A 55,235-nucleotide genomic window follows, 5' to 3' on the forward strand; every position below is an offset into this window, starting at 1 on the left:
AACCGCCGCGCCTGGGCTGACCAGGGCTTCGACAGACTATTATTGGCATGTGCCAATGCTGAAACGGTTACCTATGCTGAGCTAAGGCAATAGCCACATTCTAAAAAAACTTCCCATGTATTTTCCCCCAAAAGATTTGCAGGGGTGTTTTCTAAGTGATTTGAAATAAAATCATTCAAAAAACTGAATAGTTCAGAAATAGTTCTTTGTAGTATTGTTGTTGGTGTGTCTGTATAGTAGTGCTCTATTCTTTTTCGTTCATTTCTGAGTCTATTTATTTTTGTAAAATCGACATCAATATTAAGATACTTAAATCTGTTTTTAATATCTTTGTAGTTAACTGTATCAATTCCACGTCCTACTAATAAAATATTCTTATCATTATCTACAATAACTTCTATTTTTTTCTTGATGAGTATATCACAAGATCCTTGTGGAGAAAGCCTCCTTAATTTTTCCTTAAATAGAAGAAGTATTCCTGCGTATAAATTTTTAATTGCAGAAAGCACTCGTCTTTCATCATCTGATTGATAATCTTCAATTCCTATTTGAATTGCTGAAACTGCATTTTTTATTATGGAATGATTTGTTTTTTTCATAGCTCATTATAAATATTTATTTTAGTAAATGAGATTATTAACTATCTGTTCTGTGTAATTCAGCCGTTCTTTCATGTTGCTGCTTAACTGTTCATCAACAGCTTCTTGAATCCGCTGGGCTTCCTCTTGTTTTCTCTTTGCTTCAGCGGCCCGCTTACTTGGAGGCGTTTCTGCTTCCTTTTTCTTCTTTTGGTTATCTAAAAATCGCTGTAAATAAGCAGCCTCAATTTCTTTGAATCTTTCATGAGGCATCCTTTTATCTTCTTCCCAGCTAACGCAATAGGCTACTGAAGTATAGGCAAGAAGTAGGGCTAAAACAAGGCATAGGGTTTTCATTGGCGTTGCTCCTTCTGGTTTTTATGAAGTGCAGGAAGCGTAAAGGTGGCTAGATTATATAGCCTTTCTTGCAACGCAGCCCTTCAGAAAATCCAACTCAACGCCTTCAAACTTCAGCTTCTTCATAGTTTCCATAAGGGTGGTCATATTGAACTGCATGCCGTCCTTATCCCGCCCATATTGCCCAGATGCAGAACCACCATCAGATTGCCCTTGAATAGCGTTTACATGCTCTGCATTTGCTCCCACGTCACGCATGGTTCGCTTGAATGTATGCCGGAAGGAATGGAAGGTCTTTTGTTTGGAGTGAACCCCAATTTCTTTAGTGAATCTTCCCCACCACTTTGAAAAAGTGCTTGTTCTATGATCTGTGCGAGAAGTGATTGTACGCAGTAGCTTGCCCTCTGGTGGGAGTGATTGCACAAAGTCAATAAAGCCTAATTCAATAAGCTTTGGGTGAATGGGGATTTTTCTTATAGAGCCTTTATTTTTTACACGCCTATTTGTTTCTAAATCAGCATGTATATGGATGCACCAGATACCATTATCATTGTAAATATCGTTTGCATCCAACTGGCCTATTTCTTCAAGCCTCGCTCCTGTAAACATGGCAAGCAAAGTCAACCATTGGTAATCATGTCTTTTGTCTTGCTTTAGGATTCCCATGCTTCTTCTATCGACAGCACCGACAAAAAGAGGGGAATGCAGGATGGTGTTAAAATCATCCATGTCATAGGGCAAGCGTTCAGGGCCACTCATATTGTCCCTGTTGTTTATAACGCGCATTCCACTAGCGGGGTTGTTGTCGATATAGCCATTTGCAACGGCGTATGAAATTATTATCTTGATTGTTGCAAGTAGTTTTTCATTGACTGTCTTTGTGCTTAATGTGGGGTAGCCCTCGCCTTTGTATTGCTTTTCCATAGCGGCAATAAGGCGTAGCGCAGGCAGTGTACGAACAGCTTTAGGCAGTTCGCGTATAACTGGAAGCTTCAACATCACATCTTTGAAGGTTCTAATGTGAGCTTTTGTTATGGCTTTGATTGGGAGATCACCGTTAACTTCAATGAAGCGGCGTACCGATGCGGCGAAATCCAGTTCTGTCTTATGGGCTGGTGCGCGTTCCTTTAGGTAACGCTTCCAGACCTCTGAGAAGAGCGGATTGTCTGGGCCGGGGGTGGCTAATGGGTTGCCTGTGGTTTGCTCTGGCGTTGCATAAATAGATATGGTGGCAGGGGAGGGCGTAAAGTTTTGGTAGCCGGGCCGGGCTGCTGGTGTTGCGACCCATTCCCCGCCCATGCGCTTTAGAATTGCCTCATGTGCCTTGCATTCAGCCATAAAAACGGCACGGCAAAGCTTGCGATAGGCCGGGGCGGCTTTATCCAAGTCAATGCCTTCTGCATCAAGCAGGGCGTCAACGATGCGTTCCACTGGCGAAAAATCGTTGCTGGCTAGGAAGAGCGGGGCAGCTTGCAAGAACAACTCGGCTTGCCCTCGTTTTGCCTCAGCGTCCTTTGCAGTCAGGCCAAAGCGGGCTACTGTTTGCTTTATGCCAAACTGCGCGGCAAGCTCCTGCGCCTCCTGCTGCTCTTCGGCTAGGGCGTCTGGGTGCTTGGGGTTGTCTCTGGCGTCTTCGTCTTCGGCAAGGGCTGTGTGCAGATGCAGCAAGGCCAGCCGCTCTATTTCAAGCGGGGTCAATGAAGCCTGGGGCGGCGTGGTGGGTTGTGACGTGCCGGATTCTGGCGCAGCTTCAGAAGGCGCGTTGTGCGCTTGCCCTTGCTCCAAGGTGCGGTAGGCGGCGGCAAACTGCTGGTCGATCTTTATCGCTTCCAGCCTCCCGCGCTCTTTGGCTTCCTTGGGGTCTTTGGTCTTTAAGCTTCGGGCAATCTCTTTCTTAGGCGCAAAGAAAGGAAGGAGGTCATTCGGTATCCTGCGCCGGATGTAGTATATGCCGGAAGTTCCACGCCGTTGAATATGGGTGTGTAAACACAAAGCGTTCATACTCCTAAATGTGACACGTTTGTGTAACAATTGGAAGCATGAACGCTTTTATTTCAAGTGACTTATGGAAAATAAGACACTTAGATTCTGCTGGCGGAGAGGGGGAGATTCGAACTCCCGGTACGCTATTAACGTACACACGATTTCCAATCGTGCTCCTTAGACCAGCTCGGACACCTCTCCATTCGGTGATGTTCACCGCTCAAAGCCGAATACTTGTATAGCAGCCCCTGAGGAATTGCAAGCAAAAAAATCAAATACAGGCAGATTGTTGCAAAATTTTTGCTCGCCGCTGCGGTCGGGCGTCATTTTGTGCCGGGTTCAGCATTTTTACAGGCAGACAAGGCCCGCTTGGCGGTTGCCGTGCGGGCCTTGCTTGATACCAATTAACAGGGCGTGTTGTTGTGCCTAGTCGTCCTTGCGATCCTTGTCTTTCTGATCGTCCTCGTGGCGGCGCTTTTTGGTGATCTGCGCGGCCCGGTAGAAGGCCCACAAGCCAAAGATCGCCATAACGGTAATGCCCACAGCATTCATGGTCAGGATGTCCATTGTTTGATCCTTCTGACGGCATCAGGCTGCTGAGGCCGCGCAAGTGCGCGCACGCACGTTCATGTATTGCCCCCAGGCGCAGGCCGTGGCGGCGGCAGAACCTGCTAGGACATAACACCAATGGTGCTGAAGCCGCTGTCCACATAAACAACCTGACCGGTCACGGCATGGGCCAGGTCAGAGGCAAGGAACAGGGCCGTGCCACCCACATCGCCCGTGGTAACGTTGCGGTGCAGGGGGGCATTGCGGTCAACAATGTTGCACAGGTCTTTCATGCTTGAAACAGCAGAGGCGGCCAGGGTTTTTATGGGGCCAGCGCTGATGGCGTTGACGCGGATGCCCTTGGTGCCAAAATCGCACGCAAGATAGCGCACCGAAGCTTCGAGAGCGGCCTTGGCAACACCCATGATATTGTAGCCGGGGATAACCTGTGTAGAGCCATGATAGGTCATGGTCATTACCGAAGACCCCTCGTGCAGCAGGGGTTCAAAGGCACGGCATACGCCGGTGAGCGAGTAGGCTGAAACATCCAGCGCAAGACGAAAACCCTCGCGCGAGGTATCCACAAAGCGGCCCCCCAGGTCTTCGCGGTTGGCAAAGGCCACGGAGTGAACAAGAATATCCAGATCGCCCCACTTTTCCTTTACCAGGTCGGCGGCCGCCTGAATCTGCGCGTCGTCGCACACGTCACACTGAAAGGTAAATTCACCGCCGAGCTCTTCGCTCAGGGGTTCGACACGCTTTTTAATGGCATCGCCCACATAGTTGAAGGCCAGACGGGCGCCCTGTTCTTTAAGAGCATTGGCAATGCCGTAGGCAATGCTTCTGTTGTTGGCCAAACCCAGTATAAGAGCTTTCTTTCCTTGCAGCAGCATGGATCCTCCTGAAAAAACAATGCAAGCCGAATATTCGGACAAAGGGTATACAAGATGGCGACAGCGCGCGCCCAGGCAAAAAGCCGCCGCATAAGGAATGCGCGGCACTGTCGGACTGTGGACGACACATGCGTGGAACCGCCAGAACACTTGTGAAAAAAGTGCCGAGGCTGTCACGCCAATGCGCGCCCTGCACTGTTGTGCCGGACGCGCTTGATTTGTTACTTTGTGAGAATGTCGTAGGCTTCCTGGTAGCGGTTCGCCGTGGCCTTGATGATTTCTTCAGGCAAGGCGGGCGGCGGGGGCTGCTTGTTCCAGGGCTGCTTTTCCAGCCAGTCGCGCAGATACTGCTTGTCAAAGCTGGGCTGGCCCTGGCCAGGCTGGTACTGGTCGGCAGGCCAGAAACGCGAGGAATCGGGCGTGAGCACTTCATCAATAAGATGGAGCTTGCCGTCGATAAACCCAAATTCAAACTTGGTGTCGGCCACAATAATGCCGCGACCGGCGGCGTAGGTGCGACCAGCTTCGTAAATGGCAAGCGTGGTGCGTTCGACCTGAGCGGCAGTTTCGGCGCCCAGCAATTCGGCAGCCTGGGCCACGCTGATGTTTTCGTCGTGCTGGCCCAGCTCGGCCTTGGTAGAGGGCGTGAACAGGGCCGGTTCCAGCTTGTCTGATTCGCGCAGATTGGCGGGCAGCTTGTAACCGCACACCGAGCCTGTGGCCTTGTAGTCTTTCCAGCCAGAGCCGGTGATATAGCCGCGCACAATGCATTCCACAGGCAGGGGCTTGGCCTTGCGCACGATAACGGCGCGGCCTTCAAGCTCGTCCTTCCAGGGGGCAAGGGCAGCGGGAAAGCAGTTTACGTCGCTTTCGATCAGGTGGTTGGGGATGATATCCTTGAACTTTTCCATCCAGAACAGGGTGATCTGGTTAAGAATCACGCCCTTGTAGGGGATGGGCTCGTTCATGATCACGTCAAAGGCCGACATGCGGTCTGTGGTGACAATGAGCAGGGTTTTTTCGTCCACATCATAGATGTCACGCACTTTCCCGCGTGAAAGCAGGGGATAGGCGCTGATCTCGGTTTTTACCACGACTTTCATGATGGCTCCTGATTCCTCAGCCCTTGCTATTTCTTCCCACGCGCTTCAACGGAGCGGGCGTGTGCTTCCAGCCCTTCAAGGCGGGCAAGGGCGGCTATGGACTGCATGTTCTGCTGTAAAAAGGTTGAAGAAGCGGCCACAATGCTGGTTTTTTTGCAGAATGTCTGCACCGAAAGGGCCGATGAAAAACGGGCCGTACCCAGGGTGGGCAACACGTGGTTGGGGCCGGCAAAATAGTCGCCTACAGGCTCTGGGCTGTGCTGGCCCATAAACACGGCCCCGGCGTGCCGGATAAACGGCAAAACAGCCCAGGGGTCGCGGGTACACAGCTCAAGGTGTTCCGGGGCCACCATGTTGGCCACAGCCACGGCCACAGAAAGATTGGGCGTAACCACAATGGCGCTCCAGTCTTCAAGAGCGCGGGCAGCGGTGGTGGCTCTGGGCAGGGCGGCGCACTGTTTTTTCAGCTCCAGCTGCAAGGTATCTGCCAGACGCGGGTCGTCAGTAATGCAGATGGCCGAGGCCAGGGTATCGTGCTCTGCCTGCGAAAGCATGTCTGCGGCGAGCCATGCGGGGTTGGCCGAAGAATCTGCCAGCACCAGCACCTCGCTGGGGCCCGCAATCATGTCTATGCCCACAGTGCCCTGCACAAGACGCTTGGCCGTGGTAACAAATATGTTGCCCGGCCCGGCGATAACGTCCACAGGGTCAATGGTCTGCGTGCCAAAGGCCATGGCCGCAATGGCCCATGCGCCGCCAACGCGGTACACCTCGTCAATGTCAAGCAGATGCGCCGCCGCAAGAATATGCGGGTTGACCGTGCCGTCCTTGCGGGGCGGGGTAAACACGGCAAGGCGCGGCACACCCGCCACCTGGGCGGGAATGGCGCTCATGAGCAGGCTTGAAACAAGGGGCGTGTTGCCACCCTGGCCGCCGGGAACATACAGACCGCCAGCGTCTACCGAGGTAACCTGCTGGCCGAGAATGCTGCCGTCCGGCTTGGTGAGAAACCACGATTTTTCAACCTGGGCTTCATGAAAAGAGCGTATGTTGGCCGCAGCCTCGCTGATAACCTCGCGGCTCTCGATGGTAACAGAGGCTGCCGCCTTGGCAATTTCCTGCTCGCTCACGCGCAGGGGCGGGGCGAATTCGGGGCAGTCAAAATTACGCGTATACTCCACAAGGGCGGCGTCGCCCTTTTGTCGCACAGCGTTGATAATTTCGTTTACAGAGCTTTCCACCCCGTTGCCAGGGTTGTGCCGGCCTTGCAGCCATTGGGCCAGCTTGGGCCATTCCTGCTCGTGTTGCAGTGTCAAAATTCGGCATGTCATAGTGCTGTTCCTCTTCTGGTGCGAGCAATATACAGAAGCAGCCGCAGAATGTCGAGGCGCAGATGCCTGTTGAATGGCGCAAACGGCCCTGCCGGGGCACGGTACGGTTCTTTGCGGCAAGGGCTGTGCCTTGACAGGGTGAATAAGCATACTTACTTAAGGCGAAGCATCACGGCCCCATCGGGGGTCGATTCAGGAGGAAGCATGCAGCGTCATAAAATGAACCATTCATTCGGGCAGCAGGGCGGTCAACAGGGCGGCCACGCCGATCATGCGGCAGATTGCCAGCCCACCCGGTCTGAAGATGGTTTTCTTGAACAGGACGGCATTTTGTTTGGTCAAAACGCGGGTAAGGACGCAGCCTCTGCTGCGGAGCAGGACGAAACCGCACCCGCTGCCGAACATGCGGCCACTGTCGAGAGCATTATTGAGGAGCGTTGCAAAGCCGAGCTCAACGAAATGCGCCTGCGCAACGCCGCCGAAATGGACAACTTTAAAAAGCGCCTGAGCCGCGAGCACGACGAACAGATGCGCTATGCGGCTGAAAAGGTATTGGGCGATCTGCTGCCCACGCTCGACAATCTTGATCTGGCCCTGCGCTACGGCAGCAAGAGCGAAGCCTGCAAAGACATGCTGCAAGGCGTGGCCATGACCCACAAATTGTTGCTGGATGCAGTGGAAAAACACGGCCTCAAGCCCCTTGGCGAAGAAGGCGAAGAATTCGACCCCAACGTACACGAAGCCGTGGGCTTTGAAGACCGCCCGGATTTTGCGCCCAATTCTGTGGCGCGTGTGCTGCAACGCGGTTTCAAACTTGGCGACCGCCTGCTGCGCCCTGCCAAGGTAATGGTCAAACAGTAATTTTTTTGCACTGCGCACAGCCCGTCTGGCGGGCTTGGTGTCTGTGTTAAACCCGGTTGCCTGGCTGCCGGGTTTTTTTATGGCTTTTTTAGCCGCCCAAATGCCCTGTGGCTGCGGTAAGGATCTCTTGCAGCTCTTTTGCGTTTGTTCTTTTGCAGGCGTTTTCACCCGCGTCCTGGCCCTCCTGACTGGCGGGCCGGATAAGCCCAAGGCGCATCTGCATCAGGCTGCCCTGCTCAATGGGTAAAAAAACTACGCCTTGCCGTCCGATGGCAGAAAACGAGCGCGGCAACAGTGCCATGCCCTCTGCCTGTGCAATGCGGGCCAGAAATACATCATATTCTTCAGGCTCTTCGATAAACTGGGGGGCAAAATCCATATGGGCAAACAGCCCGCGCATGTGGTCGAAAAAGGCGGGATTCGTTTCGCGCCGAAACCAGAAAAGGGCCCTGCCGTTCATATCCTGCAAGCGCACGCGCTGCTGTTCTGCCTGCACCCAGGGCGCTGGCAGGGCAGCCAGCATGGGTTCGGCATAGGGCAGGGGGCATACGTGCAACCCTGGGGCGTCAAGGGGCAGGGCCACAAGGGCTGCGTCCAGTTTGCCCTGGCGAACAGCGCGCGCCAGTTGCGGCGAAGACTGCCGCACATACTGCACCGGCCCTTGCCAGTGGATGTGCATGTGCCGCATGAAACCCGAAAAAACACCCTGTTCAAAAGCAGTGCTGAGCCCCACGGCAAGGGGCATGTCCTCGCTGGCCCTGTGCTGGCAATACTCCAGCAGAGCTCTGCCCGCCGCATCCTGCGCTTCCAGCACCGGGCGAACCATGTGCAGCACGGCCTGACCATCGCTGGTGAGGGTCAGGCCCTTGTTGTGCCGGGCAAACAGCGTAAGGCCAAGAATTTCTTCCAGGCGCTTCATGTGCCTGCTCAAGGGCGGCTGGGTCATGTACAGCCGTTCTGCGGCGCGGCGCATGCTGCCTTCTTCGGCGATGATCGAAAAATAGCGCAGCAGCTGCCAGTCTGTGCTTTCAAACTTGTCGTTTGTCATGCCTGCTAGGTATCACCAAAATGGCAAGAGGCAAAGACCGGGCCAGCGCCTACAACCGGGCTGTGGCTGCGGCATTGTGCGGCGGCCAAAAAACGGAGAGTTGTCATGTCAAATGACCGTTATGCCGCAGGGCTTGCCATGCTGGAAAGGGTTGACGGAAGGGGGGGGGAGGAAGTGCTTGAGAGCGTGCGGGCCATCAGCCCCGATTTTGCGCGCTATCTTGTGGAATTTCCCTTTGGCGACATTTACTCTCGCGAGGGGCTTGATCTGAAAAGCCGTGAAATAGCCGTGGTGGCGGCCCTCACAGCCATGGGCAATGCCGGGCCGCAACTGCGTGTACATATTGGCGCGGCCCTGCATGTGGGCTGTACGCGGCAGGAAATACTGGAGGTCATCATGCAGATGGCCGTGTACGCGGGTTTTCCTGCTGCGCTCAACGGCCTGTTTGCTGCCAGGGATGTTTTTACCGCACACTCGGCCTGACAGGTCTTGCGCTGGCGTGGCGGTTGCCCGGCTTTGGCAGGCAGCCGTTGCGCCGCTGCGCTGCTATTTGCGCCTGCGGCCTTTACACATCTGAATACTTGTCTGCAATGCTGCGGAACTGCTCCTGCAAGGCCACAAACGCGTCCACCACATCGGGGTCAAACTGCGTACTCCGGCCATCCACAATAATGCGTACCGCTGTTTCGTGCGGCATGGCGGGTTTGTACACGCGCTTGCTGCGCAGGGCGTCGTACACGTCGGCCACGCTCATGAGCCGGGCCGAAAGCGGAATATCCTTGCCTGCCAAGCCGCGCGGATATCCCTTGCCGTCCCAGCGTTCGTGGTGGCAGTAGGCAATATCGCTGGCGATGCGCAAAAAGGAATTTTCGCCCAAAAACTTGTCTGCCGAGGCAAGCACAGCGCGGCCATGGGTGGTGTGTTCCTTCATGGCTTCGTACTCTTCATCTGTGAGGGGGCCGGGCTTGTGCAGCACCGTATCGGCAATGGCAACCTTGCCCACATCGTGCAGAGGAGCAGAAAGGTAGAGCCACGAGATGGCGTCGGCATCCAGTTCTTCCCGGTATATGGGCATCTGGGCAATGTAGACGGCCAGGGCCTTCACATAGTTTTGCGTGCGTTTGATGTGCGCGCCGGTTTCGGTATCGCGCCATTCTGCCAGGCTTGCCATGGCGTGGATTGTCGCTTCCTGGGTGAGGGCCAGCTGGCGCGTGCGCTCGTGTACCATGTCGTTGAGGTGGTCGCGGTAGCGCTTGTACTTGAGCTGGTTGGCAACGCGGTTGCGCACCAGAGAAGAACGGAAAGGCTTGGTTATGTAGTCCTGCGCGCCCAGCGAGAGCCCCTTGGCCTCGTCGGTTTCTTCATTCTGCGCGGTGATGAACATGATGGGAATGTCGCGGGTTTGCGTGTCGTCGCGCAGACGCCGGCACACTTCGTAGCCGTCCATGCCGGGCATGATCACGTCCAGCAGGATCAGATCCGGCGGGGGCTGACGCAGGGCGAGGCGCAGGGCGTCTGGCCCGTTTTTGGCAAACATGATGGTGTATTTGTCGCGCAGGCACTCGCTGAGAATGCGCAGATTCTCAGGCGCATCGTCCACCAGCAGAATTTTTTCGCGCCTCAGCTCAAACGCAGATCCGGCAGCATCCTCGGCCAGCATCATGACTTGCCCCGTGCAAGTGCGGGCAAACGGCTTGCCAGATGCTCTGCCATGCGGCGCACCATGAGGCTTTCTGCCGCAGTGAGGGCGTCGTAGGTTTTGCCGTTCACGGGTTCCGCATCGGCATAGATGCCACGGGCAAGCACATCGTCGTGCCGGTTTTTGAGTGTCCAGCGGGCTTCGAGCACGGCGCTGGCCTCAAAATTACCGTCGAGCCGCTGCACGTCAATCAGCAGCACATAGTCGGCCCTGGTGTCGTCGCCCGCAGCCAGCACGTTGAGGCCCGCAGCCAGCAGCGGCGCGGTAAGCACCTCCTGCACCACCCGTCTTACGCCGTGGCCCACAGGTTCGGCCCAGGCATGAAACTGCGAAACAATCAGTTCAGTCTGCCCGTTCACCCGGCTGACAATACTGTTGCGGTCAAGGTAGTCCGGCACGGTAACCTGCGCCACGCGCAGGCTTTTGCTGGGCAGGCTGTCGGCCTTGACCGGGCCGAGCGCACTTTCAAGCAGATAGTAGCGTGTGGGCGTGCTGCGGCCACAGCCGCTCAAAAGCACAAGCAGTGCAAGCGTAAGTAAAAGAAGATTGCGTGGCATCAGCGTGCTCCTTGCTTGCCCCGCAGCAGGGCTTCGGGATTGCGTTCTAGCGTTTCGGCCAGGGCGCGCATGGCGCGCATGGCATCGGTACTTTCTTTAAGAAGGCGGCGCAGATCGTTCATGGTGGGCGAGTCGCGCCCCAGAATGCCCTGGGCCGAGGCCGTGGCCACGCGCAGCTGGTCTGCCGCAACGGCCATGCTCTGCATGCCCTCGCGGAAGGCGACCATGGTTGCGGGCAGCTCTTTTTCAACCGAAGCGCTGGCAGAGCTCAGGTTTTTGAGCACCTGCTCCGTATTGTTGCGTATGGAGCCCGCATGCAGAATGCCGTGGGCCTCCTGAAACGTTTCGGTAAAGGCCGTAAGCGCCTTGCCAAGTTTGTCGTCGCTGAGGCCCAGCGCCAGATTTTGCAACACGGCGCTCAACGAGTTGATCATCTGCTCAAGCGGCATTTGCGAAAGCGTGCTTTGCAGCGTGTCTATGGGCGAGGGAATGGTGGGAATTTCCATGTCTGGCGTGGCAGAGCGAAAGTTGGCCGCCGTGGCGGGATAAAAATCCAGCTCCACCCGGTACTGGCCCGTGATCAGGCTTTGCAGCTGCAAACGGGCCCGCAGGCCGCGCTGCACCATGCGCCGTATGATCTCCTGCTGAATGGACTCGGACGGCGAGGCCGAACCGCTGGCGCGCACAAAACTGCGTTCGTCGATACGCACGTAGACGGGAATGGTCACATTTGAATCGCGGGCGTTGGCAACCAGATTGATGCGGGTAACGCTGCCCATGGGCACGCCTCTGAAGACCACGGGCGCACCGGTAGAAAGACCGCTGACCGAGCCGTCAAAATAGAGAACATACTCAAGGTCGTTGCTGAAAAGACGGCCACCGCCCAGCAGAATGATGCCCATGACCAGCAGGCCCAGGCCCCCCAGCACAAAAGCACCAACAGTTGTCTTGTATGATTGCGAGTTCATCGGGCTTGTTCCTTGTGTGACGTTGCCGCCTGTGTGCCACTGGCCGTTTCTTCAGTGTGCTCGCGGTTGCCGCCTCTGGTCAGAAAGAGCATGGCGCTCTGGTCTGTGGCGGGATTTTTGACCATCTCGCTGGGGTTGCCGCTGGCGGTCACTGTTCTGCTTTGTGCGTCGAGAAATATGCCGTTGCGGGCAATGGTAAAAATGCTCGGCAATTCGTGTGAAACAATGACAAATGTTGTGCCCAGGCTGTCACGCAGCTCAAGTATCAGGTCGTCCAGCAGGCGTGAGCTCACGGGGTCAAGGCCTGCCGAGGGCTCGTCCAGAAAGAGTATCTGGGGGTCAAGGGCCAGCGCACGCGCAAGCCCCGCGCGTTTGCGCATGCCGCCGCTGATTTCGGAAGGATAGTAGTCTTCAAACCCTGCCAGCCCTGCCAGCGCCAGCTTGAGTGATGCCTGTTCCCTGATTTCCTCATCGGACAGATCAGTGTATTGTTGCAGGGGCAGGCCCACATTTTCTGCCAGCGTCATGGAGCTCCACAACGCGCCGCCCTGAAACAGCACGCCGGTGTTGCGCATGATGCGGCTGCGGCTTTCTTCTGTCCCAGCCCAGAAATCTTCGCCATTATAGCAAACCTGGCCCTGTTGCGGTTCCTTGAGGCCCATGAGCACGCGCAGCAAGGTGCTTTTGCCGCAGCCAGAACCGCCCATGACCATAAAAATATCGCCCACGCGCACGTCAAACGACACGTTGCGCATGAGCACAAACGAGCCAAAGGCCACCGTAAGATCGCGTACCCTGATGCGTACATTGTCGCCATTGGCGGCAGCGGGCGCGTCGGGGGTACTCACGTTGGGCAGTGCGATGGAAGGTTGTACGGCATGTGTCATGTCACACTTCCAGCACGTTGCAGATAATGGTGATGATGGCGGTTGCCACAATAATGCCCACAATGGCCTGCACCACCGCCGTGGTGGTTGCCTGACCCACGGCCTGGGCGCTGCGCCCGCAGCGGATGCCCTGATAACACCCGGCCACGGCCACAATGGCCCCGAATACCGTGCCGTACACAAGGCCGATGATCAGGTGCTTGAAAGGAACCATCTGGATGGTGGCATTGATGTATTCCAGCGGGTTGAGGCGCAGCATGGCCGTACCCACCAGAAAGCCGCCGATTATGCCCATGAGGTCGGCGTACAGGGTCAGCAGGGGTATCATGGCCATGAGCGCCAGCACCCTGGGCAGCACCAGAAAATCGTGGGGAGAAATGCCAAGGGTAGAAAGTGCGTCTACCTCTTCATTCACCTGCATGGTTCCAATAAGGGCCGCGTAGGCAGCGCCCACCCGGCCCGACATGACAACACCCACCATAATGGCGCCCATGACCCGCAGCATGCCAATGCCCACCAGGCCCGCAACGTATATCTGCGCGCCAAACTGGGTAAGCTGCACCGCGCCCACAAAGGCGAGAATAAGGCCAAAAAGCAGGCTGGTAAGCGATATGATGGGCAGGGCAGCCACGCCGCATTCGTGCATGGCGGCAAAAAGATCCATGGGGCGCATCTTGGCACGGCCAAGAAACAGCCGCCAGATGGAGAGCACCACCTCGCCAAGAAAATTGAGAAAATCCTCAATCTTTGGCCGCAGCGCCAGCACGCCTTCGCCCACGCGGGTGACAAAACCGGCTGTTTCCTTGCTGCGGGCAGAGCCCTCCTTTGCCGGAACGGCAAAGGCCAGCTTGATGAGGCGCTCCAGCCCTTCGGGCAGCTCTGTGCGCAGCGTCAGCTGCCGGGCGCGCGCCGCCTTGACCATCTGCACCAGAAAGACAAGCAGGGTGCTGTCCCACTGGCCCAGATTATCACTTTCAAGGCACACTTCGCGTATGCGCTGGTCGGCGACGCTGGCCAGGGCGGTTGCCGCCTCGCTGGGCCAGGGCTCGTCAAAATTCCAGCGCCCGCCAACGCTCACGCGCAGCAGCGGCCCCTGAACAGATACGGTCACTTGCGGACTTGTTTCCATCACTATACTATACGCGTAGCACTACATCTGCGCAAGCGTCCATACTTGCGAACCTTCCTGCACCTATTCAAACCCAAAACCACCGGGCAATCATGTCGCTGAAACAACGCCTCAATCTCTCTGTCGAACCGCTTTTTCTCATGGACGGCTCTGCCTTTATCTATCGCGGTTTTTTTGCCAACAAGAACATGCAGCGTTCCGATGGCTTTCCCACCAACGCGCTGGTTGTGGTAACGCGCGTGCTGCTGCGTATTCTGCGCGATGAACGGCCTGGGCATTTTCTGTTTGTAAAAGACGGCAAGGGCAAGAATTTTCGGCACGACCTGTTTCCGCTGTACAAGGCCAACCGCGACGCCACGCCAGAAGATCTGGTGCGGCAGATGGAGCCCATTGTGCGCATGGTGCAGGCCCTGGGCATACCCGTAGAAATTTCGGACGGCTGCGAGGCCGACGACTGCATTGCCTCGCTGGCGGCGCGTTTTTCTGCCGAGCGGCCCGTGATTATCGTGAGCGGTGATAAAGACCTCAAGCAGTGCCTTGGCCCCAACGTGTACATGTGGGACCCGGCTTCCAAGGAAGAAAAGCTGCTCTCTGCCGCAGACTTTACGGCAGAAAGCGGCCTGCGCCCCGACCAGTGGGCCGACGTGCAGGCTCTTGTGGGCGACACGAGCGATAATATTCCCGGCGTGCCGGGAATTGGCCCCAAGACAGCGCAAAAGATTTTTGAAATATGCCCCACCCTTGAAGACATACGCGACCATTTTGCCCTGCTTGCGCCCAAGATTCAGGACAAACTGCGCGACCATCTCGACAACATGTTTTTGTGGCGGCAGCTCACCTCGCTTTCGCTGGATGTGTGCTCTGAACTTACCATCGAAGACATGACCGTTGCACCGCTTAACGAAGCCCAGTGCGCGGCCATGGCCGACGAATTCGAACTGCACGCCCTGCGGCGCGACATGGCCACCCTGGCCCGTTTGCAGCACAGTGCGCCCGCCATTGCCGCTGCCCCGGTTTTGGCTGTGGGCGCTGCCGCAAAGCCTGTGGCAGAAGCGGCGGCATCGCGTCCCGCCGCCCAGGCTTCGCTCATGTCAGCTGCCGAAAAATCCCCCACAAAGGCGCGCCCCGCAGCCGGGGCAGGCCCGCAGATGAGCCTGCTGGACGTGGCCGACGAGCCGGAATCCCCCCTTGTGAGCGAAGTGGGGCAGTTGCCCCCCTGCGCAGGGCTAGAGGTGGCCGTGGTTTGGCCCGGCGGCATGGGCAAGGCCCCGCATGTGGGTGTGCAGGGGTACGATGATGTTCGCTGGGGCGGCACGCAGGAAGACCTGTGCGGCTGGCTTGCCGGTGCGCAACGGCTGGTGACAGCCGATCTCAAGGCTCTGCTTATCGCGGCTGCCTGCTGGCGCAAGCTGCCGGTGGAAGCCAACCCGCCTTTTTTCTTTGATCTTGGTCTGGCCGCCTACCTTATCAACCCGGAAGAAAGCGACTATGGCTGGCCCCGGCTGGCCGTGCGCTGGGGTGCGCCCCTGCGCGATGCTCAGGGGGCAAGCGGCCCTGCCAGCATGGCCCTGCGCATGGCCGCACTTATGGAGCAGCGCCTTGAGGCCGATGGCCTGCTTGAGCTCTACCGTTCGCTTGAGCTGCCGCTCACTCCTGTGCTGGCCCAGATGGAAGCGCGCGGCGTGGCCATTGACGCGGCTGCTTTTCAGGCCTTTCTTTCAGACGTGCAGGGCGAAATAGAGAGGCTCACGCAAGAGGTTTTTGCCGCAGCGGGAAGCACATTCAACATCCGTTCGGCCCAGCAGCTTGGCGACATGCTGTTCAATACGCTCAAGCTGCCCTCGCCGCGCAAAACCCGTGGCGGGCAGGCATCCACCAACCAGGAAACACTGGAAAAACTGGCGGGGCAGCATCCTGTGGTCGAGAGTATTCTTCAGTTCCGCAAGCTGGAAAAGATGCGCTCTACCTATCTTGATCCCCTGCCGCGCCTTGTGGATTCGCGCGGGCGCATCCACACCACATTCAATCAAAAGGCCACGGCCACGGGGCGGCTTTCGTCCAGCAATCCCAACCTTCAGAATATTCCCGTGCGCGGGGCGCTGGGCAAGCGCATGCGTTCGTGCTTTATCGCCGGGCCGGATAATCTGCTGGTTTCTGCCGACTACTCGCAGGTTGAGCTGCGCGTGCTGGCGCACATGTCGCAGGATGCCGCCCTGCTTGAGGCATTTCGCAATGGCGAGGATATCCATGCCCGCACGGCTGCACTGGTGTACGACCTGACGCCCGATCAGGTGAGCCCTGACCAGCGCCGCAATGCCAAAACCATCAACTTTGGCCTTATCTACGGCATGGGCGCGCAAAAGCTGGCGCAGGAGCTGAAAATCAGCTCCAACGAGGCCAAGGAATTCATTGCCCGCTATTTTGAGCGCCTCACCGGCCTGAAAGAATTTTATGATGAAGTGGAGGCCGTGGCCAAGCGGCAGGGGTATGTGACAACCCTTGGCGGGCGGCGGCGGCTGTTGCCCGACATCCATTCCGCCAACGGGCAGAACTATGCCCTGGCGCGGCGGCAGGCCATCAATACCGTGATTCAGGGATCGGCTGCGGATGTCATCAAGCTTGCCATGCTGGCTGTGGCCCATGATGCAGAGCTGAAGCGTCTGGATGCCCGCTTGTTGCTGCAGGTACACGACGAACTGCTGCTGGAAGTGCCCACCGAGGCTGCGGCTGCTGTGGGCGAGAGGGTGGCGGCGCTTATGGGTGGGGTTATGCCTGGGGGGGCGGCTTTGTCTGTACCTTTAGTTGTTGACTGGGGATGCGGGCCTGATTGGGGCTCTGCCCACTAGCGGGCGCAAGCGTCTTTTGCCCTCATGCTGCGTCAGACGGCGGCGGCTTTATCGGTCGAGTGCCAAAGAGCACACTCCCTCAAAGCCGCCTTGTCTTCCTTGCCTGAGAACAAAATCCATCTTGCGCCGGGGGAATACGTTTGTGGAGTCTGCTGGCGGGGGAGAGCCTGTCAGGCTGATTTACGCAAACCCGACTTTTTTGGCCTGACGGCGTTAAAATCCTGCTTTTGATGCTCACGTACTTGAGTACGCTGCGCTCAAAAGCAGGATTTTTCCTTGTCAGGCCAGAAAAATGCGTATTTTGCAAATTCGCCCAACACCAGCCATCGCCTTCGCTTCGCTGCGGCGAGTTTAAGGAAGGCGACTCCACGACCTGCTTTTGATGCAGGGCGACAAAAGGCAGAAACGCCAGCTGCGAGTTGGGCGGTTCGTGCGGTTGAAAAGGCGAAAGGTAAAAGCGCCAAGGGCAAGATGGTTCGCAGTATGTGGCTGAAAAGGCGAAATTAGGGGAGATGTTGCGAGGTGGTGAATTGTTCGGGGACAAGTTTTGAAGAGCAGAAAGTTTGTGGTAGCGAAGGGAAGGTCAAAGAATAGTATTGAACAGGAAAGTTATCTGGGAAATTGGGCTGAAGCGGAAATCATTCGAAGCGGCAGCGGGCTATGGCATTTACGCGTCGCGGAGGGAGATCACCTGAGTGAGCGCAGCGAGGGAAGGAAGCTCCCGCAGCGCAAGACGCGTGCCCTCGCCGTTTTGCGGAAGTTGAAAGCTCTCTTTGGGGGTGCTTCGGGGGGGATGCAAGGGGGGCCGCGCAGGGGGCGCAGCCCCATAACCGGCCCCGCCTTGCCGCGCGCCGCGCAGGCGTCCCAAACATTGCCGGGCGGCGAAACCCAGTGCCCGAAGGGCAGAAAATCCAGAAAATTTATTTATCAGCCCGCCGCTCAGGCGAAAATTCCCGCCGCGCAGGCGTCCCAAACTTCGCCGGGCGGCGAAACCCAGTGCCCGAAGGGCAGCAAAACACCAAAGGCTATTAACCCTGCCGTTCAGGTGAAATCGCGCGCCGCGCAGGCGTCCCAAACTTCGCCGGGCGGCGAAAAGGAGTGCCCGAAGGGCAATAAAAACAAAAAGTTAGTCAGCCTTACTTCTGGGGACGAAGTGCCGTGCCCGAAGGGCAGGAAATCCAGAAAATTTATTTATCAGCCCGCCGCGCAGGCGAAAATTCCCGCCGCGCAGGCGCACCAAAAACAACACTCCCTCCCTTCAAATACGCCTCCAGTCCACCGGGCAACTGAAACCGCGTATTCCCCCGCCCGCTGGCAAGCGCTTCATCCAGAGCCAGCAGGGTACGGGCGCGGGCCTGACCGTGAAGCTGCCCCGCACCGTCATCCTCTCCAATATCCCCCGCCGCAGCGCGGCACAAACACCGCACAGCCCGCACATACAGGCGCAACCGGGCAGCGGGGTGCAGCCCTGACAGCAGTTTTGCGGGCAGGGTCAGGCTTGGGCCGTCGCCAACAGCCGCAGGCAGTTCCAGCCATGGATTTTCGGCCAGGGCCGCATCCAGCGCCTTGTTCCAGTAGTCTTCATCAAGGCGGGCCATTTGCCAAAGGTCATGCACGTTATGGTCAAGGGAGGGATTTTCTTGCCGCAGCAGGGGCAGCACATCAAGGCGCAGCCGGTTGCGTTTGTACTGGCGGCTCTGGTTGCTGGCATCCTCGCACCAGTGGAGGCCACATTGGCGCAATAAATCTTTCAGGGGCTGCGCATCTGTTGCAAGCAGCGGGCGCAGCAGATGGCGCTCGTCGTCGCGGGCGGTCATGCCGCCAAGGGCAGGCCAGCCCGTGCCGCGCGTCAGGCGCAGCAGTACATCCTCGCTCACATCAGCCGCGTGGTGCCCAAGAGTGATAAAATCGGCCCCCACGGCCACACGTTCCTGTTCCAGTAGGGAATAGCGCAGCCTACGAGCCGCGTCTTCAATGCCGACTTTGCCGCAGGCCGCAAACGCGCGCACATCTGCCTGCCGCACGGTGCAGCCAATGCCCAGTTTGTTGCATAATTGCAGTACGAATTCAGCGTCTTGCGCAGATTCTGCCCGCAGGCCGTGGTCAACGCTCAGGGCGTGCAGGGTCAGCCCCATGCGTGGGGCCAGCATGTGCAGCACAAGGGCCAGCGCTGTGGAGTCGGCCCCGCCAGAGAGCGCCAGCAACAGTCGAGAACCCTGCGCAAGGCCAAGCCGCTGGCAGCAGAACCGCTCTACCTCAAGGCAAAGACGGGCTGTGACGGCGGGGAGTTTCTGCAATGTTGGCAGCTCTGGTTCTGTCATGGCGTGTCGGCGGTAGCGAGGGGGTGGGCAAGGATCGGCCCGGAGAATTTTTGGCTTGTGGAACCGGGAATGGTCGGTGCAAAAAAGGCCTTGGGTTTCTTGCGCAGTGCGCCACCCCAAGGCCTGTTATCACGCATCCGCACCTAGGCGGGGTCGATGCCCAGCTCGGCCAGCAGATTTTCAAGCCACACGATCATGCGGTCGCGCAGTTCGGGCGAGGCATAGTGTACGCATTCGCAGCGCATGCGGCTGCGGGCGCGCACCAGCAATTCGAGGCGCACAAAATTTTCTTCAATTTCCAGCCCCATAACGTGGGGGCCGCAGCTTTCCACGTGTTCAAGCTGTACGGGCGAGAGCATCTCGGCGGGAACAGGCAGCCAGAAAAGGCCGTCCATGCCCGATGCCAGCTCCATCTCGGTGAGCGTGTCAGCCAGTTTTTTGGTGTCTTCTTCGGTAATGTCGTCAATTCCGTACCAGCGCATCAGTTTTCCTCCGACGAATAGGGACAGCCAGTTTTATCCAGATTGAAAATGCGGCGCGTAATGCTGATACGCGGGCCGTTGCCCTCCTGGGACATGCTGCCGCGCTTGAGAAACATGATGGGATCGTGGTTGAACTTGCGCACTAGCGAGCCCACCAGCGCCTCCAGCGCATCGCGGGTTTCGTCGTCCACCGGGCCGAGTCTTTTGAGGGTCTTGGCCAGTTCTTCCTGTGCCATGCGTTCGCCGCGCTGGATAAGGTCAACAATGGTGGGCTGCACATCAAGGCTTGAGAGCCAGCGCGAAAAAAGCAGCACCTCTTCATTCACGATATCTGCGGCCTTGGCGGCCTCGTCGCGGCGGGTGGCAAGGTTTTCTTCCACCACTTCCTTGAGGTCGTCGATGTCGTACAGATAGACGTTGTCGAGGCCGTTGACGTCGGGGTCGATGTCGCGCGGCACGGCAATGTCGATAAAGAACATGGGCCGGTTTTTGCGGGCCTTGAGCACGGCGCGTATGTCGCGCGCGCGGATAATGGGCTCCTGCGAACCGGTGGAGGTGATGATGATGTCCACCTCGGTGAGGTGCTCGGCCATGTCTTCAAAGGCAATGGCGCGGCCCTTGAACTGCTGCGCCAGCTCCTGCCCGCGCGCCAGCGTGCGGTTGGCCACCAGAATTTCATCAATGCCCGATTGCAGCAGATGCATGGCGGCGAGTTCGGCCATTTCACCAGCGCCCACCAACATGGCCTTGTGGGTTTTCATGTCGCCAAAAATGCGCTTGGCGAGCTCCACGGCGGCATAGCTGATGGAAACCGCGCTTGAGGCCACGGCAGTTTCGGTGCGCACGCGTTTGGCGACGGAAAAAGCCTTGTGAACCAGGCGGTTAAGAATGACGCCCGTGGCGTGGCATTTAACGGCCTTGCGGTAGGCGTTTTTGAGCTGGCCCAGAATCTGCGGTTCGCCCAGCACCATGGAATCGAGGCTTGAAGCCACCGAAAACAGGTGGCGCACGGCCTCCAGATTTTTATGCACGTACACGTAGGGCCGTAGTTCTTCGGCCTTGGCGCCGCGTGCCGCCGCCCAGTTTTCGAGCACCTGTCCTGCAACGTCGCCGTTGCCGGCGGCGAGCAGCTCTACCCTGTTACAGGTGGAAAGGATCACGCTTTCGCTCACCGCGCCAATACATGGCACGGCCCAATGCTCTTCGTCGCAATGGTTGACCAGGGCAAAGCGTTCGCGCACGTCCACGCTGGCGGTGCGATGATTCAGGCCGACAAGAAAGATATCACAGTCCATGGCTATAGCCCGGTCAGCGCCGGATGAATGCGTGGTGGGTTTCCATAAAGGTATTCACCACAATGATTGAAAAAAGGCAGAGAATAAAAACAAAAACAGCTAGTTGCGCTGGCTTGCGGCCCTTCCATCCCTTGGTGATGCGGTTGTGGAACAGCACCGAATAAAACAGCCAGATCACAATGCTGATAACTTCCTTGGGGTCGCCCGTAACTGTGCCGCCAAAAACAGGCTTGGCCCAGATAAGCCCCGAAACTATGCCCAGGGTGTACAGGGGAAAGCCCACCATGGTTGTGACGGCATTGATCTTGTCGAGCATGGAAAGGGCGGGCATGTCGAGCCAAAAGCCCTTCATGGTCAGCTTGCTTTTGATGCGGCCTTCAATGAACAGAAACAGCGCCCCGGCTGCAAAGGCCAGAGCCAGCAGGGCCAGGCTCAAAAAGAGCGTGCCGATGTGCAGCGCGTAAAACGAGGTGTTGAGCGAGGCGGGAACCTGCACCACAGAGGCCAGATACGGGGCCGACATGGCAAAGAGCATCAGCCCCAGCGGTGTGGCAAATACCAGCGGTATTTCCTGCCGCAGCTTGGCCCAGGCGGCAATGCCGCACAGCACCACAAACCAGGCCATAAGCTGAAAATACGCGCCAGCGCTCAGGCCGCCGGGCAGGGCCTTGTGAAAGCCCATAAACAGCATGAGGGTCTGGCAGGCAAAGCCCGCCACGGCCAGTGAGCAGCCGATCTTGCGCCACATGGGCATACGAGCAACTATGCCCGCAAGGCCCGCAACGCTGGCAGAGCCATAGAGCAGCAGGGTTACGGCGGTGGAAAATTCAGGGGAGATCATGGAGCAACTCCGCTATATCAGCGTGCAATGCGGGCGGCAGTTCCGCCTGCAAACAGCGTCGACAGTTTTCAAGGTCGTTTTCTTCCAGCCACTGTTGCAGGGGTGAATCTGCCAGCTTTCGGAACAATCGTGTATTGTGCCCTGTATCTTCACCCAAGGCAAGAACCAGAGGCCGCAGCCGCCCCATAAGGGCCGCCATGCGCGAACGCGGTTCAAGCCACTGTTGCAGCTCGCTCTTCCAGCGACGCGCAAGCGCAGGGCTTGCGCCGCCGGTGGAAAGCGCCGCCGCAAGCTGGGCGTGGCGCGCAACAGCGGGAACCTGAAAGCAGCCTTCCGCAGGGTTGCTGGCGCTGTTGCACAAAATACCCGCAGCGGCGCACAGGGCGGCGATACGGCTGTTTTCGGCAGCGCTGCCCGTGGCGGCAAAAACCAGGGCGCGGCCTTGCAGATCGGCCTGCGCACAGCTGCGGCGCTCAAAGCGCACACGCGGGTCTTGCAGCAGGGCGGCGGCTTCTGCGCCGTTTGCCATCGGCTCGGCCAGATCAAGCACCAGCACCGAGGCCGGGTCGCAGGCCAGCAGGCCCGAAAGTTTGCGTTGCCCCACCTGGCCAAGTCCAACCACCAGGCAATGAATGCCTGCCAGCGAAACAAAGATGGGGTAGAGCGGTGTGTGGGGCTGTGTGCGCATGGGTGATCCAAGGGGTGAAAGAAGCTTGAGAGCGAGCATACAGCAGCCCGAAATATTTTGCAAAGGGCCAACGCGCTGCCGTATTTGCAAAGCAGCAATAGTTGCGCTGCCGCCGGGGCGGGGTATCTTGCTTGCCTAGGTGGCCTGATTGCCTTAGATTGTGCGCAATTGACAGTTTTCAACTACTTGCGGCCATCAACAGGCACACGGGATGACATGGCAAAATTTTTGGTCATACAGGCGGCGCGGTTTGGCGATCTGGTGCAGACCAAGCGTCTCTTGCTGAGCCTTGCCGGGCGCGGCGAGGTTCATCTTGCTGTGGATGCCGGTCTGGTTTCGCTGGCCAGGCTGCTCTATCCCTTTGCCGAGCTGCACGCCCTTTCGGTTCACGGCGGGCCGCAGGCCGAGGCACTGGCGCGCAATGCCGCCGTGCTGGCCCGCTGGCGGGGCGAACATTTTGATGCCGTGTACAACTGCAATTTTTCTGGCACAACGGCGGCCCTGTGCCGCGTTTTTGAGGAGGCACAGGTCTGCGGTTACCGGCCAGGTGCAGGGGGCATAACACGCTCGCCGTGGGCGCTGCTTGCCTTCAGAATCAGCGAACGCCGTGCCTTGGCTCCCCTCAATCTTGTGGATTTCTGGGCACATTTTGCACCGCAGCCTGTGCCGCCCCACACGGTCAACCCCGTGGCAACGCCCGGCGGGCAAGGGCTTGGCGTGGTGCTGGCCGGGCGCGAATCGCGCCGCTCGTTGCCCGTGCCCGTGCTGGCCGAGGTTGTGCGTGCGGCCTTTGGGGCCATGGGCGGCCCAAAGGTTTTTCTGCTTGGTTCTGCGGCAGAAAAAAACGCCGCCCGCCAGCTCATGCGGCAGCTGCCCGCAAAAATGCTGCCTGCGGTTGAAGACCTGAGCGGCAAAACAGACTGGCCAGCACTTGTGGATGCCGTAACCGGGCTGGACGCGCTGGTTACGCCAGATACGGGCATCATGCATCTTGGCGCGCACCTTGGCGTGCCGGTGCTGGCGTTTTTTTTGTCCTCTGCCTGGCAGCACGAAACCGGGCCTTATGGCGAGGGGCACCATGTGTGGCAAACCAGCCGTGGCTGCGGCCCGTGCCTTGAATCCGCTCCCTGCCCCTACAATGTTGCCTGCGGCGAACCCTTGGCCCAGGTTGAGCTTTTACGTTCGCTGGTGGCGGTGCTTGGCAGCATAAAGTCCGGCCTGCCCGCCACTGCGGCAAGTGAAAAAAAATGGCCAGCCCTTGCGGCGGATTTGCAGCTGTGGCGCACCGGCCTGGATGCTCTTGGGGCACGGCCCATGTTGCTGGCGGGGCACGATCCGCATGCGGCAGAGCGCCTGTATGTGCGCGAATTTCTGGCGGCCCGCCAGCATGTGGCGCTCAAGCCCGCAGGCAGCGCCCCTGCTTATCGGCCCACCGCCGACCTTGAACAATGGCTTTGTAACGACGCGGACTGGATGTTGCCGCCAGGGAGATACTGCTGATGCCCGCCGCCCCTCTGCGAATTCTTGTGGTGCTGCCCATGTACGGCGGCTCGTTGCCCCTTGGCAGATACTGCGCCAGCGCCCTCGGCGCACTGGGGCACAGCGTGCGGGTGTTCGAGGCCCCTCTGCTGCACGCGGGCTTTACCGGCCTGCGCGGTCTTGGTCTGGCTCCTGCGCAGACCGCCCAACTTGAGAATTCCTTTTTACAGGTGGTTTCGCAGGCGGTGTGGGCGCAGGTTCAGGCGCAGGAACCGCATCTGGTGCTTGCCATGGCCCAGGCCCCGCTGGGGCGCAGCCTGTTGCAGCGGCTGCGCAGGGCTGGCATCCGCACGGCCATGTGGTTTGTGGAAGATCACGAGGTTTTTGACTACTGGAAGGGCTACGCCCCCCTGTACGATGTTTTTGCAGTCATTCAGAAAGAGCCGTTTTTGTCCATGCTTGCCGATGCAGGGCAGACCAACGCCCTGTATCTGCCGCTGGCGGCGCAGCCCGATTTTCACAAGCCTCTACAGCTCAGCGATCAGGAAAGGCGTGAATACGGGGCGGATATCGGCTTTCTTGGCGCTGGTTATCCCAACCGGCGGCTGGCATTCCGGCAGCTTGTGGGGCGTGATTTTAAGATATGGGGTTCTGACTGGGACGGTGAAAACCTGCTTGCGGCCCATGTGCAGCGCGGCGGCGCGCGTATAGATGCCGAGGAAAGTGTCAAAATTTACAATGCCACGCGGGTGAACCTGAATCTGCATTCAAGCCTTGGCACGGCAGATCTGGTGAGCAGGGGGGATTTTGTCAACCCGCGCACGTTTGAACTGGCGGCCATGGGGGCTTTTCAGCTTGTGGACAGGCGCGGGCTCATGCCAGAGCTGTTTGCGCAGGACGAGCTGGCCACCTTTGGCACGCTGGAAGAATTTTATGCGGCCATCGACCATTTTGTTGCCCATCCTGACGAGCGCGAGGCCTTTGCCGCCCGCGCCCGCGCCCGTGTGCTGCGCGACCACACCTACGAGCAGCGCATGGCGGCCCTGCTTGGCTTTATGGAACAGCGGCTGGGTGCATGGCCGCAGGCGGAAACCGCACCGCAGGCCCTGCCGCCCGATGTGGAGGCCGTGCTTGCGCCAGAGATTCGCGCCGAACTGGCTGGCGTGGTTCAGGGGCTTGGCCTTGGCCCCAACGCGGGTTTTGACGATGTTATCAGCGCCTTGCGCGCCCGTAGCGGCGCACTGAAAGAACCAGAGGCCGCCCTGCTGTTTCTTGACGAGTGGCGCAAACAGTACGGCAAAAAATAGGCGTATGGGCGCAAGGTTGGCTTTGTTGTGACATATGAAAACAAAAAACCCCGCCAGTCTGGCGGGGTTTTTTGCAAATACAGGCAACCGCAAGGGGATTTAGCCGTGCGGCATGCTTTTATTCGATACCGTCGGTAAGATATACCGGCAGGGTAATTTCGGTCATGTTCATGTAAAATGGCAGCATAACCGCCACCGCCAGCACAAGGGCGGCCAGCAGGGTAAGTTTGTGGCGCATGGGTGTTGCGCTGCGGCCCACCAGTGTCCAGAGCAGGGCAGGCACAAGCCAGAGCAGCAGTTCGACGCTTTCCAGCACTGCATCAATGGCGGTAAAGGTGTCGCTTTGCCATTCGCGCTGCACATCAAAGACGGACGAGGCCAGCAGAATTACCCAAAAAATGGCCCAGGCATTGCGCGCCCACGTGGCGCACCAGGGCAGCATGGTATTGTAGTGGTCGCGGCCAAAGTCGTCGTACTTGCGGCGCAGCACAAGCCAGAACGCGCCCATGCCGCCCGCCACCGCCAGCGTGAGCGGCAGCGCCCAGAAAATGGCGCACCAGAATGGCGTGCCAAAACCCGGCACATAGATATGCCCAAGAGTCAGCATATCTGCATCGGGCCGGGCCAGAGCCGTAAGCATGCGTGCGGCGGCCAGCGAGGCAGCCGTGGCAATGCAGGCCTGAATGCCGCTTACAACGCCCAGCCCCACATGCAGCATGGGCATTTTGAGCAAAAACTTCCACAGGGCAAAGTACAGGCTGTTGAACAGCACCGCCAACCCCAGCATGACCCAGCTCATTTCGACCATGAAGTCTGAAAGTGAATCTGGCGTATAGGAACCCTGGGTAAAAAAGAGCCATACCCGGCCACAGATAAGCAGCAGCCAGCCCAGCAGCAGGGCAAGCAGGGCAAGCTGGCGTGCGCATTTTTCATACGAGGCGCGCTTGCGCGTAACAGCCAGCCCCCGTGCGGTGGCCGACATGAAGTTAAGACCCACAAAGGCCAGCAGGGCGGCCAGCGGCAGGGCCACGCTCAGGGCGTCAAGGCCCATGCGCGCCAAGGGAAAGGACTGTCCAAGATGCCGCAACGCGTCCATCCAAGTGGTCAGGGTCGCTGCCATTTCCTGGAAAAAATTCATCAGGCTTCGCCTCCGGTATGGCTTGATGCCGGATAGGAACGGTTCATACATGTTCTCGCGGGCTTGTCCGCAGTGCGGGCAAACGTGCAGCCCGTACCCTGGCGGATAAAAATCCGCGTCATACCCGGCTGCAAGACGCATTCGGCAGGCTGCCCAGCAGCCTTTTCAGCGCCGTAATGCCCCGGTTGGCCGTAACTGTTGTGCTGCAATAGCGTAAGCAAGCCTGTTCTTGCCTGAAAAACGCTGCCGCCGCAAGAGTTCTTGAAATATGGCCGGGGTTGAGGCACAAGAAAGCTTGGCTGCGCACGCGGTTTGCATGTATGCGCCCTGTGCAGCAAAAAATTGCCATGTTGCCAATAAGTATGATGAAAGCCTGTTGCGGGTTTTTTGACGCATTGAAAGATATTTCAACGCACGAATACTCTTGTGCTGGAGACTGGAATGAAAACACTGATCGTTGTACCGCTGACTTGCCTTGCGCTGGCTGCGGGGTGCGCTTCTTCAGACAAGGTGCGTCAGGTCGAATCGTCCAGCGAAACTAACCAGAAACTGCTGCGTGAAACCGACCACCGTCTGCGCACGCTGGAGCAGAGCGTCAACACTCTTGATACCCAGGTTGCCCAGCTCAATAACAGGGTTTACGAAGTGCGCACCCGTGGCGGACAAAAAACCGGCATGACCGTTGTGCCCATTCTTCCTCCGCAGCCTTACAAAAGCGCAGGGGTTGCCACGGCGCAGCCAGAGGCCCAGCTGAGTGCGCACGGGCCAGTGGCAGTGCCCGCCCCCGATCACGCGGCCCCGCAGAGCCCCGCTCCTGCGGCCCCTGCGGCCCCACAGGCCAGCGGCAGGCCGTCCATTGCGGTAGCTTCCACAAGCGCAGCCGCCAGCGCGCCTGCCAATAGTGCTGGCACTGGGGGCAGCAATACGGCCAACGATCCGGCGGCCACCATTCGTCCCCTTCCCGCCGCGCCCCAGCGCGAGGCTGCAAAGCCCGAAATGACGCCAGCACCGCAAGTTGCTGGCACGGCTGCTCCCATGCCTGCCCCGGCGCAAAAGCCCCTTACCAAGGCGGATGAAAGGGCTGCCGCCAAGGCCGAGGCCAAGGCTGCCGCCGAAGCCGCCAAGGCCGAGGCCAAGGCTGCCAAGGCAGAAGCCAGGGCCGCCAAGGCCGAGGGCAGGCCTGCGGCTATGCCCGCAAGCAGCAGTGCTGCCGCAACCTCATTTGCCCTGCCGCCAGAGGCCGCCTCATCCGGCAAGCCTGCCACAGCGGTGCAGCCCATGCTGCCGCCTGTTGCTGCGGCGGGTGGCAATACCGATGTGCCCGTGCCTGTGGTTCCGCAATCAGATCTTGCTTTGCCGCCAGAGATGCCTGGCCTTGGGCTGCCGCCCCTGTCTGGCGAAGCCGCCGTTCCGGCAGCCAAAAACGGGGCCAAGGGCAAGGGCGCAGCCAAGGCTGCCCCCGCGCCCGCTGCTTCGGCTGCACCGGCTTTGGCCGCACCCGCCGCAGCTTCCGCCTCTGCCCAAGCTTCTGCAACAGCTTCTGCCCCCGCCGTCCTGCCTGCTGCCCAGCCCGCCGCCCTGCCCAAGAGCGGCAAGGGTGAAGAAGCCGCCTACAAGGCCGCCTTGCAGCCAGCCATGGCTGGCCGCGCCAGCGAGAGCATCAGCCGGTTTCAGACATTTTTGCAGGAGTACCCGCAGGGACGCTTTGCCGCCAATGCGGAATACTGGATAGGTGAGGGCCTGTACGCCCAGGGCAAGTATGGCGAAGCGCTGGCGCAGTTTCAAAAGGTCAACAGCCAGTGGCCCAGCCACCACAAAAATGCCGATGCCCTGCTGAAAACCGGCATGACCCTGAGCCGCATGGGTGATAAGGAAGGCGCAGCCCAGGCATATAAAAAACTTCTGTCACAGTTTCCCACATCCGAGGCTGCTGGCATTGCCCGTTCGCGCGGGTTGGCCCGTTAGAATGGGCTGTGCGCGGGTTCTGGCCCCGGCAGCGGGGGCGGCATGACCCAACAGGGCAGAAGCTGGGCCTTTATGGACGAAGCCGCCCGCAAGGAATACTGGGCCAGCCTTGCCCTGCGGCACTGCCGGGGTTTGGGTGCGCGCTCTGCTGCGCGCCTTGCGAGGTTTTTTGGTTCGGCCTACGCCGCCGTTCAGGCCCGCCAGCAGTGGGGCGAGGCGGGGGTCAACAAGGGGCAGGCAGCCGAACTTGCTACAGGTTCCTGGCGTGTAACCGCCAGGGAAGAATGGGACCGCGCCCGCGATCTCTCCGCCGCAGTCGTTCTATGGACAGACCCCGAATATCCCGCCTTGTTGCGTTCCATAATTGATGCTCCTCTTGTGTTGTACTGCCGGGGGGATCTTTCGCTTTTGCAGTCGCCGGGCTTTGCCGTGGTGGGTTCGCGCAAGGCTACCCGGCACGGCAGGTCGGTGGCCGAATATATGGCCCGCTGCCTTTCGGCCTGTGGCATGGCCATTGTTTCGGGCATGGCCCTTGGTATAGACAGGGTTGCCCACGAGGCCGCCCTTGCGCGGGTGGGACGCAGTATCGGCGTGCTGGGCACAGGTATTGACGTGCTCTACCCACCGGACAACATGGCGGCCTTTGACGCCATGGAGCGCCATGGCCTGCTGATATCTGAATTTGCGCCAGGCACAGTGCCGCATGCGGGCAATTTCCCCATCCGTAACCGCATCATCAGCGGGCTTTCGCTGGGGGTGCTGGTGGTGGAGGCGGCCCAACGCTCTGGCAGCCTGATAACTGCGCGGCTGGCGCTGGAGCAAAACCGCGAGGTTTATGCCGTGCCTGGGCCAGCGCTGGATGCCCACTGCCTGGGGTGTCAGGATCTTGTGCGTCAGGGTGCGCGCGCCGTTTTTTGCGCAGAGGACGTGCTGCGCGATCTGGCCGAACAGCTGCGGCCCTTTGGCATCGACGAGCAGAGTGTTCCAGAGCAGGAGGCAGGCTTGCAGGAGGATGTGCCCGCGCCTCCCCCAGCAGGGGGGCCAGCTGCAAAGCCTGCTGCCGTGAATGGCGCTGGTACTGCAATCGTTGCTCCCGCGCCTGCGCCCCCGGCGGATGTTCCCGCAGCCCCGCCCCTCAATGCCACCGAGCTGGCAGCTGCGGAAAACGCGGCTGGCACTGGCGACAACAAGGGGCTGATTGAGTATCTGCGCCAGCACGGCCCTACCCATGCCGATATTCTGGCCGATGCCGCAGGGCTCAGCGCTGCTGCGGCCAATGCCGCTCTTGTGGGGCTTGAGATGCTGGGCAAGATTCGGCGTTTGCCCGGCGCGCGCTACGAGGCCGTGCCATGAGCAAGGGACAGGACGTACGCAAGGGACAGAACCCGCCCACGCCTGCGCCAGACCGCGCAAAGCTTTTTGTAGATGCTTTTCTGGTCTGGATGGAAGTGCAGAAAGGGGCGTCACCAGCCACGCTCAAGGCTTACGGCAGCGATCTTGCGCAGCTGGCCGAATTTTTGCGCGGGCAGGATGCCGACCTGGGAAAGCCCGAAACCGTCACCAAGCGGCATATTCAGGCTTATCTGGCGTGGCTGTTCCGCCTTGGCGATGCCAAAAGTTCCATGGCCAGAAAGCTTGCTGCAACGCGCTCGTATTTTCGTTTTCAGCAGCGCAGCGGCGCAGTGACAGAAAACGTGGCAGCACAGGTGCGCAATCCCCGGCAGGAAAAGCGCCATCCCCGCGCCCTGAATGTGGACGAAACCTTTGCGCTGCTGGATACGGAACATAAGCCGGGGCAGCCTGGGGCGGAAAGCGCCGAGGCCGAGCGCCTGCTTTGCCGCGACCTGGCCCTGGCTGAGCTGTTGTACGGTTCTGGCCTGCGTATTTCAGAGGCCCTGAGCCTTGATATGGATGATGTGCAGCTGGCATCGCGGGTGCTGCGGGTTATGGGCAAGGGCTCGCGTCAGCGGCTCGCGCCGCTTTCAGACACCTCGTGCGACAGCCTCAAAAGCTGGCTTGACGAGCGCCCCCTCATGGCTCTGCCCGACGAACCGGCCCTGTTTGTGGGCTCGCGCGGTTCGCGCCTCAACCGCCGGGAGGCCGCACGCATTGTGGAGCGCCTGTGCCGCAGGGCGGGGCTTGATTTTACGGTATCGCCCCACAGCCTGCGGCATTCGTTTGCCACGCATCTGCTCACAGCCGGGGCAGACCTGCGCAGCGTGCAGGAGCTGCTTGGCCACAGCCGTTTGACCACCACCCAGCGCTACACACAGGTGAGCCTTGAGCATCTTATGGAGGCCTATGACAAGGCGCATCCCAAGGCTACCAAAAAATAAAAAATTCACGAAGTTTTAGATTTCCTTTGTTTTCAAGTAGTTAATCTTTCATAGTTAAATGCTAAATAATCTGTGTCGGGTTTTTTTGCCTGAAGTCCTTGGCATGAGCAGGACTTTGTGCTAAAGAGAACAAAGCGGTCAGATTGAACCGCTATACCCAAACAAATCCCGGAAGGAGAGCCTGTCATGTCCGCATTAGTTATTGGTCACATGAATCCCGATACCGACAGCATCATTTCTGCCATTGCCGCCGCCGACCTGTACAGCAAGCGCGGTCTGGACGTTACCCCTGCCGCTCAGGGCGCGCCCACGCCTGAAACCGAATTCGTGCTCAAGAAGTTCGGTCTTACCGCTCCCCAGGTTGTTGCCGACGTGGCTGGCAAGAATCTGTACCTGGTGGACTATTCCGATCTGGCTCAGGCCCCCAAGGGAATGGATTCCGCCTGTGTGCTCGGCATCGCTGACCACCACAAGCTTGGTGATGTGACCACCTCTGCTCCCCTCGAAGCCTGGATCTGGCCCGTGGGCTGCACCTGCACCGTGCTGAAGAACATGTTTGACTTCTACGGTGTGGAAATTTCCAAGAGCATCGCTGGCGGCATGCTGTGCGCCATTCTCTCCGACACCGTTATCTTCAAGTCGCCCACCTGCACCCCCGCCGACAAGAAGGCCGTTGAAGAACTGGCCAAGATTGCTGGCGTGAGCGACGTGATGGCCTTGGGCATGGAAATGTTCAAGGTCAAGAGCGCCGTTGATGGCACCCCCATGAAGGACCTGGTCTTCCGTGACTACAAGGACTTCGACATGGGCGGCAACAAGGTTGGCATCGGCCAGCTGGAAGTGGTTGACCTCTCCATTCTGGAACCCGTCAAGGCTGGCCTCCAGGCCGAAATCGCCCGCGTGAAGGCCGAAGGCCGTCACAGCGTGTTCCTGCTGCTGACCGACATCATGAAGGAAGGCTCTGAAATGCTGATCGTTTCTGACGATCCTTCCGTGGTGGAAAAGGCTTTTGGCGTGAAGGCCGAAGGCGAGTCCGTGTGGCTGCCCGGCGTGATGAGCCGCAAAAAGCAGGTTGTGCCCAACTTTGAAAAGGCCTTCAAGTAAGCTTATTCAGCTTAACTTGATGTGATTTTGCCCCGCCGGGGCAGGGAAGCAGGCTCTTGTGAGCTGAACCCCTGCCCTGGCGGGGTTCTTTATTTTGTCTGCTCCGCTGCGCATTGCCTTGTGCGCGCCCGCAGAAACGGCGGCGCGGCGGGCAGCCACTGGCCGGTAGCAGGCCTGCACATGGCCTGAGCGCCACACCGCAGGCCTGTGCTCCACCGTGTGTAACCAAACGGCGCAGCTGCCAGCTGTGGCATTTAGCTTTTTGTTTCGCCTTGTGTTGCGGGGCGTGTGCTGGCCCGCTTTGCGTTGCCCTGTTTTGTAGTGTCTGGCCGCATGCTTTCTGGCTGCATGCTTTCTGGCTGCATGCTGTCCAGTTCATGCTGTTCAGGTGTGTGCTGTTTAACACGTATTGCTTGGACATGCGCCCGCAAAAACTGCGCTGTCAGCCATGCCCATCCCGCGTCTTCTTTGCCTGCCCGTGTCTGCCCGTGGCTGCGTTCATCTGCCTGCGCCTTGTGCGGCTGGCCCTGGGCAGCGGTTGCACACTGCACATAAAAAGGCCGCCGGTTTTTGTAACCAGCGGCCTTGGGAAGCAATTTCAGGCAGTATGATCGAGCGCCAGATTTTTACAGGCTGCGTTCTTCCAGCCCGCCGCTCTTGGGCGCGCTTTTGTTGGGCGGCGTGGTCACGGGTTGCAGGCCGGGAACCACGTCGTGGATTTCTGTGGGCGGAACAAGCGGGTCGGCCGCATCGCGCTGAATAACCTTGCTGTCGCGCACATAGAGCGTGCATGAAAGCCCAAAGCATTCATACACCGCAGCAACCGTGCCCTTGAGTTTTTCCTCGTTATTGAGCGGCGGGGGAACCAGCACATAGTAGATGCGGGTGCGCCCACCGCGCTTGGGCTCCACAAAGCACGAAACTATCCATTCGTCCTGGCCGTCCCCGTTCCAGTCGGCTATGCCAACCATATTGACTTTGAGCTTCTGGGTGGCATGATTGATGCTGAAACCGTTGGGAAAGTGCTGCACCCGGCTGTCCGGCAGTTTGGTGGCGGCAAATGTCTCCCCAAGGTAGACATCGTGCGCGGCATCATTTTGCAGCATAAACGAGGGCGAAAGGCGGGTGTACAGAATTTCGCCGTAGTCCTTCAGGCCCTTGAAGGACATGGGGGCCGTGTATGAGCCGTCCTTGTCCAACAGGTCGCGGGCCTGTAGTTCCTTGGGCATGTTGTGCGCCATCTTTATGAATTCGTCTTTTTCTACCACAACCACGGGGCGGGTAGTGCCGCAGCCGGCTAACAGGCCGCCCAGACAGAGCAGGGCGAAAATTCTTGATAAGAACATGGTGTGTGTCAGCTCCCTGGCGGAGTTTTGACGGCAAGAAGCCGCACTCTCCGTGAATGCTGACTTTGTAAGCGTCTGCGTGCGGCTTGTAAAGAGCCTTGCGCTCAGGATGGTACGGTATCTGCATGTTTTTATGAGAATGTCATGAAAATGCACCAACACCACAGGACAAGCCATGCCTGAACCGATTTATTTGCAAATGCCAGAGGCCCCGCTGAAAAAGCATGGGCGCCAGTTTTTGCGTCTGCTGCCCATATGGGTGCTCGTTTTTCTGGCAGCTGGCGGCTGGTGGTGGATTGAGGCTGGCCGTGTAACAAGCACCTGGGCCATGCTGGACGGCATGGTCTACGCTGTTTCGTCCGAATTTCCCGGTCGGGTGGATGCCGTGACGGTACGAGAGGGCGACCGCGTCAAAAAAGGCCAGGTGGTTGCCCGTCTGGATGTCAGCGGGTATGCCAGACGCATGGCCGAGGCCGGGCGCGAGGCCGCAGGCCTGCGGGTAATGGGGCCTCCCGGCATGGAGGAAACAGCGGCCCGTCTCAAGCAGGCGCAGAATTCCGAGCAGGAGATGGTACACCGCATTGCCCTTGCCCGGCATGAGGAAGACCTCAAGCAAAAAAATCGCGAAGAACGCGTGGCAGAGCATGTGCGCGCCCAGCTCGCCCTGCGTACCCTCGACAGCCAGGGGGGCGAACACGCGGTTGGTTCCGCGCGTTATGCCGCCGCCAGGCAGGCAGAAATGCAGACCCGCCTTGCCAAGGAAAGGGCCATGGTTGAGTTTGAGCAGGTAAGCCTGGTGCGGGCCGCCATGGATCAGGAGCTGGCACGCGTGCGCGATGAAACCCTGCGCTACAAGCAGATGGCCTCGCGCAACCGCTACGCGCCGCAATATGTTACCGGGGCGCTGGGGGCAGCCATGAACGCGGCCCCGCAACAAGTGGTGGATGGCAATTTGTACGCGCCGCAAGACGGGCGTATTCTGCGCGGTATGGCCATGCCGGGGCAGAATGTGCAGCGGGGGGATCCCGTTGTACTGCTGCTGCCAGAGGGCAAGGAAGCGCAAAAATCTTTCTGGATCATCGCCTACTTTGGCCAGGATGAGGCCAATGCGCTCAAGCCAGGGCAAAAATGCGCCGTCAGCCTGCAAGGCGGCCTGAAGCTTGAGGGCCGGATTTATGACCGGCTGGAGCCGCAGCCCCTGCCCGCCAGTGCCAATGCGGGCAGCAAGGACGCTGCGCCCGCTAAGGAAACTGCGGCCAGCCCCCAGCTTTATGTGCCGGTGCGCGTTGTCATCAGCGATGCTGAGGGCAAGCAGTTTGAGCCGGGCATGGTGGGCAAGTGCGAAGTAATGACAAGGGTTTTCTGGGAGTAGACAGGGCGGCTGCCGCAAGAATGTTGTGCAGCGGCTGGCGCGTTCTGCCCTGGGCCGCGCGGCAGAAACCGATTGCAGCGGTAGAAGTTTTCAGCTTTCCCAAACTGCCTTTATTGCTGACACCGTAAAGCAGGCCGTTGGGCAAAACTGCTTGATGTCCGCCCCAATAATGCTCAAAGGCCGTCCAGCACTGGGCGGCCTTGCTTTTACTGGTCTGCGGGGGCTCAGCGGGTGCTCAGCGGCACTGGTCGCTATTTGCCCGTGTACACAGCGCCAGAAGTGGGGCTTTCCTTGACCACGATTTTTGAAAGTCCCGCGAGCTCAGGCTCAAGCTTGCGCCATATCCATACGGCTATGTTTTCACTGGTGGGATTCTCAAGGCCCGCAATATCATTCAGATACGTGTGGTCCAGCTGATCAATGTAGGGCTTCACAATTGCCTTGATGTCGCCAAAATCCGCAACCCAGCCAGTGTCTTGTGCCACATCTCCCTGCACGTACACTTCAACCGCAAACGTATGTCCGTGCAAATTGCCGCATTTATGCCCGGCTGGCACAGCAGGCAAACGGTGCGCTGCGTCGAATGACAAAGAAACGTAAATATCCATACTGTCTCCTAACGAATGCCGATAAACTTGTGGGTCTGAAGGCTCAGTTTCCACAGGGGCCTGTGGAGGCAGGCTTGCACAGCCTCTTCGGTTGCCTGCGTCTGCCCTGCATAATCACGCGGTTGCAGAAAAAAATTTTCAAATTCAAGATGTTCAAAATCCTGCAAAGCCATGCCCGCCTGGGGCCAGACAAGTTTCAGCTCGTTACCGCGTGTGACAACCAGCTCTGTTCCTGCCTTGGGGCTCACCGTTATCCAGTCCAGCCCGTCGGGCAACGCTAGTGTGCCGTTGGTTTCCATGCCAACCTGTACGCCGTGGCGGGTCAGCTCCCACACCAGCTCGTCCGTAACCTGTAGGGCGGGTTCGCCGCCGGTAAGAACAACATAAGGCCGATAGCCCGAATGTGCATAAGAGGGAAAATGGGCGCATATGGCTCTGGCCAGCGTTTGGGCGTTTTCGAATTTTCCGCCCGATTCTGCCGCGCCGTTAAAATCAGTATCGCAAAACGTGCATTTCGCAAATTGACGGTCTTCTTCGCGCCCCGACCACAGGTTGCAACCCGAAAAACGGCAAAAGACAGCGGGGCGGCCTGCGTGGAAGCCTTCTCCCTGCAACGTATAAAATATTTCTTTGACTGCAAAGCTCACGGTGTCACTCCATTTTGCCAAACCTTTGCCGCCGTAGGATTTCAATCTTCATGCGGGCGGGCCCGGCGGTTCCGCTTGGGGTGAATACAGGTATACCCCCACAGTCAAAACGTGGCAAAATTCGCATTTCTATAATAATTTCAGATAAATGCTTGTACTGCTTATGCTGCTTGTGCTGGATTTTTTATGGGGAACAGAAGCGCCGGAATTTTGAGCGGGCGTACTCTGGTACGTGGGCAGCAAAATTCCGGCGCAGAATAGGGCGTTGCCATCGGCTATGCGCACTCAGCCTGTAAGATTTGTCTAGTCGTCCAGTTCAGCCAGATGCTTACGGGCAAAATCAAGGCTTGCGTCAAGCTCCAGAGCCGCGCCCAGATATTCCCGCGCCTGCTCGGCATTGCCCATGAATTTTTCGCACAGGCCCAGATTGGCCAGATCCATGGCAGAGCCTTTATCCACGCGCAGCACAGCCTTAAAGGCTTCTGCGGCCTGGGCGTAGTTGCCGGTTTTAAAGTGGGCCACACCAAGCAGATTGCCGTATTCCTTCATATCCGGGCAAAGCTCTGCGGCTGCGGCCAGTGCGGGCAGGGCCTCCTGCCAGCGGCATTGCAGCGTGTCTGCATAGCCAAGATAAAACGCGGCCAGAGCCTTGGAATCAGCATCGGGTTGCAGGGGCACGGCTGTGGCAAAGGCGCTGCGGGCCGTGTCAAAGTCTTCTGCGCGCAGGGCAAGCATGCCTTCAAAAAAAGGCAAAAAATGCGCGCCGGGGTAGCAGGATTCCAGCACGTTCAGGCCGTGCAGCACGGTTTCCGCATCGGCTTCTTCCACCAGTTTGCGGCCCACAAAGAGCCCAAGGCTCTGGTTGCGGTCGCGCTCGCGAAATTGCAGGCCCGGCACAATGCTGTAGTGGGTGGGAATGCCCAGACGCGGGTGGGTGGTTTCAACCGCATAGAGTTCCAGCGGGGCAAGGCCGCGCAAAGCTGTAAGCAGCTCTTCGCAGATGTCGTTATTTTCCACGCTGGGCAGGCTGGTGAGGGCTACGGTGGGGCCTTCAACAAGCCAGTTGATCTGCTCAAGGGCCGTGTATTTGGAAAGCCCAGAAGCCTCATAGCAGGCGCGGGTGCAAAAATCGCCCGCAAGCTGGGCCACTTCGGTAACCGCGCGGATTGCCGCCTTGGCCGGTGATGCCGCCGTGCCAGCCGTGTAGACGATTTCGGAAGTATGGGGAAAGGTTTTGGGATCCCAGGCCACGGCGGCAACCGTGGGCAGGGGCATGCCGAGCGAAAAATCTTTCAGCACAATGCGCACGCCCTCGCGCTCAAAGGCTGCCAGCAGCCCGGCCAGCACGGGATCAAAGGCGCAGGATGCCGGGTCGATGGTGGGCGTGGTGGGCTGGTTGCGGTCAACGCGGCAGCACACGTGGCGTTCGATCAGTTCGCTCAGGCCCTGAAGCAGCGATTCTTCGCGGCTGTTGCCAGCCGAGGTTCCGTTGAATTCACCAAGCAGCTTGAACCAGTCGAGTGGCAGCCACACGGTTTTGCCGTCCAGCAGGCGGGTGGCGGGGTAGAACTGCCAGCGTGTAAGGTCAAGCACGCGGCGGGCGTCTTCTGGCGCAAGATTGTCGTCCACCGAGCGCAGCATGTCTGCGAGGGGCAGCAGATCATTGCCAAAGCGGGCCTCGGCCTCGCTCCATGTGGCGCTGACCATGTGGGGAAGTTCTTCCCAAAAGCTGAAAAACGCAAACCGTTCCATCAGTTCCATCAGGGCCGAAGCCTCGGCCTGCTCGGCAGAGGAACCTTTGCCCATCTGCTTGCGGGTGGGCATGATGCGCCGGGCATCGGCCCCGCACACGCTCAGAAAAACCGGTATGCCCAGGCGGCCCACATCCACGCGGCGCGTTTTTGACAAAATATCAAGCCGCGACGAATCAAGCCGCTCGCGCACGCGGGCAATGGTCTGCGCGGGGCTCATGGCTTTGTCGAGGTCGCGGGTGTAGCCCTTGGGGCAGGGGGCCAGGGTTATGTGGGGCAAATTCTCGCTCATGGCCGCTCCAGAATCAGAATGCTGTACAGACGGCGCTGTTCCTCGCCGTTTTCGTCCTGAGATTTCACGCCAATGCGTCCTTCGGTAATCTTGAAGGTCTTGGCCGCTATCTTGCCAAAGTGGGGCTTGGCGCGGGCCACATCGGTGCAGAAAAACGCCTTGCCGCCGGGGGCCAGGTGGCGGTCTACAAATTTGACCAGTGGGCGGTGCAGATCGTCGAGGTAGAGAATTTCAGAGGCGGCGATAATGTCAAAACCGCTGGCAAAGCGGGGGTCGCGGCCTGGGGCGGTCACGTCCACGTGCGTAACCTCGATCTGGTCGCCCATGCCGTTGCGCAGCACGTTGGCCCTGGCAAAGCGCAGGGCCTGCTCCACCACGTCGCTCAGCACCACGCGTGCAAAACCATAACGCGCGGCCACAAGGCTGAGCGCGCCGCAGCCAGCGCCAAGTTCGAGCAGGCTTTTGCCCTGCGGCTCATACTTGCGCAGCAGGCGGCCAAGCACAAAGGAACCGGGCCACAGCTTTGCCCACAGGGGCAGATCTTTGAGCGGATCGTGAATGGCCTTGCGTTGCAGCAGTTTGTCCAGATGCGCGCTCATGTTCTGTATGGAAAGCACCTCAAGAGGATTTTCGTCCACATGCAGCGGTTCGAAATCCACCTCAAAATCGGTGCGGATGCGTTCAAGCAGGCTTTCAAGTTCTGCGGCGTGCGCAGCCGAAAGTTGCGGCCCTGATTCCGGGGCGGCCTGGGCCGGGCTTTGGAGGTCAGACATGGATGTTCCTTGCGATGGGGAATACAAAGGCATTGATAAGTTGGTTACTATACCCGCATTTACGGCATATGGCAATACTTATTGATTTGATATGATTTAAGCGCTGTTACGGCCTCGGCGGGGGACTCGACCCGGCCAAGGAAGTCTGGCATGGTTTGCAGGTCGGTGGGCGTGCCCGTGGCCCCACTGCAAACACCGAGCGAGAGGATTATGAAGCAAATTTTTCGTTTTGAAATGGTTGTGGCCGAAGAAGACGCAGACCGCGCCACCGGCCTGTTGACCCTGGGCGTGCCCTTTGGCTGGGAAGAAGAAACCCTGCCCACGGGCGAAACCCGCTTTCGCGTGCATTGCGAAAACCCCGAATTTATCAACAATCTGCAAAGCGACATGCAGGCCCGTATTCCCACTGCGGAATGCACGCTGACCACGCTGGAGGATCAGGACTGGCTGGCCGCGTGGCGGCAGTTTTTTACGCCGGTTCCCTGCGGCAACCGTTTTGTGGTGCTGCCCCCCTGGCTGGCTGACAGCACGGATTTTCCCGGTCGGGAAAAAATTGTCATCGAGCCCAAAAGCGCCTTTGGCACGGGCCACCATGCCACCACTGCCCTGTGCCTGACTGTGCTGAGCGACCTTGTGGAATCGGGCCGCGTTAAGGCTGGTCAGCATTTTCTCGACCTTGGCACGGGTTCTGGCGTGCTGGGCATTGCCTGCTGCAAGAGCGGCCTCACCGGCGAAGGCTATGACATCGACATGCTTGCCGTTGAAAATGCCATTGAAAACAGGGCCATTAACGGCATTGAAGGCTTTGAGGTTGGCCTTGGCAGCATAGATGCCCTTGAGGGCCGCACCTATGATCTGGTGCTGGCAAACATTCTGGCGCGCCCGCTCATCGACCTTTCGCAGCGCATTGTGTGGGCCTGCAAGCCCGGCGCGTGCCTCGTGCTTTCGGGCCTGCTTGAAATTCAGGCCGACAGTGTGGAAGAGGCCTACATGGCCCAGTGCCTGCCCAAGCCCCGCCGTGTTATCGACGGCGAGTGGTGCGCGCTGGTCTGGGAATAGGTGCGGGATTGACGGTTGTTGCCCTTGCTGCGGCGGCGCAGGCAGATCATCTGTCTGCGTTGCCCGGCACGTTCATATATCTTGAGGGGCAATGGATTTCGGCCCTGATATTTGCAGGGCTGCTGTGCCTGGGCGTGGTTCTGCAAGTGCTGGGTATTTACCGTGCAAGTCTGCGCGGGCTGCGTTGTGCCCTGCTTGGGGCGGCGCTGGTTGTGGGCGCGGGGCTTTTTGACCGCGACCCCGTGCTTGTGGTGGGGCAGCTTGTGCTGACTGCGGCCCTGTGGCCTGCGGCAGCCAAGAAGGCTGGCAAATTGGGCAAGCCCGACAAGCCCGGCAAGCCCGAAAAATCCGGGCCCGGCGCGGCGCAGCCGGTTCAGAAATCGCGCTAGGGTTATAACCTCATGGGCGCTCGTTCCATTTGGGAATGGGCGGCGGCGTGTAGCTGTCCATTTTTTTGAGCATTTCGCCAAGGTGAACCGGGCGGCCATTGGGGCCGCGCTGCACGGGCCCGCACGACTGGGCTTCAAGCACCGGCGGAATATCTTCTGGTGCTGGCCGCAGCACTTCATCTGCCGAATGCAGAAAGGGCATGGGGTCAACGGACTTGCCAGAGGCATCGAGCAGGCCAAAATGCAGATGCGCGCCCGTGGTTCTGCCGGTGCAGCCCACAAGCCCGACAGGCTCGCCCGCCTCGACACGTTGGCCGCTTTTTGCCACTGTTTTTGACATGTGCCCATAGCGGGCTGTCATGCCGTCATCCTGCTTGATATCGACAGAAATGCCCAAGGCTCCGTTTTCGCCCGCGCGGATAACCGTGCCGGGTTTGAAGGCCGTGATGGGCCAGCCCATTCTGGCGCGGATATCAATGCCCGCATGGTCGCGCATGGTAAGACCGCGCCTGCTGAGCCAGCCAGGCATGCGCCGGTTGCCAAAAGGGGATGTGATAAGCTCGCGCAGAGGCGGCAGGGTGCGTTTGGCACTGGCGGCAGCGGGTTCTGTTGCTGTGGGTGAATTTTGCTGCGGGCCAGATGTGGCTTGCCCCTCGGCGCTGCCCGTGCTGCCCGTGCCCGTGCTGCCTGTCCCCGTGCTGGCAGGGTCTTGCTGCTGATCGGCCTGCGGGGCTTGTGACGTTACGGTTTGCGGCGGCATGTTTTCTGGCTGCTGTTTTTCTGGCTGCGCAGGGGCTTCCTGCCGGGCAGGGCTTTCAGCCGCTGGCGCTTGGGCCAGGGCAGGCGTGCTGGTCTGGCTGGCGCAGAGGGCAAGCAGCACAAGGCTGAAAAATATTTTTTGCACGTTTTCTCCTGTGCTGCTGCGTGCGTGCGCCTTGGCGCACAACAGGCTGGCAGCATACGATGCACTGTGAAAAAATCAAGCGGATTGCAGGCCGTACACGGCAGTACGGCGCATCCATGGGAGGTCAGTATGCCTTTACGGACCATCATTCAGGACGTTACCGGCAAGCCCACAATTGACGGCGCGGGCGTGCGGCTTGTGCGCGTGCTGGGCTCGCCCACGGTCAAGACTTTTGATCCCTTTCTTATGCTTGATGCCTTTGATTCGACAAATCCCGACGACTATACCAAGGGCTTTCCCACGCATCCGCACCGGGGCATTGAAACATTCACCTACCTCGTGAACGGGGCCATCGAACACAAGGACAGCCTTGGCAACGAGGGAGTTATCCGCGATGGCGACTGCCAGTGGATGACCGCTGGCGGCGGCATTCTGCATCAGGAAATGCCGCTGGCATCGCCGCGCATGCTGGGTTTGCAGCTGTGGATCAATCTGCCTGCAAAACACAAGATGGTTGATCCCAAGTACCGCGACATTACCGCGCCCATGGTTCCGCATGTGGCAGAAGACGGTGCCACCGTGGCTGTGGTGGCGGGCAGATACAAGGATGTGAACGGCGCGGCCCAGGGCGATTATGTGGATGTGCGCTTTCTGGATGTGCGCCTCAAGCCCGGCGCGCGCTGGCAGATGGAGGCAGACCCCGCGCACACGGTTTTTGTCTATGTTTACGCGGGCGACTGCTTTTTGCTTGAGGGGCGCGAGCCCATCTTGGCCCGCCACGCCTATCTGTTGGGCGAGGGCGATGCCGTGTCATTTGAAGGCGGCGATGCCGAGTGCCGGTTTGTGCTGGTTTCGGGCGCTCCATTGCGCGAGCCCGTGGCCTGGGGCGGCCCCATTGTCATGAATACGGAAGAAGAACTCATGCAGGCCTATTTTGATATTGAAGAGGGCAGATTTATCAAACACTGGGTTCCACAGCACAAGTAGCCTTTGTCTGGCAATGGCGGCCAGCCTTGACACGCCCGCAAGTGAGTCTTATTGGGGCATTGCACTTCAGAAACAGGAGTCAATATCATGTGCAACTGTATTTCTGCATTGTTCTGCAAAGGCAAACAATATGCCCTGCTGCTGGCCTGCGCCCTGCTGGCGACCTTTTTTGCGGTTGCAGGGGCATCTGCCGCCGAGCCCAAGGTGCGCGTGCTTGCCACAACCTACCCTGTTTACCTCATAACCCGTGCCGTAACCCAATCGAGCCCCGATGTGCAGGTTGATCTGCTTATCCCCGCCCAGACCGGCTGCCCGCACGATTATGCCCTGACCCCCAAGGACATGCAAAAGCTCGCCAAGGCCCGCATTGTGGTTATCAACGGGCTGGGTCTGGAGGCCTTTTTGCAAAAGCCTCTTGCCGCCGCTGGCAAAATTACGGTTATCGACAGCAGCGCTGGCGTGAACACCATTGCTGAAGATCACGATGAAGACCAGCATGCCAGTCAGCATGAGGGGCAGCATGACGGGCACGGCAGCGCTGACAAGGCCAACAACGCCGGACATGACCATGCCGCAGCGGCCAAGGGGCACGATCATGCCCATGACCACGGCCATGAACATGCTCACGACAACGGCCACGACCACGGCGGCCTGAATCCGCACGCATTTGCCAGCCCCATGCAGGCGGCAATAATGGCCCGCAACATTGGCCGTGGCCTGGCTGCTGCTGAACCTGTAGCCGCAAAAAACTGCCCCGAAGCTGCGGAAGTCTACGCCGCAAAGCTTGAGGCCGTGGGCAAGCGTCTGGCCCTTGTGGGGGCCAATGCCGCCAACAAGAACGTGGTGGCCCTGCACGATGGCATGGCCTACCTTGTACGCGATGCCGGTCTGAACCTTGTGGACGTGATTCAGGAGGACGAGGAGGCGCAGCCTTCTGCCGCCCGTCTGCTTGATCTTGTAAAAAAGATCAAGGAATCAAAGCCTGTTGTGCTCATTGGGGAGCCTCAGTATTCGGATAAGCCCGTGCGCGCGCTTTCGACAGAAACGGGGGTTCCTGCGGTGCAGCTTGATTCGCTGGCTTCCGGGCCTGCCAACGCGCCCCTTGATTATTACGAAACCGTCATGACCCACAATTGTGCTATTCTTGAGAAATACCTTGGCAAATAATATTCTGCCTGCCCCCTCGGTCTGCTTTGAGAATGTATGCCTCAGCCGGGGGGGCAATCTTATTCTTGATGGTATCTGCGCCACTGCGCCCGCAGGCGGCAGCACGGTTATTGTAGGCCCCAACGGGGCAGGCAAAACCACCTTGCTGCTGTGTCTTATTGGCGAATTGCCGTTTACGGGGCGCATTGAGTTTGCTGGCACAGAACGGCAGCCGCACGTGGCCTATGTGCCGCAGCATTTGAGCATGGACCGCAGCCTGCCCCTGCGTGTGAGCGAATTTATGGCCCTGAGCTGCCAGCGCCACCCCCTGTGGCTGGGCCTGCGCCCCTTTGCGCGCGCAGAGGGACGGCAACTTTTGCAGCTGGTCAAGGCTGAACATCTGGCGCAGAGCCGCATGGGCGACCTCTCTGGCGGCGAATTGCGGCGCGTGCTGCTGGCTGCCGCCCTTGGGCGCAACCCGGAACTGCTGGTTCTGGATGAGCCTGCGGCGGGTGTTGACGTGCGCGGCGAGAGGCTGTTTTGGGAGCTGCTGGACGAGGCCCGCCGCGAGCGGGGCTTTACGCAGATTATGGTTAGCCACAATCTGCCCCTGGTGGCGCACTATGCCACCCATGTGATCTGCCTCAACAAGACCGTGTGCGCCATGGGCGCGCCCCGCGCCACACTTGTTTCGTCCACGCTCATGGAGCTTTTTGGCGTACCTATCCATCTGTACCCCGACCAGTGCGACCCTGAAGACCCCGGCTGCCCCCAATGCGGCGTGGTGAGCGAGGCAGAGGGGCTGCTGCCCAATTATTCGTCCATCGAGCGGCGCGAGGCAGCCCGCCTGGCCGCCCGCCAGGCAGTACGGCAAGCTGGCCTCAGTGGCGGCACTGCACCCGATCAGGGAGGTTCACGTGCCTGATCTTGCACCCGTGTACACGCTTATCTCCATGATTCCGCTCGATTGCCTGCAAATGCGTTTCATGCAGCAGGCCCTGCTGGGAGTGCTGCTGCTGGCTCCCATGGCCTCTGTGCTGGGCGTTGAGGTGATCAATTTTCGCATGGCCTTTTTTTCGGACGCCATCGGCCATTCGGCCTTTGCCGGTGTTGCCCTTGGGCTCATTCTGGCCGTGCCGCCCCGCCTTGCCATGCCCCTGTTTGGCATTCTGGTGGGGCTGGCCATTATGGCCGTGCGGCGTAAAAGCGATCTCTCGTCAGATACAGTCATTGGCATTGTTTTTTCTGCCGTGGTGGCCTTTGGCCTTGCGGTGGTCAGCCGCGCCGAGGGCGTGGGCAGGGACATGCAGCGCTTTTTGTACGGCGATATTCTTACCATCACCGATGGAGAAATAGGCTTTTTGGCCCTGCTGTTTGTCGCCCTGCTGGTTTTTCAGGTGGTTGGCTACAACCGGCTGATGTACATTGCCCTCAACCCCGTTATGGCGCGGGTGCATGGCGTGCGCGTGGCCCTGTGGCAATACGCCTTTGCTGGGCTGCTGGCCCTGGTGGTGATGTTTTCTGTGTGGGCGGTGGGCGTGCTGCTGGTTACGGCCATGCTGATCGTGCCTGCCGCAACAGCCCGCAACCTTGCCCGCTCTGCCGGGGGAATGTTCTGGTGGGCGCTGCTGGTGGGTACTTCGTCCGCCTTTGTGGGGCTTGCGCTTTCGGCGCAGGAATGGCTGGCCACGGCCAGCGGGGCCACCATTATTCTTGTGGCCTGCTGCTGGTTTGCCCTGAGCCTGCTTGTGGTGCAGACACGCGAACACCGGCGGGGGTAACATGCGTTGATAACTGCCGCTACCAAGGCTGTGATGAAATAAAAAAACCGCCTTCCCCGTATTTCGAGGAAGGCGGTTTTGCGTGTGGGAAACAGGCAGGGCTAAACCAGTTTTTTACAGCTTCAAGGGCAATTGAGTGGGCAGTTCTACCTGCATGTTTTGCAGGGCGGTTGCCAGAATGGGCATGGCCCGAAGTGCTGCGGCGTTGTGGTAGGTTCTCCTGAGCATTTTTTTTGGGGGTGCTGCGCTAGGCTATAGTGGAGAAATCTGAATGCTCAGCCAACTATAATATTTGCATAGGTTCGAAGCTTTCCTCAAGCTTATTCGGTATCATCTTGAATAGAGGAATCTCATGTTTGCTGCAAAAATTTTTAGCAGCTTCGCCAAGTACATCATCCGAGCGAGAAGCCAAATATACTTCTTTGATCATTTCAACAGGAATATCTTCAAGCCCAAGGATTTTAGCGTTTGGATCTTCCGCAATCGAGATTACCATTCTCCATTCGTTTTCAGCTTCCCACTTATGGTGCTTTGTGTAGTAGATATCTTCGGCCAGTGCCTTTCTTCCATTATCCATATCATCATAATCGGAAAGATATCTTTGATGTCGCTGCTTGGGGTATTGAACGGGGACAAGGTGGCGGAAAGGATCATATGGAACCAACCTTCGATCAAAGAATGGGTTGCTAGTATCAAAACCAACAACAAACCCCCTGAGAGGGTGTCCCTGAAAATTTGGTGTGTAATTCCCCCACATTGCAGGATTGTTTTTGTCAGGCGTCAGGCATAAAACGCCCATATTAGCCTTATTTTGAGCTGATTCGTGCAGTTGTAGCAGTTTTTTTGCGGACAAATCTGTTGCAAGCCAGTTTGCAAGGAGCGTGGCGCTGTCTTGAAGGTCCCTTTGATATTCATTTCTTAGCATGGAAAGAATTTGTGGAGTTAGAAAATCTTCAAAAATACTTCTCGGGGAACCACTGAGTTCAACAAGCTGATCGCAAAGATGTTTTTTTAGTGTGCTATCATCCTTGATTTGCTCAAGAAGACGATCACGCATATAGGCGGGCTCACAAAGCCCAGTAGTTTTTAAAATACATTCAAAATCGTCATTGAACTCTGCCGGGGGAGTAAAACGCAATTGGGGGGTATCGAAGAACCCAATGCGGGCAGAGGACATGTATTTGTATAAAATTGGTGGCGGAGAGTCAGGCATTGTGCCCCTCGAGGAATGAGTGCTCGTAGCGTCACAAACTCTTATGATGCCAGCTGTGAACCGTCAGGACTAATCTTCCCGTCCACATATTCCCACAAATCATATTTCTTGCCGTCAATGGTCAGCTTGGTCTTGATGCGGTCAAGGGCAAAGGTGCGTACCTCGTTGCGCAACTGGCAGAATCCCCGAAAGTACAGGGCGTCCTTGTAGTCCTTTTCTATGGAAGTGACCTTGACCGCGCGGCGCGTGCGCTCCTGCTTGCTGCTCACATAGCTGAACGTGGCTTCAAACTCGCCTTTCCACAGCGGGGTGAGAGTGTCTTCCCACTGGTTGAAACGGTTTGACCGTGAACTTTCAAATACTTCCCCAGTTTCCGGGTGGTAGCGTGTGCCGTCTCTTCGTGTTTTGGTGCGGTTGTCGTATTCTTCAGCGCGCCTGAAGCAGCTTTTGACATAGCCGAACAGCGCCCAAATTGCCGCCAGCGCAAATAGGAGAGCACCCCAGTACAGAACTGTGTGCCAAGTGCCTTCGGTTTTACCAGATAGCCAAAGGCAGAGCAGGGAAACGCCGACACAGCCGAACAGGACCTGCAATTCTTCTTTGGGCGTGAGTTCTTTTGGCATGCACTCTCCACAACGAAGGATTTGAATCGTTACCTTATACCTGTTTGTGACTTTGTGCCAGAGGTGCGCGGAACCCCAACCGCGTTCATCAACCTGATGGTCACTACACCTAAAGCACCGCGCAGCACTTTATTGACGCTCAAATACAAAAAAACGCCTTCCCCACTGCGGGGAAGGCGTTTTGGCTTTGCGGGAGCAGGGGGGCTGTTACGCCAGCTTTTTCACGGCTTCAAGGGCGGCAGCATAGTCGGGCTCGTGGGTCACTTCGGTCACCAGCTGGCTGTAGGCCAGGGTTCCGTCGGGGCCGACCACAAAGATGGCGCGGGCCAGCAGATCCAGTTCCTTGATCAGAACGCCGTAGGTTTTGGCAAAGGATGCTGTGCGGTAGTCGGAGAGAGTTTCAACAGCGGTTACGCCAGCAGCGCCGCACCAGCGGGCTTGGGCAAAGGGCAGATCGCGGCTTACGGCCACGATGCGCACCTTGTCAGACTGGGCTGCGGCTTCTGTATTGAAGCGGCGCACTTCCATGTCGCACACGGGTGTATCCAGCGAGGGAACGCACACCAGCACCAGTACCTTGCCAGCGTAGTCTTTCAGGCTGCGGGGGCTCATATCATTGGCGGTCAGCGTAAATTCAGGGGCCTTGCCGCCTACGGCAGGCTGGGAGCCTTCGAGGTGCATGACATTGCCTTTGAAAGTAACTGTATCCATAGGAAACTCCTTATTGTTTCAGGGTTCTTGGATTCTGTGTCATCAAGGCTTTATTGTCAATAGTTATTATTAACGAAGATCACGGCGGTGATTTCCGTAACTACTTTTTCATTGTACCTTTGGGGCACATTCTTCGCAAGGGCAGCCTGTGGCAGCCTGCGCGCGGATAAAATCAGCGTTCATTCCATTGCCATATGCTCGGCAGTGCCTATATTTAAACAAGAATGTGTCTACAGCAGGAGCAATTGATGAGCACTTTGACACCACGCGGCATAGTAGCCGAACTTGATAAATTTGTTGTGGGGCAGGAACAGGCCAAGCGCATGGTGGCGGTGGCGGTGCGCAACCGCTGGCGGCGTCAGCACCTTGCAGAAGAACTGCGCGATGAAGTTTCGCCCAAAAACATCATAATGATGGGCCCCACCGGCGTGGGCAAGACAGAAATTGCCCGCCGTCTGGCCAAACTTTCTGGCGCGCCCTTTGTAAAGGTGGAGGCCACCAAGTTTACCGAGGTGGGCTATGTGGGGCGCGATGTGGAATCCATGGTGCGCGACCTCATGGAAATTGGCATCAACCTTGTGCGCGACGAGGAAAACGCCCGCGTGCGCAAGGCCGCCGAGGCTGCCGCAGAATCGCGCCTGATGGATCTGCTGCTACCCAGTTCGTTTGGATCTGAAGACCGCGCCTCTACGCGAGAAAAGCTGTTGCAGCAGTTTCGCCTGGGCTTTCTGGATGACCGCGAAGTGGAAGTGGAAGTTACAGAGCAGGGCGGCGGCAGCGTGGATATTTTTGCCATCCCCGGCATGGAGCAGATGGGCGGCCAGGTGAAGGACATGTTCAGCAAGGCCTTTCCGCCCAAGCATACCCGCCGCAAAATGAAGGTGCGCAACGCCTTTGCCGTGCTTGTACAGGAAGAATCGGGCAGGCTGGTGGATCAGGAAGCCCTGGTGGACAAGGCCCGCGAACGTGTGGAGCAGACAGGCATCATCTTTATTGACGAAATCGACAAGATCGCCAGTTCTTCGCAAAACCGTACATCGGACATTTCACGCGAGGGCGTGCAGCGCGATCTGCTGCCCATTGTGGAGGGCAGCGCGGTCAACACCAAGTACGGCATGATCCGCACCGACCATATTCTGTTTATCGCGGCGGGGGCGTTCCACTTCAGCAAGCCCTCGGACATGATTCCCGAATTGCAGGGCCGGTTTCCCCTGCGGGTGGAATTGCAGCCCCTGGGCAAGGAAGAATTTTTGCGCATTCTCAAAGAGCCGGATAACGCGTTGACAAAGCAGTACGAAGCCCTGCTTGCCACAGAGCAGATTCGTCTGAGCTTTACCGATGACGGCCTGGAAGAAATTGCGGCCTTTGCAGAAGACACCAATACCCGCACCGAAAATATCGGCGCGCGGCGGCTCTATACCATTATGGAAAAAATTCTGGCCGATATCTCGTTTGACGCGCCAGAAATGCCCGGTGCGCAGATAGTGGTAAACAAGGCCTATGTGGAAGAACATCTGCAAGATGTGCGCGATGACCAGGATTTGAGCCAGTATATTCTGTAAGATGTGCGGCTTCGCGGGCTACGTGAGCTGGGCAGACTGGGTGAATTGGGCAGACAGGGCAAACTGCACGAGCTGGCGATGGACGTGCCCTGCGTCAAGGCTTGTGCCATGGCAAAGGCCGCATTGGTCAATCGTGTACGTTTGGCTGTACTGATGAAAAACATGCGCAAGGTCGATTTTGACAAGATTAGTGGATACTGAAACTATTATGACAGAGAAGCCGACTCAGCTAAACAGGGTCGGCTTCTCTGTTTATGCGCCTTTTGGGGGGTCGCATTGGGCAGGAATCGGGCAGAGCCTGCACGTCGGGATAGCAGCCCCCCCGTCTTTGGTGTAGAGCCCGAAAAACGGCAACAGAACGCAAAAAAGGGTTTGTGAGCGGCCTTGAGCCATCTTCACAAACCCTTGATTTAACTTGGTACCGGGAGCGGGTATCATTTATTAGGCGTAACACTCATAAATATAAGTGTAAATTTTTTTCATATAAAAAAGTTGCCCCCAAAGTTGCCCCCTTTTTTATTCAGTGGGCAACGGGCGGGGGTATCGTGCTCCGGGCAGGAAAGAAAAGCCCGTGGCGTTCTGCTAGCCCAAGTTGTAGCACTCTCACTTCTGCCCGGCAAGGGATAATGCCGCCACCGCCGCGCATATAAGGCCACAAAAAATCCCGGCCCATATACTGAGTCGGGATTTTCGTTTCAGGCCGTCAGGCGGCTACTGTGGGCTATTCTCTGGTGCAAGCGCCTCGTGGACTTGTCCGGCTGCCAGAGCAATCAGGCTTAGGCCTGCGGATAGTGTGCGCAGCTTGTCATCTTCCAGCCCTACGGCATTGTACAGGACTTGGAGCAATCCATCGGACTGCCACTGGATAGCTTCCACGGCTTCCCTGATCTGGCCACTATTCATGGCTTCCCCCTTTGCCGGGTTTCTGTGCTGCCACGGCCCGCTCAAGCTCATTCTGGCATTGCTCCACATAATTGCCCAAGGTGTGCGCGGCATGGGCCATGAGATTCAGCCCGGCAAGTAATGACTGTTCGGCGGTTTCGTCACCAGACTTTAAGCCGTGGTCGAGGTAGGTTTCCCGCAATCCACGCGCCATGAGTTCAATGGATTCAGACAGCGAGATTGCATCAACGTGGTCATGGTTGGTCAAGGGGGTGCTATTCATGGCTTCCCCCTTCCTTGTTTACGCCATACCTCAAGGGGTAAAGCAGATCATCGTCACCTTCTGCGGCCAGCACCACCAGTTGAGCGAGGTGAAACGCTTGCTGCTGAATTGTGCCAGTGTGCCAGAGCAGCACGTCTACCATGTTGTGAAGCTGGTTTATGCCGCGCTTAAAAACAGTTTCCCAAGCGCGTTCACTTTCGCAAGGTGGATATGCCCGCACGGTCTTTCTCACTTCGCTTTCAAACTCTTTGGCATCGGCAATGACGGCTTTCATGTGCTGGTCTATCGCCTCTCTAAGCTCTGTAAATGGGGCAAGGCATTCTATCTGCCCCACCTTCACCTTTTCGGGCTTGGGGGCCGGGGCGGGGGTAAGTTTGTCGGTCAGTTCGCCCAGCAGGGAAAGAAGCTGTTCATGGACGTTTTCGCTTGTGGGATTGCCATTGCTGGCGGTGGTGGGTATGGTTTGCATAGCCTTCAATCTCCTTTGCAGATTGTGGGTTAGGCCCGGTTGGGAACTGCCATTTCCCTGCCGGGCTGCTTTAGTTGTCTGCCTTTTCCAAGTACTCGTTAAGCGCGGCGATTGTAACGCGCCATTGACGGCCCACCTTCTTTGCTTTGACCTCTCCGCTTGTGAGGAGTTTCAACATGGTGGAGCGTCCAACCTTTAGGAACTCCGCAGCCTCCAGAAGATCAAGGGGGCGCTGCGCCTTTTCGCTTTCGGTTAATGGTGTCACTGTCTTCCTCCTTTTGGAAAAATCTAGTTGACCTATCGTTCATTGTCAACTATTAAAATCTATAATCGTCTAATTAAATCTATCAAAGTTTACATATTACCCCTTATGGGACATGGCCCAAAAACAAATATTCAATGATTATCAGCGTTTCACAAAACAGCCCTGCGCACAAAAAATTATTGTGGCACGAAACATGCGCAGCGTGTCACGCCATTTTCTGTGAAACAATTTTGCCGGGCAGGATGAAGGCTTGTCCACCAGATGCCCACCAGATGCCCACCAATTGCACCCAACGGCTAGCAAATGCCAGCAATTGCTTGCTTTTGGTTGTCCATCGGTTGCCCACTTCATGCGCGGCCTGTTGGGCTTCTGGGGTGATGGAGGCCACCTTTATGGCGCGGCGAACATCGTCACGGTCAAGGCCAAGTTGGCGGGCGGCTTCGCGCTCGCCGGACTTATTGCCACGGCCTCCTAAAGAAACTGGCGCAAGTTGCGCCACTTTATCTTCCCTCCCCACCAGCCTGCACACTCCGCCACCAGTAGAAACCTGTTCAAGTTGGACAGGTTTATCTTTCCACGGCCTCCTAAAGGTGGTGCAAGTTGCGCCACCCTGTAACCGCCTGTAATTATTCAGACCAAGAATTTAAAGCATGGTTGCATGTGTGCATGAAGGGCGTAACTAGGTGTAATTATTCAGACCAACGATTTTAAGGGGGGTCACATCCGTTGTGATTCCTTGTTATCCCTAAAGGGGGGCGCGCGCTTTTTGCTGTTATTGATCTGGTAGGGGGGCTATTCTGTCCAGCCCCCCCCCAAGGGTGTCATTAGGAATAGCGTCACTACTGATGACGATAACATTGTTGCCCATATGCCCGGCATCCAGATGGTATCTCTACGGCATGTGTCGCTCATATTTCGATTCTAAAGCTGTATATTTTGCAATCCGGCCTATGTGTCACAAGCGCGGCCTTTGTGTGTCAGGCGGCGAATGTGGGCCAGTTTGTGCCATGTGGTGTTTTTTTATAGAACAGGCGGGCGTAGATGAGCCCAAGCCTTATTTCCTGCCGGGCAGAAAAAGAAAAAGCCGGGCAGTTTTCACCACCCGGCCATATGTACAGCACCTTATTGCCTACGCCTGCTGCACGGCTGCATCCTTCCTGCCGTTGATCACCGCCACGCAGATGCACTTTAATCCTAGCTCATCGGCGCGGGCCTCAAGCTCGGCCTCATCGGTAAAAAATTCCGGCTCTGTTTGGCCCGGTACGCTCGCGCTTATTGTGCCGGAAATGCCACGAATTGCCACAATTGCAGGCCGGGGCGGTTCCTGCCCTTCATGGCGTTCCTCCAGTGCTAACAGTCGGGTAAGTAGTGCTTTGCTCACCTGTCGCTCCCTTTTTCCTGCACGGCCCGTTCTAGGGCTGCAAGCCGTTGCTCTAGTTCTTCGATCTCTTTTATCCGCACACGATCAAGATGCACCGCCATCACGGTCTTGGCTTCATCTGGCGCAATTTCGCCAGCCTCAAGCGCGGCCAGCACGCCATCAGGGCCACCGGGCAGGGCAACAGGAAGGCTTACGGGTTTTTGCCGTGGAATGCCCAGGGCTATCAGGGCCCGTAGTGCGTCCCCGTCCCCGGCCTCTGCCTGCTCCATCAATTTAGGTAGCCCCACACTTTCACACCATGCCCGTAGAGTGCGCAGAACGCTTGTAGCGGGCCCCGGCGTGCGGCCAGCAGGATTTCCGCTTACACCCCGTTTCCACTTGCCTTGAGCATCACGCGCAACATCCTGTTTTTTCGTGATTTCACAGGCATCAACATTTTTTACATCCATAATCTACTCCGGCTGCAAGGCGCGAAGTTCCGGCGACATGTTCAAGCGTGCGGCCCAATTTATCTTGCCTTTAGCGCGGGCATGAGGCTGCGCTTGTGCTGCCATTTCCTGCCGGGCTTGTGCCTCGGCTTCCCGCCGCTGCCTCCGCTCTGCAAAGTTGCTGGATAGGCTGCTCATAAGCGCGTTATCTTGAGAGGCACCAAGCTGGTCTATCGCCGTTTCTGCAAAAGAGGTGGCGCCGGGTTTTTTGTCGAATTTTGTCATAGTCTTTCTCCTTATCGGTTAGCGTTCAACAACGCGGCATTGCAGGTTTTTGCCCAGCGAGCGGCCTAACTTTTCGGTCTGCCGTTCCAGTGCAGGAAGTGAGGGCTCTAGGCCACCGGGGGCCCGCCACCTCGACACAACGCGCTCAACCTCGCGGCCAACGAAATCGGTAGAGGTTTCATAAATCTCGCAATAGTTTTCTTTGTCACCATATGCCATGATATTTCTCCATGAAAAGTTGAGTGTTAAGCGGCTTCGCCTTCGCCATGCGCCTTTACAATGCTTGCCCACCGCTTGCGTGCGCCCTCAAGGTACTGTCGTAAGAATCCCCACACGCTGTACTCTGCTGCGGGCCTGCTCCCTGCAAAAAGGAATGGCACCCGGTAGCGGGCCATGAAGGCCAATGTGCTTTGACAAGCGGCATGCGGGTTAAGCTGACTGCGGAAATTGCCGTTTGCGAGGTCTGACCATGAGCCCTCAACAACAACGGCGAAGGCATCAAGGGCGGCTCCCCGCAAGAGTTCCCTTTCAAATCGCTCACGCTCACGCCCAAGGCATTGCACAAGGTCAGGCAATGATTTTCGCTCTACGGCAACTTTATCTTCCAAGCCGCGCAAGGAATAATCGCCGGTGATCAATGTCCCCGGCTGTATCTGCACGTCATACCGCTCATGCTCAAAATTGAATGGCCGTTGTTCTCTGGAATCAACAAGAATCGTCATTATGCGGCCTCCTTCATGCCGGACGTGGCGCATTGGTCGTGTTGCGTGCTTTCGTGGCTCATAGGGCCAGTGTGGGCCATTTTTGTGGGTATTGCAGATAGAACAGCCGTCAGCCATTCGCCTGTGGTGGGTATGCTGTAGTCGAGGGGCCACGCATGGGCGGCGGCGTGCTGTTCGGTCAAATCTTTGCCGTGCAGAACAGGAGCAAAATGGGCATGGGGATAGGTGGCAGACCACCGCGCCCACGCCTTTTCACCCGCATCATCACGATCAGGCGCGGCCAGCAGCAACGGGGCTTGCTTGATAAATTGATCTGTGTCGGCATCGGCGGGCTTGGTTGACCCCATAAAGGCCAGAGCGGCTATTTGCTCTTTACCTTCCTGCACGGCCAAGGCGGCATCCAATGCGCTTTCCAGCAGTATGAGGGGAAGCCCGGCACATCCAGCGACAAATGGCACATTTGCAGAGCCGGAAATTTGCCGATACTTGGCGCGGCCTTTGGTCTGCCGATCTTCATCAAGACAGCGCACCGTAAGCCCCACGACACCAGCACGGCGGCGGGTTGCGATAACCAGCCCGGCGGGCAGTAGCAGCTTTGTAAGCGGGTTGCCGTCCTTGTCCTTGCCGTCAGGCAGGCCCCAGGCAGCGCGAGGAACGTATCTGTCGCTGGCGTTCCAGCCCAAACCATGAGCGGCGGCACTGTCGAGGGTAATGCCCCGATGAAGGCAAAGCTCAACCACTGCGGCGGGGATACAATCAAGCCCACGCTGGCAATCATCAAGGAACGCGGCGGCGCTGGCCATCCATTCCTTGCCGGGCAATTCGGCTGGTGCTGGCGGTACAGGGGCCATTTGTACCGGGTGTGCCGGGTGTGTTCGGGCATGTACACGCCGGGCAGGGAAAGAGCTTGTGGTGGTGCGCTTCGGCTCAATCCCAAGGGCTGCGCAGGCTTCGGCATAGCTCAGGCCCATAAAGTCGCGCATGAACTGGATGCCGTCACCCTGAGAACTGCATCCCCGGCAAAGGTAAGCGCCACCGCGCGGCCTGCCGGGCCAAACAGTAAAACGATCATTGCCACCACAACTAAGGCAGGGGCCGCACCATTCATGGGCGGTCTTTTGTTTCATTTGCCCAGCAGGAAGAAAATCCAGAATGCTATTCATGGGACAGCCCCCCATCACCTAAGCCGGACAGATGGACAGGGTCTAAAGACCCCTGTCCGTGTCCGTCCGTCTGTTTGGTGCTTTGGGAAGCAAGACACGTCCGGCCTATGTCCGGCATTTGTCCGTGTCCGGCTAACTCCTTTGTGCTGTAATAATCATTAGTTACAAAAATTAGTCCACGATTGACCAGCTCTTTCCTGCCACGGTCAAAGGCTCGGCACTTCGTGTCCGGCTTGCTCGCTGTATGTCCGGCATAAAAAATCGGTCGCCAATCTTCCAAATGGACAGAATCCGCCCCCGCCGCTTCAAGGGCAGCGCAAAGGCTATCTAGTGTGTAACGCTGGTTGTCCGCCAAGGGTTTTTCATCCTGCACGGCTTCCCCATCAGGCAACGCAACGCAACTGGTTATCCGGTCGCCGTCTTCATCCTCCCCAAGGTCAACCACCGC

At 58.0% G+C, this 55,235-nt stretch carries 57 protein-coding genes, 1 tRNA gene and 1 pseudogene (1 of these 59 running past the window's edge); 18 read left to right on the forward strand and 41 right to left on the reverse strand.

Translation table 11 applies throughout. The annotated features are described in order from the left end of the window. Positions 1-71: 71 nt before the first annotated feature. The 8 genes from ACE3NW_RS07315 to hisD form a co-directional block, all read right to left on the reverse strand. Positions 72-599 carry a hypothetical protein gene (locus ACE3NW_RS07315; RefSeq protein ID WP_374281926.1) on the reverse strand — a complete coding sequence of 176 codons (528 nt, stop codon included), beginning with the start codon at positions 597-599 and terminating at the stop codon, positions 72-74. Positions 600-620: 21 nt separating this feature from the next. Then, complete coding sequence (locus tag ACE3NW_RS07320; RefSeq protein ID WP_374281929.1) at positions 621-935, reverse strand: hypothetical protein; 315 nt, start codon at positions 933-935, stop codon at positions 621-623. Positions 936-989: 54 nt separating this feature from the next. Continuing rightward, positions 990-2,936, reverse strand: coding sequence for a DUF6538 domain-containing protein (locus ACE3NW_RS07325; RefSeq protein WP_374281931.1), 1,947 nt, complete (start codon positions 2,934-2,936; stop codon positions 990-992). A 91-nt stretch (positions 2,937-3,027) separates the two neighbouring features. Then, positions 3,028-3,119: transfer RNA gene (locus ACE3NW_RS07330), tRNA-Ser, on the reverse strand. Between the two features lie 225 nt (positions 3,120-3,344). Continuing rightward, positions 3,345-3,485, reverse strand: a complete 141-nt coding sequence (locus tag ACE3NW_RS07335; RefSeq protein WP_374281933.1) for a hypothetical protein — start codon at positions 3,483-3,485, stop codon at positions 3,345-3,347. Positions 3,486-3,589: 104 nt separating this feature from the next. Further along, complete coding sequence (locus tag ACE3NW_RS07340; RefSeq protein ID WP_374281935.1) at positions 3,590-4,360, reverse strand: enoyl-ACP reductase; 771 nt, start codon at positions 4,358-4,360, stop codon at positions 3,590-3,592. Positions 4,361-4,581: 221 nt separating this feature from the next. Beyond that, a complete protein-coding gene (locus ACE3NW_RS07345) occupies positions 4,582-5,463 on the reverse strand; it encodes a phosphoribosylaminoimidazolesuccinocarboxamide synthase (protein ID WP_374281937.1) in 882 nt (293 codons plus the stop codon). A gap of 26 nt (positions 5,464-5,489) precedes the next feature. Further along, positions 5,490-6,794 (reverse strand): histidinol dehydrogenase, encoded by a 1,305-nt coding sequence (gene hisD, locus ACE3NW_RS07350; protein WP_374281939.1) that lies wholly within the window; start codon positions 6,792-6,794, stop codon positions 5,490-5,492. A gap of 204 nt (positions 6,795-6,998) precedes the next feature. Here hisD and grpE point away from each other — a divergent pair, with 204 nt between their 5' ends. Further along, entirely contained in the window at positions 6,999-7,655 is a 657-nt protein-coding gene (grpE, locus tag ACE3NW_RS07355) for a nucleotide exchange factor GrpE (protein ID WP_374281941.1), read from the forward strand. 88 nt (positions 7,656-7,743) lie between these two features. Here grpE and ACE3NW_RS07360 read toward each other — a convergent pair whose 3' ends face one another. Continuing rightward, a complete protein-coding gene (locus ACE3NW_RS07360) occupies positions 7,744-8,703 on the reverse strand; it encodes a LysR family transcriptional regulator (RefSeq protein ID WP_374281943.1) in 960 nt (319 codons plus the stop codon). Positions 8,704-8,808: 105 nt separating this feature from the next. Between ACE3NW_RS07360 and ACE3NW_RS07365 the strand changes: the two genes are divergently transcribed. Continuing rightward, positions 8,809-9,186, forward strand: coding sequence for a carboxymuconolactone decarboxylase family protein (locus tag ACE3NW_RS07365; RefSeq protein ID WP_374281945.1), 378 nt, complete (start codon positions 8,809-8,811; stop codon positions 9,184-9,186). 82 nt (positions 9,187-9,268) lie between these two features. On the opposite strand, the gene ACE3NW_RS07370 is transcribed toward ACE3NW_RS07365, so the two are convergent. Genes ACE3NW_RS07370 through ACE3NW_RS07390 form a run of 5 tightly spaced genes read right to left on the reverse strand, consistent with a single transcriptional unit; the run spans position 9,269 to position 13,925 of the window. Further along, complete coding sequence (locus ACE3NW_RS07370) at positions 9,269-10,366, reverse strand: HD domain-containing phosphohydrolase (RefSeq protein WP_374281947.1); 1,098 nt, start codon at positions 10,364-10,366, stop codon at positions 9,269-9,271. Then, the gene (locus tag ACE3NW_RS07375; RefSeq protein WP_374281949.1) at positions 10,363-10,959 is read right to left on the reverse strand and encodes a membrane integrity-associated transporter subunit PqiC; all 597 of its coding nucleotides are present in this window, start codon (positions 10,957-10,959) and stop codon (positions 10,363-10,365) included. Before ACE3NW_RS07375 ends, ACE3NW_RS07370 begins: the two co-directional genes overlap by 4 nt. Further along, positions 10,959-11,927 carry an MlaD family protein gene (locus ACE3NW_RS07380; RefSeq protein WP_374281951.1) on the reverse strand — a complete coding sequence of 323 codons (969 nt, stop codon included), beginning with the start codon at positions 11,925-11,927 and terminating at the stop codon, positions 10,959-10,961. Before ACE3NW_RS07380 ends, ACE3NW_RS07375 begins: the two co-directional genes overlap by 1 nt. Beyond that, complete coding sequence (locus ACE3NW_RS07385) at positions 11,924-12,814, reverse strand: ABC transporter ATP-binding protein (RefSeq protein ID WP_374281953.1); 891 nt, start codon at positions 12,812-12,814, stop codon at positions 11,924-11,926. Before ACE3NW_RS07385 ends, ACE3NW_RS07380 begins: the two co-directional genes overlap by 4 nt. A 1-nt stretch (position 12,815) precedes the next feature. Beyond that, positions 12,816-13,925: an MlaE family ABC transporter permease gene (locus ACE3NW_RS07390; RefSeq protein WP_374281955.1), complete on the reverse strand. Its 1,110-nt coding sequence runs from the start codon at positions 13,923-13,925 to the stop codon at positions 12,816-12,818. A 110-nt stretch (positions 13,926-14,035) separates the two neighbouring features. Between ACE3NW_RS07390 and polA the strand changes: the two genes are divergently transcribed. After that, a complete protein-coding gene (polA, locus tag ACE3NW_RS07395) occupies positions 14,036-16,789 on the forward strand; it encodes a DNA polymerase I (RefSeq protein ID WP_374281957.1) in 2,754 nt (917 codons plus the stop codon). 276 nt (positions 16,790-17,065) lie between these two features. Continuing rightward, positions 17,066-17,296, forward strand: a complete 231-nt coding sequence (locus ACE3NW_RS07400) for a hypothetical protein (RefSeq protein WP_374281959.1) — start codon at positions 17,066-17,068, stop codon at positions 17,294-17,296. A gap of 680 nt (positions 17,297-17,976) precedes the next feature. Here ACE3NW_RS07400 and tilS read toward each other — a convergent pair. The 5 genes from tilS to ACE3NW_RS07425 all read right to left on the reverse strand — a co-directional run bounded on the left by tilS (position 17,977) and on the right by ACE3NW_RS07425 (position 22,416). Next, the gene (gene tilS, locus ACE3NW_RS07405; RefSeq protein ID WP_374281961.1) at positions 17,977-19,110 is read right to left on the reverse strand and encodes a tRNA lysidine(34) synthetase TilS; all 1,134 of its coding nucleotides are present in this window, start codon (positions 19,108-19,110) and stop codon (positions 17,977-17,979) included. 143 nt (positions 19,111-19,253) lie between these two features. Further along, positions 19,254-19,592, reverse strand: a complete 339-nt coding sequence (locus ACE3NW_RS07410) for a hypothetical protein (RefSeq protein ID WP_374281963.1) — start codon at positions 19,590-19,592, stop codon at positions 19,254-19,256. Then, positions 19,592-20,887: a glutamyl-tRNA reductase gene (gene hemA, locus ACE3NW_RS07415; RefSeq protein ID WP_374281965.1), complete on the reverse strand. Its 1,296-nt coding sequence runs from the start codon at positions 20,885-20,887 to the stop codon at positions 19,592-19,594. Before hemA ends, ACE3NW_RS07410 begins: the two co-directional genes overlap by 1 nt. 13 nt (positions 20,888-20,900) lie before the next feature. Continuing rightward, positions 20,901-21,728, reverse strand: coding sequence for a cytochrome c biogenesis protein CcsA (ccsA, locus tag ACE3NW_RS07420; RefSeq protein ID WP_374281967.1), 828 nt, complete (start codon positions 21,726-21,728; stop codon positions 20,901-20,903). Further along, positions 21,715-22,416: a bifunctional precorrin-2 dehydrogenase/sirohydrochlorin ferrochelatase gene (locus ACE3NW_RS07425; protein ID WP_374281969.1), complete on the reverse strand. Its 702-nt coding sequence runs from the start codon at positions 22,414-22,416 to the stop codon at positions 21,715-21,717. Before ACE3NW_RS07425 ends, ccsA begins: the two co-directional genes overlap by 14 nt. 216 nt (positions 22,417-22,632) lie before the next feature. Here ACE3NW_RS07425 and ACE3NW_RS07430 point away from each other — a divergent pair, with 216 nt between their 5' ends. Further along, entirely contained in the window at positions 22,633-23,916 is a 1,284-nt protein-coding gene (locus tag ACE3NW_RS07430) for a glycosyltransferase family 9 protein (protein WP_374281971.1), read from the forward strand. Further along, positions 23,916-25,202, forward strand: a complete 1,287-nt coding sequence (locus ACE3NW_RS07435; protein WP_374281973.1) for a glycosyltransferase — start codon at positions 23,916-23,918, stop codon at positions 25,200-25,202. The genes ACE3NW_RS07430 and ACE3NW_RS07435 overlap by 1 nt, the downstream gene beginning before the upstream one ends. Positions 25,203-25,320: 118 nt before the next feature. On the opposite strand, the gene ACE3NW_RS07440 is transcribed toward ACE3NW_RS07435, so the two are convergent. Continuing rightward, positions 25,321-26,340: a hypothetical protein gene (locus ACE3NW_RS07440; RefSeq protein ID WP_374281976.1), complete on the reverse strand. Its 1,020-nt coding sequence runs from the start codon at positions 26,338-26,340 to the stop codon at positions 25,321-25,323. Positions 26,341-26,781: 441 nt separating this feature from the next. Here ACE3NW_RS07440 and ybgF point away from each other — a divergent pair, with 441 nt between their 5' ends. The 4 genes from ybgF to ACE3NW_RS07460 all read left to right on the forward strand — a co-directional run bounded on the left by ybgF (position 26,782) and on the right by ACE3NW_RS07460 (position 31,745). Continuing rightward, entirely contained in the window at positions 26,782-28,305 is a 1,524-nt protein-coding gene (gene ybgF / locus ACE3NW_RS07445; protein ID WP_374281978.1) for a tol-pal system protein YbgF, read from the forward strand. A 42-nt stretch (positions 28,306-28,347) separates the two neighbouring features. Beyond that, positions 28,348-29,658, forward strand: coding sequence for a DNA-processing protein DprA (dprA, locus tag ACE3NW_RS07450; protein WP_374281980.1), 1,311 nt, complete (start codon positions 28,348-28,350; stop codon positions 29,656-29,658). Next, a complete protein-coding gene (locus ACE3NW_RS07455; RefSeq protein ID WP_374281982.1) occupies positions 29,655-30,641 on the forward strand; it encodes a tyrosine recombinase XerC in 987 nt (328 codons plus the stop codon). Before dprA ends, ACE3NW_RS07455 begins: the two co-directional genes overlap by 4 nt. A gap of 186 nt (positions 30,642-30,827) precedes the next feature. Next, positions 30,828-31,745 carry a manganese-dependent inorganic pyrophosphatase gene (locus ACE3NW_RS07460; protein ID WP_374281985.1) on the forward strand — a complete coding sequence of 306 codons (918 nt, stop codon included), beginning with the start codon at positions 30,828-30,830 and terminating at the stop codon, positions 31,743-31,745. A 626-nt stretch (positions 31,746-32,371) separates the two neighbouring features. On the opposite strand, the gene ACE3NW_RS07465 is transcribed toward ACE3NW_RS07460, so the two are convergent. Then, positions 32,372-33,091: a hypothetical protein gene (locus ACE3NW_RS07465; protein WP_374281987.1), complete on the reverse strand. Its 720-nt coding sequence runs from the start codon at positions 33,089-33,091 to the stop codon at positions 32,372-32,374. A 175-nt stretch (positions 33,092-33,266) separates the two neighbouring features. On the opposite strand from ACE3NW_RS07465, the gene ACE3NW_RS07470 reads away from it, so the two are divergent. Further along, entirely contained in the window at positions 33,267-34,463 is a 1,197-nt protein-coding gene (locus tag ACE3NW_RS07470) for an HlyD family secretion protein (RefSeq protein WP_374281989.1), read from the forward strand. Positions 34,464-34,714: 251 nt separating this feature from the next. Here the strand turns inward: ACE3NW_RS07470 and queD are convergent, their stop codons facing one another. From queD to ACE3NW_RS07490, 4 genes are all read right to left on the reverse strand, one after another. Continuing rightward, positions 34,715-35,071, reverse strand: a complete 357-nt coding sequence (queD, locus tag ACE3NW_RS07475; RefSeq protein WP_374281991.1) for a 6-carboxytetrahydropterin synthase QueD — start codon at positions 35,069-35,071, stop codon at positions 34,715-34,717. Positions 35,072-35,079: 8 nt separating this feature from the next. Further along, positions 35,080-35,718: a 7-carboxy-7-deazaguanine synthase gene (queE, locus tag ACE3NW_RS07480; protein ID WP_374281993.1), complete on the reverse strand. Its 639-nt coding sequence runs from the start codon at positions 35,716-35,718 to the stop codon at positions 35,080-35,082. Between the two features lie 303 nt (positions 35,719-36,021). After that, positions 36,022-37,761: a YcaO-like family protein gene (locus tag ACE3NW_RS07485; protein WP_374281995.1), complete on the reverse strand. Its 1,740-nt coding sequence runs from the start codon at positions 37,759-37,761 to the stop codon at positions 36,022-36,024. Continuing rightward, positions 37,758-38,534: a methyltransferase gene (locus tag ACE3NW_RS07490; protein WP_374281997.1), complete on the reverse strand. Its 777-nt coding sequence runs from the start codon at positions 38,532-38,534 to the stop codon at positions 37,758-37,760. Before ACE3NW_RS07490 ends, ACE3NW_RS07485 begins: the two co-directional genes overlap by 4 nt. Positions 38,535-38,744: 210 nt before the next feature. On the opposite strand from ACE3NW_RS07490, the gene ACE3NW_RS07495 reads away from it, so the two are divergent. Together ACE3NW_RS07495 and ACE3NW_RS07500 are read left to right on the forward strand one after the other, a co-directional pair. Next, the gene (locus tag ACE3NW_RS07495) at positions 38,745-39,593 is read left to right on the forward strand and encodes a 50S ribosomal protein L11 methyltransferase (protein WP_374281999.1); all 849 of its coding nucleotides are present in this window, start codon (positions 38,745-38,747) and stop codon (positions 39,591-39,593) included. Positions 39,594-39,601: 8 nt separating this feature from the next. After that, on the forward strand, positions 39,602-39,982 hold the full coding sequence (locus ACE3NW_RS07500; protein WP_374282001.1) for a hypothetical protein: 381 nt from the start codon (positions 39,602-39,604) through the stop codon (positions 39,980-39,982). A 10-nt stretch (positions 39,983-39,992) separates the two neighbouring features. Here the strand turns inward: ACE3NW_RS07500 and ACE3NW_RS07505 are convergent, their stop codons facing one another. Beyond that, positions 39,993-40,886 carry a M23 family metallopeptidase gene (locus tag ACE3NW_RS07505; RefSeq protein ID WP_374282003.1) on the reverse strand — a complete coding sequence of 298 codons (894 nt, stop codon included), beginning with the start codon at positions 40,884-40,886 and terminating at the stop codon, positions 39,993-39,995. 129 nt (positions 40,887-41,015) lie between these two features. On the opposite strand from ACE3NW_RS07505, the gene ACE3NW_RS07510 reads away from it, so the two are divergent. From ACE3NW_RS07510 to ACE3NW_RS07525, 4 genes are all read left to right on the forward strand, one after another. Next, positions 41,016-41,873, forward strand: a complete 858-nt coding sequence (locus ACE3NW_RS07510) for a pirin family protein (protein ID WP_374282004.1) — start codon at positions 41,016-41,018, stop codon at positions 41,871-41,873. Positions 41,874-41,960: 87 nt separating this feature from the next. Beyond that, entirely contained in the window at positions 41,961-43,040 is a 1,080-nt protein-coding gene (locus ACE3NW_RS07515; protein ID WP_374282006.1) for a metal ABC transporter substrate-binding protein, read from the forward strand. Then, positions 43,030-43,944 (forward strand): metal ABC transporter ATP-binding protein, encoded by a 915-nt coding sequence (locus ACE3NW_RS07520; protein WP_374282008.1) that lies wholly within the window; start codon positions 43,030-43,032, stop codon positions 43,942-43,944. Before ACE3NW_RS07515 ends, ACE3NW_RS07520 begins: the two co-directional genes overlap by 11 nt. Continuing rightward, complete coding sequence (locus ACE3NW_RS07525) at positions 43,937-44,800, forward strand: metal ABC transporter permease (protein WP_374282010.1); 864 nt, start codon at positions 43,937-43,939, stop codon at positions 44,798-44,800. Before ACE3NW_RS07520 ends, ACE3NW_RS07525 begins: the two co-directional genes overlap by 8 nt. 283 nt (positions 44,801-45,083) lie before the next feature. Here ACE3NW_RS07525 and ACE3NW_RS07530 read toward each other — a convergent pair whose 3' ends face one another. The 3 genes from ACE3NW_RS07530 to tpx form a co-directional block, all read right to left on the reverse strand. After that, positions 45,084-46,013 (reverse strand): DUF2971 domain-containing protein, encoded by a 930-nt coding sequence (locus ACE3NW_RS07530; RefSeq protein WP_374282012.1) that lies wholly within the window; start codon positions 46,011-46,013, stop codon positions 45,084-45,086. Between the two features lie 41 nt (positions 46,014-46,054). Continuing rightward, complete coding sequence (locus ACE3NW_RS07535) at positions 46,055-46,636, reverse strand: WYL domain-containing protein (RefSeq protein ID WP_374282014.1); 582 nt, start codon at positions 46,634-46,636, stop codon at positions 46,055-46,057. A gap of 207 nt (positions 46,637-46,843) precedes the next feature. After that, positions 46,844-47,347 carry a thiol peroxidase gene (gene tpx / locus ACE3NW_RS07540; RefSeq protein WP_374282016.1) on the reverse strand — a complete coding sequence of 168 codons (504 nt, stop codon included), beginning with the start codon at positions 47,345-47,347 and terminating at the stop codon, positions 46,844-46,846. Positions 47,348-47,595: 248 nt separating this feature from the next. On the opposite strand from tpx, the gene hslU reads away from it, so the two are divergent. After that, positions 47,596-48,909 carry an ATP-dependent protease ATPase subunit HslU gene (gene hslU / locus ACE3NW_RS07545; RefSeq protein WP_374282018.1) on the forward strand — a complete coding sequence of 438 codons (1,314 nt, stop codon included), beginning with the start codon at positions 47,596-47,598 and terminating at the stop codon, positions 48,907-48,909. Between the two features lie 895 nt (positions 48,910-49,804). Here the strand turns inward: hslU and ACE3NW_RS07550 are convergent. The 12 genes and pseudogenes from ACE3NW_RS07550 to ACE3NW_RS07605 all read right to left on the reverse strand — a co-directional run. Further along, on the reverse strand, positions 49,805-50,074 hold the full coding sequence (locus tag ACE3NW_RS07550; RefSeq protein ID WP_374282020.1) for a hypothetical protein: 270 nt from the start codon (positions 50,072-50,074) through the stop codon (positions 49,805-49,807). Beyond that, entirely contained in the window at positions 50,067-50,543 is a 477-nt protein-coding gene (locus ACE3NW_RS07555; protein ID WP_374282022.1) for a hypothetical protein, read from the reverse strand. Before ACE3NW_RS07555 ends, ACE3NW_RS07550 begins: the two co-directional genes overlap by 8 nt. Positions 50,544-50,613: 70 nt before the next feature. After that, a complete protein-coding gene (locus ACE3NW_RS07560; RefSeq protein ID WP_240825707.1) occupies positions 50,614-50,808 on the reverse strand; it encodes a helix-turn-helix domain-containing protein in 195 nt (64 codons plus the stop codon). A gap of 205 nt (positions 50,809-51,013) precedes the next feature. Beyond that, on the reverse strand, positions 51,014-51,307 hold the full coding sequence (locus ACE3NW_RS07565; RefSeq protein WP_374282025.1) for a hypothetical protein: 294 nt from the start codon (positions 51,305-51,307) through the stop codon (positions 51,014-51,016). A gap of 630 nt (positions 51,308-51,937) precedes the next feature. Continuing rightward, positions 51,938-52,189, reverse strand: coding sequence for a hypothetical protein (locus tag ACE3NW_RS07570; RefSeq protein WP_374282027.1), 252 nt, complete (start codon positions 52,187-52,189; stop codon positions 51,938-51,940). Then, positions 52,186-52,476, reverse strand: coding sequence for a hypothetical protein (locus tag ACE3NW_RS07575; RefSeq protein ID WP_374282029.1), 291 nt, complete (start codon positions 52,474-52,476; stop codon positions 52,186-52,188). Before ACE3NW_RS07575 ends, ACE3NW_RS07570 begins: the two co-directional genes overlap by 4 nt. 165 nt (positions 52,477-52,641) lie before the next feature. After that, positions 52,642-52,902 (reverse strand): hypothetical protein, encoded by a 261-nt coding sequence (locus tag ACE3NW_RS07580; RefSeq protein WP_374282031.1) that lies wholly within the window; start codon positions 52,900-52,902, stop codon positions 52,642-52,644. Positions 52,903-52,920: 18 nt separating this feature from the next. Beyond that, positions 52,921-53,121, reverse strand: coding sequence for a hypothetical protein (locus tag ACE3NW_RS07585; RefSeq protein ID WP_374282033.1), 201 nt, complete (start codon positions 53,119-53,121; stop codon positions 52,921-52,923). A gap of 26 nt (positions 53,122-53,147) precedes the next feature. Next, on the reverse strand, positions 53,148-53,624 hold the full coding sequence (locus ACE3NW_RS07590; RefSeq protein ID WP_374282035.1) for an ERCC4 domain-containing protein: 477 nt from the start codon (positions 53,622-53,624) through the stop codon (positions 53,148-53,150). After that, entirely contained in the window at positions 53,624-54,607 is a 984-nt protein-coding gene (locus tag ACE3NW_RS07595; protein ID WP_374282089.1) for a hypothetical protein, read from the reverse strand. Before ACE3NW_RS07595 ends, ACE3NW_RS07590 begins: the two co-directional genes overlap by 1 nt. Before the next feature lie 18 nt (positions 54,608-54,625). Further along, a pseudogene (locus ACE3NW_RS07600) lies at positions 54,626-54,802 on the reverse strand (hypothetical protein); the annotation flags it as partial. Beyond that, positions 54,780-55,235, reverse strand: partial view of an AAA family ATPase gene (locus ACE3NW_RS07605; RefSeq protein WP_374282037.1) — the final stretch only. Its footprint extends 777 nt past the window's final position; the window shows 456 of its 1,233 coding nt (coding positions 778-1,233); its start codon lies off the right edge, out of view; its stop codon occupies positions 54,780-54,782. The pseudogene ACE3NW_RS07600 and the gene ACE3NW_RS07605, both read right to left, overlap by 23 nt.

Source organism: Desulfovibrio sp., assembly GCF_041907885.1.
Classification (GTDB): domain Bacteria; phylum Desulfobacterota; class Desulfovibrionia; order Desulfovibrionales; family Desulfovibrionaceae; genus Desulfovibrio.

Bases quoted from the DNA above. Each gene is read 5' to 3' on its own strand.
- ACE3NW_RS07315 (WP_374281926.1), bottom strand. From the start codon at position 599: ATGAAAAAAACAAATCATTCCATAATAAAAAATGCAGTTTCAGCAATT.
- ACE3NW_RS07320 (WP_374281929.1), bottom strand. From the start codon at position 935: ATGAAAACCCTATGCCTTGTTTTAGCCCTACTTCTTGCCTATACTTCA.
- ACE3NW_RS07325 (WP_374281931.1), bottom strand. From the start codon at position 2,936: ATGAACGCTTTGTGTTTACACACCCATATTCAACGGCGTGGAACTTCC.
- ACE3NW_RS07335 (WP_374281933.1), bottom strand. From the start codon at position 3,485: ATGGACATCCTGACCATGAATGCTGTGGGCATTACCGTTATGGCGATC.
- ACE3NW_RS07340 (WP_374281935.1), bottom strand. From the start codon at position 4,360: ATGCTGCTGCAAGGAAAGAAAGCTCTTATACTGGGTTTGGCCAACAAC.
- ACE3NW_RS07345 (WP_374281937.1), bottom strand. From the start codon at position 5,463: ATGAAAGTCGTGGTAAAAACCGAGATCAGCGCCTATCCCCTGCTTTCA.
- hisD (WP_374281939.1), bottom strand. From the start codon at position 6,794: ATGACATGCCGAATTTTGACACTGCAACACGAGCAGGAATGGCCCAAG.
- grpE (WP_374281941.1), top strand. From the start codon at position 6,999: ATGCAGCGTCATAAAATGAACCATTCATTCGGGCAGCAGGGCGGTCAA.
- ACE3NW_RS07360 (WP_374281943.1), bottom strand. From the start codon at position 8,703: ATGACAAACGACAAGTTTGAAAGCACAGACTGGCAGCTGCTGCGCTAT.
- ACE3NW_RS07365 (WP_374281945.1), top strand. From the start codon at position 8,809: ATGTCAAATGACCGTTATGCCGCAGGGCTTGCCATGCTGGAAAGGGTT.
- ACE3NW_RS07370 (WP_374281947.1), bottom strand. From the start codon at position 10,366: ATGATGCTGGCCGAGGATGCTGCCGGATCTGCGTTTGAGCTGAGGCGC.
- ACE3NW_RS07375 (WP_374281949.1), bottom strand. From the start codon at position 10,959: ATGCCACGCAATCTTCTTTTACTTACGCTTGCACTGCTTGTGCTTTTG.
- ACE3NW_RS07380 (WP_374281951.1), bottom strand. From the start codon at position 11,927: ATGAACTCGCAATCATACAAGACAACTGTTGGTGCTTTTGTGCTGGGG.
- ACE3NW_RS07385 (WP_374281953.1), bottom strand. From the start codon at position 12,814: ATGACACATGCCGTACAACCTTCCATCGCACTGCCCAACGTGAGTACC.
- polA (WP_374281957.1), top strand. From the start codon at position 14,036: ATGTCGCTGAAACAACGCCTCAATCTCTCTGTCGAACCGCTTTTTCTC.
- tilS (WP_374281961.1), bottom strand. From the start codon at position 19,110: ATGACAGAACCAGAGCTGCCAACATTGCAGAAACTCCCCGCCGTCACA.
- ACE3NW_RS07410 (WP_374281963.1), bottom strand. From the start codon at position 19,592: ATGCGCTGGTACGGAATTGACGACATTACCGAAGAAGACACCAAAAAA.
- hemA (WP_374281965.1), bottom strand. From the start codon at position 20,887: ATGGACTGTGATATCTTTCTTGTCGGCCTGAATCATCGCACCGCCAGC.
- ccsA (WP_374281967.1), bottom strand. From the start codon at position 21,728: ATGATCTCCCCTGAATTTTCCACCGCCGTAACCCTGCTGCTCTATGGC.
- ACE3NW_RS07425 (WP_374281969.1), bottom strand. From the start codon at position 22,416: ATGCGCACACAGCCCCACACACCGCTCTACCCCATCTTTGTTTCGCTG.
- ACE3NW_RS07430 (WP_374281971.1), top strand. From the start codon at position 22,633: ATGGCAAAATTTTTGGTCATACAGGCGGCGCGGTTTGGCGATCTGGTG.
- ACE3NW_RS07435 (WP_374281973.1), top strand. From the start codon at position 23,916: ATGCCCGCCGCCCCTCTGCGAATTCTTGTGGTGCTGCCCATGTACGGC.
- ACE3NW_RS07440 (WP_374281976.1), bottom strand. From the start codon at position 26,340: ATGAATTTTTTCCAGGAAATGGCAGCGACCCTGACCACTTGGATGGAC.
- ybgF (WP_374281978.1), top strand. From the start codon at position 26,782: ATGAAAACACTGATCGTTGTACCGCTGACTTGCCTTGCGCTGGCTGCG.
- dprA (WP_374281980.1), top strand. From the start codon at position 28,348: ATGACCCAACAGGGCAGAAGCTGGGCCTTTATGGACGAAGCCGCCCGC.
- ACE3NW_RS07455 (WP_374281982.1), top strand. From the start codon at position 29,655: ATGAGCAAGGGACAGGACGTACGCAAGGGACAGAACCCGCCCACGCCT.
- ACE3NW_RS07460 (WP_374281985.1), top strand. From the start codon at position 30,828: ATGTCCGCATTAGTTATTGGTCACATGAATCCCGATACCGACAGCATC.
- ACE3NW_RS07465 (WP_374281987.1), bottom strand. From the start codon at position 33,091: ATGTTCTTATCAAGAATTTTCGCCCTGCTCTGTCTGGGCGGCCTGTTA.
- ACE3NW_RS07470 (WP_374281989.1), top strand. From the start codon at position 33,267: ATGCCTGAACCGATTTATTTGCAAATGCCAGAGGCCCCGCTGAAAAAG.
- queD (WP_374281991.1), bottom strand. From the start codon at position 35,071: ATGGATATTTACGTTTCTTTGTCATTCGACGCAGCGCACCGTTTGCCT.
- ACE3NW_RS07485 (WP_374281995.1), bottom strand. From the start codon at position 37,761: ATGAGCGAGAATTTGCCCCACATAACCCTGGCCCCCTGCCCCAAGGGC.
- ACE3NW_RS07490 (WP_374281997.1), bottom strand. From the start codon at position 38,534: ATGTCTGACCTCCAAAGCCCGGCCCAGGCCGCCCCGGAATCAGGGCCG.
- ACE3NW_RS07495 (WP_374281999.1), top strand. From the start codon at position 38,745: ATGAAGCAAATTTTTCGTTTTGAAATGGTTGTGGCCGAAGAAGACGCA.
- ACE3NW_RS07510 (WP_374282004.1), top strand. From the start codon at position 41,016: ATGCCTTTACGGACCATCATTCAGGACGTTACCGGCAAGCCCACAATT.
- ACE3NW_RS07515 (WP_374282006.1), top strand. From the start codon at position 41,961: ATGTGCAACTGTATTTCTGCATTGTTCTGCAAAGGCAAACAATATGCC.
- ACE3NW_RS07530 (WP_374282012.1), bottom strand. From the start codon at position 46,013: ATGCCTGACTCTCCGCCACCAATTTTATACAAATACATGTCCTCTGCC.
- ACE3NW_RS07535 (WP_374282014.1), bottom strand. From the start codon at position 46,636: ATGCCAAAAGAACTCACGCCCAAAGAAGAATTGCAGGTCCTGTTCGGC.
- tpx (WP_374282016.1), bottom strand. From the start codon at position 47,347: ATGGATACAGTTACTTTCAAAGGCAATGTCATGCACCTCGAAGGCTCC.
- hslU (WP_374282018.1), top strand. From the start codon at position 47,596: ATGAGCACTTTGACACCACGCGGCATAGTAGCCGAACTTGATAAATTT.
- ACE3NW_RS07550 (WP_374282020.1), bottom strand. From the start codon at position 50,074: ATGAATAGCACCCCCTTGACCAACCATGACCACGTTGATGCAATCTCG.
- ACE3NW_RS07555 (WP_374282022.1), bottom strand. From the start codon at position 50,543: ATGCAAACCATACCCACCACCGCCAGCAATGGCAATCCCACAAGCGAA.
- ACE3NW_RS07580 (WP_374282031.1), bottom strand. From the start codon at position 52,902: ATGACAAAATTCGACAAAAAACCCGGCGCCACCTCTTTTGCAGAAACG.
- ACE3NW_RS07585 (WP_374282033.1), bottom strand. From the start codon at position 53,121: ATGGCATATGGTGACAAAGAAAACTATTGCGAGATTTATGAAACCTCT.
- ACE3NW_RS07590 (WP_374282035.1), bottom strand. From the start codon at position 53,624: ATGACGATTCTTGTTGATTCCAGAGAACAACGGCCATTCAATTTTGAG.
- ACE3NW_RS07595 (WP_374282089.1), bottom strand. From the start codon at position 54,607: ATGCGCGACTTTATGGGCCTGAGCTATGCCGAAGCCTGCGCAGCCCTT.